Origin of the sequence: Pseudoalteromonas sp. BSi20495 (assembly GCF_000241185.1) — a bacterium.
Taxonomy (GTDB): domain Bacteria; phylum Pseudomonadota; class Gammaproteobacteria; order Enterobacterales; family Alteromonadaceae; genus Pseudoalteromonas; species Pseudoalteromonas fuliginea.
Window position 1 is genome coordinate 1 of the sequence record NZ_BADY01000083.1, and the last position, 41951, is coordinate 41951.

General features: G+C 39.7%; 45 protein-coding genes. 42 read left to right on the forward strand and 3 right to left on the reverse strand.

Annotated elements, in window-relative coordinates; genetic code table 11:
• Positions 1-382 (forward strand): helix-turn-helix domain-containing protein (locus P20495_RS08705; protein ID WP_033015900.1); only part of this gene is annotated, 382 nt, incomplete at its 5' end.
• 246 nt (positions 383-628) lie between these two features.
• On the opposite strand, the gene P20495_RS08700 is transcribed toward P20495_RS08705, so the two are convergent.
• Entirely contained in the window at positions 629-1225 is a 597-nt protein-coding gene (locus P20495_RS08700) for a DNA-3-methyladenine glycosylase I (RefSeq protein WP_008136712.1), read from the reverse strand.
• Positions 1226-1355: 130 nt separating this feature from the next.
• Here P20495_RS08700 and P20495_RS08695 point away from each other — a divergent pair, with 130 nt between their 5' ends.
• The 31 genes from P20495_RS08695 to P20495_RS08545 all read left to right on the forward strand — a co-directional run bounded on the left by P20495_RS08695 (position 1356) and on the right by P20495_RS08545 (position 31405).
• The gene (locus P20495_RS08695) at positions 1356-2468 is read left to right on the forward strand and encodes a PAS domain-containing sensor histidine kinase (RefSeq protein WP_008136714.1); all 1113 of its coding nucleotides are present in this window, start codon (positions 1356-1358) and stop codon (positions 2466-2468) included.
• A complete protein-coding gene (locus P20495_RS08690) occupies positions 2465-3904 on the forward strand; it encodes a sigma-54 dependent transcriptional regulator (protein ID WP_008136716.1) in 1440 nt (479 codons plus the stop codon). Before P20495_RS08695 ends, P20495_RS08690 begins: the two co-directional genes overlap by 4 nt.
• Positions 3905-4050: 146 nt before the next feature.
• Positions 4051-4383, forward strand: coding sequence for a flagellar hook-basal body complex protein FliE (gene fliE, locus P20495_RS08685; protein WP_008136717.1), 333 nt, complete (start codon positions 4051-4053; stop codon positions 4381-4383).
• Positions 4384-4403: 20 nt separating this feature from the next.
• Positions 4404-6119, forward strand: coding sequence for a flagellar basal-body MS-ring/collar protein FliF (gene fliF, locus P20495_RS08680; RefSeq protein WP_008136718.1), 1716 nt, complete (start codon positions 4404-4406; stop codon positions 6117-6119).
• The gene (fliG, locus tag P20495_RS08675) at positions 6112-7152 is read left to right on the forward strand and encodes a flagellar motor switch protein FliG (RefSeq protein WP_007377960.1); all 1041 of its coding nucleotides are present in this window, start codon (positions 6112-6114) and stop codon (positions 7150-7152) included. The genes fliF and fliG overlap by 8 nt, the downstream gene beginning before the upstream one ends.
• A 3-nt stretch (positions 7153-7155) precedes the next feature.
• Positions 7156-7962: a flagellar assembly protein FliH gene (gene fliH / locus P20495_RS08670; protein ID WP_008136719.1), complete on the forward strand. Its 807-nt coding sequence runs from the start codon at positions 7156-7158 to the stop codon at positions 7960-7962.
• A gap of 18 nt (positions 7963-7980) precedes the next feature.
• Entirely contained in the window at positions 7981-9315 is a 1335-nt protein-coding gene (gene fliI, locus P20495_RS08665) for a flagellar protein export ATPase FliI (protein ID WP_007377958.1), read from the forward strand.
• Complete coding sequence (gene fliJ / locus P20495_RS08660) at positions 9315-9761, forward strand: flagellar export protein FliJ (RefSeq protein ID WP_008136720.1); 447 nt, start codon at positions 9315-9317, stop codon at positions 9759-9761. The genes fliI and fliJ overlap by 1 nt, the downstream gene beginning before the upstream one ends.
• 93 nt (positions 9762-9854) lie before the next feature.
• Positions 9855-11816: a flagellar hook-length control protein FliK gene (locus P20495_RS08655; protein WP_008136721.1), complete on the forward strand. Its 1962-nt coding sequence runs from the start codon at positions 9855-9857 to the stop codon at positions 11814-11816.
• Positions 11817-11873: 57 nt separating this feature from the next.
• On the forward strand, positions 11874-12404 hold the full coding sequence (fliL, locus tag P20495_RS08650) for a flagellar basal body-associated protein FliL (protein WP_008136722.1): 531 nt from the start codon (positions 11874-11876) through the stop codon (positions 12402-12404).
• Positions 12405-12413: 9 nt separating this feature from the next.
• The gene (fliM, locus tag P20495_RS08645; protein WP_007377954.1) at positions 12414-13502 is read left to right on the forward strand and encodes a flagellar motor switch protein FliM; all 1089 of its coding nucleotides are present in this window, start codon (positions 12414-12416) and stop codon (positions 13500-13502) included.
• Between the two features lie 20 nt (positions 13503-13522).
• Positions 13523-13921: a flagellar motor switch protein FliN gene (gene fliN, locus P20495_RS08640; protein WP_008136723.1), complete on the forward strand. Its 399-nt coding sequence runs from the start codon at positions 13523-13525 to the stop codon at positions 13919-13921.
• Positions 13918-14301, forward strand: a complete 384-nt coding sequence (gene fliO, locus P20495_RS08635) for a flagellar biosynthetic protein FliO (protein WP_007377952.1) — start codon at positions 13918-13920, stop codon at positions 14299-14301. Before fliN ends, fliO begins: the two co-directional genes overlap by 4 nt.
• Positions 14302-14305: 4 nt before the next feature.
• Entirely contained in the window at positions 14306-15046 is a 741-nt protein-coding gene (gene fliP, locus P20495_RS08630) for a flagellar type III secretion system pore protein FliP (RefSeq protein ID WP_008136725.1), read from the forward strand.
• 40 nt (positions 15047-15086) lie between these two features.
• Positions 15087-15356, forward strand: coding sequence for a flagellar biosynthesis protein FliQ (fliQ, locus tag P20495_RS08625; RefSeq protein ID WP_008136729.1), 270 nt, complete (start codon positions 15087-15089; stop codon positions 15354-15356).
• Positions 15357-15358: 2 nt separating this feature from the next.
• Positions 15359-16132, forward strand: a complete 774-nt coding sequence (gene fliR / locus P20495_RS08620) for a flagellar biosynthetic protein FliR (protein WP_033015905.1) — start codon at positions 15359-15361, stop codon at positions 16130-16132.
• Positions 16133-16147: 15 nt separating this feature from the next.
• Positions 16148-17278, forward strand: coding sequence for a flagellar biosynthesis protein FlhB (flhB, locus tag P20495_RS08615; RefSeq protein WP_008136735.1), 1131 nt, complete (start codon positions 16148-16150; stop codon positions 17276-17278).
• 73 nt (positions 17279-17351) lie between these two features.
• Positions 17352-19463 (forward strand): flagellar biosynthesis protein FlhA, encoded by a 2112-nt coding sequence (flhA, locus tag P20495_RS08610; protein ID WP_007377947.1) that lies wholly within the window; start codon positions 17352-17354, stop codon positions 19461-19463.
• 20 nt (positions 19464-19483) lie between these two features.
• The gene (gene flhF / locus P20495_RS08605) at positions 19484-20968 is read left to right on the forward strand and encodes a flagellar biosynthesis protein FlhF (protein ID WP_008136736.1); all 1485 of its coding nucleotides are present in this window, start codon (positions 19484-19486) and stop codon (positions 20966-20968) included.
• Positions 20961-21821, forward strand: a complete 861-nt coding sequence (locus P20495_RS08600) for a MinD/ParA family protein (RefSeq protein WP_007377945.1) — start codon at positions 20961-20963, stop codon at positions 21819-21821. Before flhF ends, P20495_RS08600 begins: the two co-directional genes overlap by 8 nt.
• 26 nt (positions 21822-21847) lie before the next feature.
• Positions 21848-22558 carry an RNA polymerase sigma factor FliA gene (locus tag P20495_RS08595; RefSeq protein ID WP_033015920.1) on the forward strand — a complete coding sequence of 237 codons (711 nt, stop codon included), beginning with the start codon at positions 21848-21850 and terminating at the stop codon, positions 22556-22558.
• 40 nt (positions 22559-22598) lie between these two features.
• On the forward strand, positions 22599-22982 hold the full coding sequence (gene cheY, locus P20495_RS08590) for a chemotaxis response regulator CheY (RefSeq protein ID WP_007377943.1): 384 nt from the start codon (positions 22599-22601) through the stop codon (positions 22980-22982).
• Between the two features lie 17 nt (positions 22983-22999).
• The gene (locus P20495_RS08585) at positions 23000-23767 is read left to right on the forward strand and encodes a protein phosphatase CheZ (RefSeq protein WP_007377942.1); all 768 of its coding nucleotides are present in this window, start codon (positions 23000-23002) and stop codon (positions 23765-23767) included.
• Between the two features lie 15 nt (positions 23768-23782).
• Positions 23783-25987 carry a chemotaxis protein CheA gene (locus P20495_RS08580; protein ID WP_008136743.1) on the forward strand — a complete coding sequence of 735 codons (2205 nt, stop codon included), beginning with the start codon at positions 23783-23785 and terminating at the stop codon, positions 25985-25987.
• Positions 25988-26048: 61 nt separating this feature from the next.
• A complete protein-coding gene (locus P20495_RS08575; protein WP_007377940.1) occupies positions 26049-27179 on the forward strand; it encodes a chemotaxis response regulator protein-glutamate methylesterase in 1131 nt (376 codons plus the stop codon).
• On the forward strand, positions 27172-27936 hold the full coding sequence (locus P20495_RS08570; protein WP_007377939.1) for a flagellar motor protein: 765 nt from the start codon (positions 27172-27174) through the stop codon (positions 27934-27936). Before P20495_RS08575 ends, P20495_RS08570 begins: the two co-directional genes overlap by 8 nt.
• Before the next feature lie 5 nt (positions 27937-27941).
• The gene (locus P20495_RS08565; RefSeq protein WP_033015910.1) at positions 27942-28892 is read left to right on the forward strand and encodes a flagellar motor protein MotB; all 951 of its coding nucleotides are present in this window, start codon (positions 27942-27944) and stop codon (positions 28890-28892) included.
• An 18-nt stretch (positions 28893-28910) separates the two neighbouring features.
• Positions 28911-29681, forward strand: a complete 771-nt coding sequence (locus P20495_RS08560) for a ParA family protein (protein WP_007377937.1) — start codon at positions 28911-28913, stop codon at positions 29679-29681.
• A gap of 3 nt (positions 29682-29684) precedes the next feature.
• Entirely contained in the window at positions 29685-30467 is a 783-nt protein-coding gene (locus P20495_RS08555) for a chemotaxis protein CheW (RefSeq protein WP_008136747.1), read from the forward strand.
• 24 nt (positions 30468-30491) lie between these two features.
• Positions 30492-30986, forward strand: a complete 495-nt coding sequence (locus tag P20495_RS08550) for a chemotaxis protein CheW (protein WP_007377935.1) — start codon at positions 30492-30494, stop codon at positions 30984-30986.
• Positions 30987-31003: 17 nt separating this feature from the next.
• Positions 31004-31405, forward strand: coding sequence for a DUF2802 domain-containing protein (locus P20495_RS08545; protein ID WP_007377934.1), 402 nt, complete (start codon positions 31004-31006; stop codon positions 31403-31405).
• 31 nt (positions 31406-31436) lie between these two features.
• Here P20495_RS08545 and P20495_RS08540 read toward each other — a convergent pair whose 3' ends face one another.
• Both P20495_RS08540 and P20495_RS08535 read right to left on the reverse strand, forming a co-directional pair.
• A complete protein-coding gene (locus P20495_RS08540) occupies positions 31437-31745 on the reverse strand; it encodes an EscU/YscU/HrcU family type III secretion system export apparatus switch protein (protein ID WP_007377933.1) in 309 nt (102 codons plus the stop codon).
• Between the two features lie 2 nt (positions 31746-31747).
• Positions 31748-34108, reverse strand: coding sequence for a flagellar hook-length control protein FliK (locus tag P20495_RS08535; protein WP_008136752.1), 2361 nt, complete (start codon positions 34106-34108; stop codon positions 31748-31750).
• Between the two features lie 113 nt (positions 34109-34221).
• On the opposite strand from P20495_RS08535, the gene ccmA reads away from it, so the two are divergent.
• From ccmA to P20495_RS08485, 10 genes are read left to right on the forward strand one after another with little or no spacing between them, the layout of a single operon-like run.
• Positions 34222-34839, forward strand: a complete 618-nt coding sequence (gene ccmA / locus P20495_RS08530; protein WP_086007048.1) for a cytochrome c biogenesis heme-transporting ATPase CcmA — start codon at positions 34222-34224, stop codon at positions 34837-34839.
• On the forward strand, positions 34839-35525 hold the full coding sequence (ccmB, locus tag P20495_RS08525) for a heme exporter protein CcmB (protein ID WP_008136756.1): 687 nt from the start codon (positions 34839-34841) through the stop codon (positions 35523-35525). Before ccmA ends, ccmB begins: the two co-directional genes overlap by 1 nt.
• Complete coding sequence (locus tag P20495_RS08520) at positions 35525-36262, forward strand: heme ABC transporter permease (protein WP_007377928.1); 738 nt, start codon at positions 35525-35527, stop codon at positions 36260-36262. The genes ccmB and P20495_RS08520 overlap by 1 nt, the downstream gene beginning before the upstream one ends.
• A 2-nt stretch (positions 36263-36264) precedes the next feature.
• On the forward strand, positions 36265-36468 hold the full coding sequence (gene ccmD, locus P20495_RS08515) for a heme exporter protein CcmD (protein WP_008136759.1): 204 nt from the start codon (positions 36265-36267) through the stop codon (positions 36466-36468).
• Positions 36465-36944 (forward strand): cytochrome c maturation protein CcmE, encoded by a 480-nt coding sequence (gene ccmE, locus P20495_RS08510; protein ID WP_007585848.1) that lies wholly within the window; start codon positions 36465-36467, stop codon positions 36942-36944. Before ccmD ends, ccmE begins: the two co-directional genes overlap by 4 nt.
• Positions 36945-36946: 2 nt before the next feature.
• Positions 36947-38917 (forward strand): heme lyase CcmF/NrfE family subunit, encoded by a 1971-nt coding sequence (locus tag P20495_RS08505; protein ID WP_008136761.1) that lies wholly within the window; start codon positions 36947-36949, stop codon positions 38915-38917.
• Complete coding sequence (locus tag P20495_RS08500; protein WP_007377924.1) at positions 38914-39483, forward strand: redoxin family protein; 570 nt, start codon at positions 38914-38916, stop codon at positions 39481-39483. The genes P20495_RS08505 and P20495_RS08500 overlap by 4 nt, the downstream gene beginning before the upstream one ends.
• Positions 39483-39944, forward strand: coding sequence for a cytochrome c-type biogenesis protein (locus tag P20495_RS08495; RefSeq protein ID WP_007377923.1), 462 nt, complete (start codon positions 39483-39485; stop codon positions 39942-39944). The genes P20495_RS08500 and P20495_RS08495 overlap by 1 nt, the downstream gene beginning before the upstream one ends.
• Positions 39945-41198 (forward strand): c-type cytochrome biogenesis protein CcmI, encoded by a 1254-nt coding sequence (gene ccmI, locus P20495_RS08490; RefSeq protein WP_008136762.1) that lies wholly within the window; start codon positions 39945-39947, stop codon positions 41196-41198.
• 9 nt (positions 41199-41207) lie between these two features.
• Positions 41208-41939 carry a VacJ family lipoprotein gene (locus tag P20495_RS08485; protein WP_007377921.1) on the forward strand — a complete coding sequence of 244 codons (732 nt, stop codon included), beginning with the start codon at positions 41208-41210 and terminating at the stop codon, positions 41937-41939.
• The last annotated feature ends 12 nt before the right edge of the window (positions 41940-41951 follow it).

Here is a 41951-nt window from a genome sequence, read left to right on the forward strand (position 1 = left end):
GGAACGAATGGTTATTATGTTTCCTGAAAAGGTAGTCGATATTCCCGATTTACCTAATAAATACCGCTATATTGAGGTAGAAGCATATGAGCCTGAGTACCCAGAAGAGTTAATGGAAAAAGACGCGTTTAACGATATATTTAGCACAGGATTCAGTGATTACGAAAACGAACCTGAAGCAGAGTTTAACCAAGTTGGAAGTGGGTTGTTGCCCGATGATGGTATTGAACTTAAAGATTACTTAGCCGAGCTTGAAATTAGCTTAATAACGCAAGCGTTAGAGCGCTTTGATTACGTTGTGGCTCGCGCGGCAGAAATATTAGGTGTACGCAGAACCACGCTAGTTGAAAAAATGAAAAAGTATAACCTTTCAAGAGATTAGTTTTTGAACGCCTGCAAGCAGCGCGTCTACAAAACAACCTCAAATCAAAACCTTGGCGGTAGACGTCGAGCTTGCTCGCGTGAAAAGCGAAGCTTTTAATTATTTAAACACCCATCCAAAAAACTACGTTTTTGAACGCCTGTAAGCAGCGCGTCTACAAAGCAACCTCAAATCAAAACCTTGGCGTAGACGCAGAGCTTGCTCGCGTGAAAAGCGAAGCTTTTAGTTACCTACCTATTTGCCTGCCTACTCACCACTAAAAGCCTCAATAATTTCTTCTTTTCTAAAACAGTCATTGCTGTGATCGTTAACCATACCGCAGGCTTGCATGTGTGCATAGACTGTTGTTGGGCCTAAAAACTTAAACCCTCGCTTTTTTAAGTCTTTAGCGAATGCAGTTGATTGTTCAGTTATAGCAGGGTAGTCCTCAATATTATTCAAGTGACTAACAAGCGGCTTATTACTCACAAATTGCCATTGATAATTGCTAAAGCTACCAAACTCTTTTTGAATACCGATAAAACATTTTGCGTTATTAACAGTTGCTGCAATTTTTAAACGGTTACGAACAATCTCTTTATTTAACATTAGACGCTCAATGTCATCTGATGTAAATTCAGCTACTTTTTTTACATCAAAATTAGCAAATGCCTTTTTATAACCTTGGCGTTTTTTTAATATGGTGTACCAACTCAAACCCGCCTGTGCTGATTCAAGAGTTATAAATTCGAATAGTTTTTGGTCATCATAAAGTGGCACCCCCCATTCTTCATCATGGTAAGTAACGTAGTCAGGTTTAGTCGTGTCTAGCCATGGACAACGGCATTCTATTTGCTCACTCATTATTATTCCTTAGCGTGCGTCATTTTTATGTCGCTGGTTTTTCTTATGTAACTTAATGATAAATATATAAATAAACTTTGGTACAAATTGTGCATTTAACTCTGTATCTACATTAGTTTGAGATTTGATTATGGCCCTTGCAAGCGTGCTAAAACCACAGTTTATTTCTGCAAATAAGTATAACCCATGTTTACTTCAAGAGGAGTACATTGGTGAGCTAAGTGATCTTCGTAAGCAGGCAAGTTGGCTTTCGCACTTGGTTGATACAATGCCCACTGGTGTTGTTGTACTTGATGGTAAAGGCATGGTTGCTAAAGCGAACCAAATTGCGATTGATATGCTTGGTGAACCACTTGAAGGTGAAAAGTGGTTTTATGTTATTCAGCGGTCTTTCAAACCACATCAAGATGATGGACACGAAGTATCATTAAAAGACGGGCGTTTAATTAAGCTCGACATTACCGCTTTGGCTCCAGAGCCGGGACAACTTATTTTAATGACGGACTTAACTGAGACGCGACGTTTACAAAAACGTGTTGCACATATGCAGCGATTAAGTGCGCTGGGTAAAATGGTGGCGTCTCTTGCGCATCAAGTACGCACGCCTCTATCTGCAGCAATGCTTTATGCTGCTAACTTAGGCTCAAAGCGCTTGCCAGAAGCATCTCGCGATAATTTCCAAACTAAATTGATGTCACGATTAAAAGATTTAGAAACGCAGGTTAATGACATGCTGTTATTTGCTAAAAGCGGTGAGCAGCAAGTCGTTGAACAAGTCTCTATGCAGCAATTATTAACAGAAGTGAAAACCGGTGCTGATGCCATGGTCGCACTTAATGAAAGCGAGCTGGATGTAAGCCTTCCTGAACCAGATATTGTAATAGTGGGGAATAAGACAGCGCTAGCCAGTGCTGTTCAAAACCTTATTCACAATAGCATTCAAGTGATTGGTTCTGGGGCTAAAGTGCATTTGAGTGCCGCCACTGATTTACAAGATCACGACTTTGTGCGTATTAGTGTAAGCGATAATGGTCCCGGTATTGATTTAAGTCAGGCTGATAAAATGTTTGAACCCTTTTTTACTACAAAAAGCCAAGGCACTGGTCTAGGGCTTGCTGTTGTAAGTTCGGTGATTAATGCGCACCAAGGACGTGTTGACGTTAGTAACAATGCTCATGGTGGAGCTTGTTTTAGTTTACTGTTGCCAATACGCGCGACATCTAAATTAGAGGAATCATTATGAGTAATATTATTTTAGTCGTAGAAGATGATGCGGGGCTCCGTGAAGCTTTAATTGATACGCTGGAGATGTCAGGTATTGAATGCGTTTCAGCTAATAGCGCAGAGCAAGCGATGTTATTGCTTAAAAAAGAGCAATTTTCATTAGTCGTAAGTGATGTGCAAATGGGAACCATGAGCGGTTTGGACTTACTGCGAAGTATTAAATTAAATTATCCCGACTTACCTGTATTGATGATGACGGCCTATGCCACGATTGATGATGCTGTTGAAGCTATGCGTTTAGGTGCTATTGATTATATGGCTAAACCATTTGCACCTGAAGTGCTACTTAATATGGTGAGTCGCTATTTGCCTGAAAAAGCGAAAGAGACAGATGGCCCTATTGTTGCCGACCCAAGTAGCATTCAATTACTCGAACTTGCAAGTAAAGTTGCACGCTCTGATGCGAGTGTAATGGTGCTCGGGCCTAGTGGTTCAGGTAAAGAAGTGCTCGCGCGTTATATTCACGATAAATCGAGTCGATGCAATGAACCCTTTGTTGCTATAAATTGTGCTGCGATCCCTGAAAATATGCTTGAGGCCACTTTATTTGGTTACGAAAAAGGGGCGTTTACAGGTGCTATTCAAGCATGCCCTGGTAAATTTGAACAAGCGCAAGGCGGAACAATTTTACTAGATGAAATCACTGAAATGGATTTAGGATTACAGGCAAAGCTACTACGAGTGCTACAAGAGCGGGAAGTAGAGCGTTTAGGTGCTCGTAAGACAATCCAACTAGATGTTCGTGTGTTAGCAACGAGTAATCGTGACTTAAAAGAAGCGGTCGCTAAGAACCAATTTAGAGAGGACTTATATTACCGACTTAATGTTTTTCCATTAATGTGGCGACCTCTTTGCCAGCGCCCTGGTGATATAATTATACTCGCAAAGCATTTAATAGAACGCCATATAAATAAAAGTAAAGAGCCTATGGCCTACTTAGATAAAGCAGCAGAGCAAAAACTACTTGCTCATGCATGGCCTGGTAATGTTCGTGAACTGGATAACGTAATTCAGCGAGCACTGATACTACGAAGTGGTAATACAATAAATGAACATGCTATTTTTATCGAAAACTTAGTAGCAAGCGATTTTGTAATTACACCAACTGAAGTGTTGGAAACAGTAACGTCAAGCGAAGCTATAAATAGCTTAAGCACGGCATATTACGATGAAAAAATGCCTATGGTTGGTGAGCCAAAGCAAGATTTACTTGCGGTTGACACGGGGAGCTATAAAGATGAACTTAAAGACAAAGAGCATAGTATTATTTTAGAAACATTAGCCCGCTGTCAAGGTAAGCGCAAAGATGTAGCAGAAACATTAGGTATTAGCCCTCGAACATTACGTTATAAGCTAGCGCAAATGCGCGATTTAGGTATTTCACTTCCTGCATAATCCCTCTAAACCCCAAATTTAATTTGGGGTTGTCAAAACTCTGACTCATAAGTAATTCTTAACCATTTGTTTTTAAATGACTTTTAGTTGGCATGCTTTGTGCTTTGTTATATTTATAAGCTTAACTGCATTGTCAGAGAAAAATTATGAAAATTCAAAATAGCGCTGTCTTTCAAGAAATGCAATCAATGGCCCTTGAAGCTGGCCGTAGTAATCAAATTAATAAATTGCCAACTCAAGTACAGTCTACTTCTACTGCACAATTTGGCGATATGCTAAGTAATGCACTAAATACAGTGCATGAGTTACAACAAGATACAGGCCAAAAAGTAAAAGCAGTTGAAATGGGTGACCGAAGTGTATCGCTTGCTGAGGCGATGATTGCTTCTCAGAAATCTTCGGTTGCATTTGAAGCTACAGTACAGGTTCGTAATAAACTTGTAGAAGCTTACAAAGAAATCATGAACATGCCTGTTTAACTAGGTAGTGGAGAATTATCGTGGCGCAATCTAACCAATCTACAGACCTTGCACTTGCTAGTGGTGATATCGACCAAAGTGATAGTGATGATCAACAAGAACAGAAATCAGGCTATTTAAGTGCTTTAAATGGTACAGATGTATTACGCCAAGTGACACTGGTTATAGCTCTGGCTATTTGTTTGGCTATTGCCATTTTTATCATTATTTGGGCACGTCAGCCAGATATGCGCCCATTGGGTAAAATGCAAACAGAAGAGTTAATTCAAACCCTCGATTTTTTAGATGCACAAAAGATAGAATACCAACTTGATGGTAATGTCGTATCGGTTGATGAAAGTGAATATCAAAATATAAAATTATTAATGACTCGCGAAGGGTTAGACCAAGGACCTACTTCGGGATCAGATATTATCATGCAAGATATGGGATTTGGGGTTAGTCAGCGTCTTGAACGTGAGCGCCTCAAACATGGTAGAGAGCAGCAATTAGCACGTACAATAGAAGAGCTTAATAATATTACTCGTGCGAAAGTATTGCTTGCGATACCAAAAGAGAACGTATTTGCGCGCAGAGAGAAAAAGCCATCTGCCACCGTTGTGTTAACACTTAAACGTGGACGCTCTCTTAATGGTGAAGAGATAGACTCTGTTGTTGATATGATTGCTTCAGCAGTACAAGGCTTAGAGCCAGCTAGGGTGACTGTTACAGATCAAAATGGTCGCTTATTAAATTCAGGTTCGCAAAGCTCATTAGCAGCACGTTCTCGTAAAGAGTACGATTTAGAACGTAAACGAGAACAAGAATATTTAGAAAAAATAGACAGCATTCTAATACCTGTCGTAGGGCTTGCAAATTACACAGCCCAAGTTGATTTAAGTATGGACTTTAGTGCGATAGAAGAAACACAAAAACGCTACAATCCAGATTTACCTGCAGTGAGAAGTGAAACCACATTTGAAGAAAATAACATAGGCGGTTTAGCCGTTGGTATTCCAGGTGCGCTTACGAATCAGCCTCCACTAAACTCGAATATTCCAGAAGTAGCAGGACAAGGTGGTGCAGGAACAGGCACTTCGCCAACTCGTAATCACAAAGAATCTACGCGAAACTATGAGCTTGATACTACTATTTCGCATAAACGCCAGCAAACGGGGGTAATACGCAGAATAAGTGTATCGGTTGCTGTTGATTATATTCCAAAAGTGGGTGAAAACGGCGAAACGACCATGACACCACGATCAGTGGAGGCATTGTCAAATATTCGTCGTTTATTACAAGGCGGTGTAGGGTTTGATATGCAGCGTGGCGATGCACTTGAAGTGGTAACAGTGCCATTTGTGCGTGAAACGACAGGTTTAGACCTTGAAGTCCCAATGTGGGAGCAAGATTGGTTTGTGAAGTATGTGCGTCTGGGTCTAGGTGCCTTAGTAATTATTGTTCTTATTATGGCCGTTGTTAAACCAATGCTTAAACGTCTAATTTACCCAGATAATACCTTGGAAGAGTATGATGAAGATGCATTGAGTTCAGGGGTTGATATTGGTGACAGTACACTTGATATGCTAAATAAAGACTTTGATTCTGCTTCAATTGGCTTCTCTAGCGATGGTACACTACAGTTACCAGACCTACATGGTGACGAGGACTTATTAAAAGCAATTCGTGCCCTTGTAGCTAACGAACCAGAACTATCATCACAAGTAGTGAAAGCGTGGTTAACAGAAGATGACTGATCAAGAACAAAAACAACTGCCAACAGCATTTGATGTTGATAAGCTCGATGGTGTAGATAAAGCGGCTATATTACTTTTGAGTTTATCAGAAGAAGATGCGGCGCAAATACTCAAGCATTTAGAACCTAAACAGGTACAAAAAGTGGGTATGGCAATGGCGGGCTTAGATGACTTGTCTCAAGCTAAAATAAGTGCCGTGCATAATTTGTTTATTGAACAAATTCAGAGTTTTAGTACGATAGGCTTCCAATCTGAAGATTTTATCAAAAAAGCACTTACAGCTGCATTGGGTGAAGATAAAGCAGCCAGCCTTATTGACCAAATTGTTATGGGATCAGGCGCTAAGGGACTTGATTCTCTTAAGTGGATGGACTCTAAGCAGGTAGCGAATATTATTCGTAATGAGCATCCGCAAATTCAAACTATTGTTTTATCTTATTTAGAGCCAGAGCAGTCTGCTGAAATATTGGCACAGTTTCCTGAAAAAGTACGTTTAGATTTAACTATGCGTATTGCTAATCTTGAAGAAGTGCAACCTGCGGCATTGCAAGAGCTCAATGAGATTATGGAAAAACAATTTGCAGGTCAAGCGGGTGCGCAAGCAGCTAAAATGGGCGGTTTAAAAGCTGCAGCTGATATTATGAACTACCTTGATACAAATGTAGAAGGGCAGTTAATGGACTCTATTCGTGAGCACGATGAAGAGATGTCACAGCAAATTCAAGACTTAATGTTCGTATTTGAAAACTTAATGGATGTTGAAGACCGTGGCATTCAAGCAATTTTGCGTGAAGTACAACAAGATGTACTCATGAAAGCGATTAAAGGCACAGACGATGCTCTTAAAGAGAAAATATTAGGTAACATGTCTAAACGTGCAGCAGAAATGCTTGCTGATGATTTAGAAGCAATGGCACCTGTAAGAATTAGTGAAGTTGAAGCTGCGCAAAAAGAAATTTTATCAACTGCACGTCGTTTATCTGATTCTGGCGAGATTCAGCTAGGTGGCGGTGGTGGTGAGGAGTTCCTGTAAAGCATGAGTAAGTTAAAAGGTCGTCCACTCAATGCAGAAGAAGCAGATGAATTATTAAGAAACTGGTCAGTGCCCAATATGGCTCCGGACGAAAGAAGTTTTGGAGATCGTTCAACTGCTTTTGGCACACCACTTTCGGATTTATACAAAAAAGAAATGGCCGAAGAGGTACCGGTAGAGGAACCTCAGGAACCTGAATTACCTTCTCTTACTATGGCTGAACTTGAGCGAATTCGACAAGATGCTTATGAAGAAGGTCTTAAACAAGGGCATGAGCAAGGTTATATTGATGGTTTTGATAAAGGCGTTACAGAGGGAAAAGAGGCCGGTTATAAAGAGGGGCTTGAACTAGGTAAAACTCAAGGTCATGAGGACGTAAAACCATTAATTGAAGAACAACTCACGGGTTTGCGTAGCATATTAGATAATTTAACTACTCCTTTGAATAAAGTGGATGAACAAGTTGAAAAACAATTAGTCCAATTGACAGTAATGCTTGCTGAAGCAATTATTTACCAAGAAGTAAAAACCTCTCCTGATGTTATTTTACATACGCTTAAACTAAGTATAGATTCGCTTAATGCTGAGCAAGAAAAAGTACGTATACATTTACACCCAGAAGATTTAGAACTCATAAAAAACAGCTATGGAGAACAAACCATCGCAGATAATAATTGGCAACTAATCGCTGAACCTACACTTGAACGTGGCGGTTGCGAGGTTAAAACAGCCCAATCCTCACTCGATATGACCTTGAAAACTCGCGTCAAAGAAACATTGGATAGTTTTTTGCATAATAGTGGTATCTAACTACTTTATTGGCATGTCATGTCTGAACAATGTGCATCTTTAAGCGAACGCTTATCTCAATATAAACAGCATATTAATACACCAGCCCTCGCGGTAGCGGGTATTTTAACACGTGTCGTAGGCCTCACTCTTGAAGCAAAAGGTTTACGTGCGCCTGTTGGAAGCCAATGCAAAATAGAAACTATGAATGGTTTTGTTGATGCCGAAATAGTAGGTTTTAATGAGCAAACTCTTTACCTAATGCCTAATGATCATATTTCAGGAGTATTACCTGGTGCTCGAGTGATCCCTCAGGTCAATAACTTAGGTTTACCCGTTGGAATGAGTTTGTTAGGCCGCGTTGTTGATGGATTAGGTCGCCCACTTGATGGTCTTGGTAAAATAAATGCGGAACATTATTTAAAATTTGCACAAAATACTATAAACCCACTTTCTCGACGTCCGATAAGCCAGCCTATGGATGTGGGAGTGCGTGCTATAAATTCGGTCATTACTGTAGGTCAAGGCCAGCGGATGGGCTTGTTTGCAGGTTCTGGTGTCGGTAAGTCGGTGCTTTTAGGTATGATGACACGCGGCAGTGAGGCCGATGTTATTGTTGTTGGACTCGTAGGTGAACGTGGCCGAGAAGTAAAAGAATTTATTGAAGAGATTCTTGGTGTAGAAGGGAGAAAACGTTCAGTTGTTGTTGCTGCACCGGCTGATTCATCTCCTCTTATGCGTTTAAAAGGCTGTGAAAGTGCTGTAACAATTGCTGAGTATTTTCGTGATCAAGGTTTAAATGTATTGTTGCTACTAGATTCAGTTACTCGATATGCAATGGCACAACGTGAAATTGCACTTGCTGTTGGCGAGCCTCCAGCTACAAAAGGTTATCCGCCATCAGTGTTTGCTAAATTACCGGCGCTGGTGGAACGCGCCGGTAACGGCGGGGAAGGGCAGGGATCAATTACTGCTTTTTTCACAGTATTAAGTGAAGGTGATGATATGCAGGATCCCATTGCTGATGCTGCACGGGCTATTTTAGATGGTCATATTGTACTTTCCCGTGATTTAGCTGACAGTGGTCATTATCCGGCAATTGATATTGAAAAGTCGATTTCACGAGTGATGCCTCAAGTTGTCTCACAAAAGCATATGCAACAAGCTCGTGTGCTTAAGCAGGTATATTCTATGTATCAGCAAAATAAAGATATGATCACTTTAGGCGCTTATCAAAAAGGCACTGACCAAATGCTTGATCAAGCTATTAATATGATGCCCAGAGTTAATACTTTTTTACAGCAAGGTATGCGTGATGTGATTAGTTACGATGATGGCTTACAAGGCTTAGCACAACTATTAGGACAAGCATAATGGCTAAGAATAAGCTGCATTTGTTGCTCAAACTTGAAAATGACAAAGAAGAAAACTTACGCATGAGTTACCTACAAGCAAATCAGAATTTGCAGGGCAATCAACAAAAATTACAAGGTCTGAATGATTTTCGAATGGAATACATGCAACAGTTACATGTAAAAGGCCAGTCAGGTTTATCAAGTGCAGGATTTAGTCAATATCATGCTTTTATAGCAAAAATAGAAGAAGCAATTCGCCAACAGGCGAGCACAGTTAATACGGCTAAGCAAGTAGTCAGTCAACGAAAAGCAATTTGGTTAAAGCAACAAATTAAAGCTAAAGCTGTTGCTAAGTTAATTGAAAACCAAAAATTAAAAGCAGATGTGCTTATTGCGAAAAGTGAGCAAAAAATGTTAGATGAGTTTTCATCCAACCAATTTTTTCAGCGTCGTAAAGTTTTATAAATTAGGCACGTAAATTGCTTTATTTAGGCAGTCTTTAATTTTTGGCAATATGCGGTGGCGTGTTGCCGCAATAATGTTAGGTGGTTTATGGTGATGAATGATATTTCTAGTTTGGTTGCGTCTGAGCAAGATTCTTATTTAGCCTCTAAAGACAATCGTTTAGCTAAAGATAAAGAAAGCAATGACACCGAGTTTCTAAATCAGTTACACAGTGCGCATAATTCAATTGAAGCGGCAAGTAAACGTAGCTCTTCAGGTGATGCGAAAGATTCGATTCGTGCCGCTGAGCCTAAACAGGCCAAAACCGATATTGTAGAAAATGAGCAAGAAAACCAAGATAATACTAATTTATCTGGAGATAGTATGCTGGCTCAAATTAACTCTGCACAAGCTATTGATATATCAGTTAAAAAACACTCTGAACAGAGTTCTGATACTATTGATACTGTTGATACTGTTGATACTGTTGATACTGTTGATACTGGTTTAGATAAAACTAAAAGTAAATCCGCTGATAATATAATTTCAAGTGCATCACAAAACATCGGGCAAAAGGCCGCTGAACAAAAAAGTACTGAATCGCAAGCTACTGACAAAGATACTAGCGATGCTGCAGCATTAAATAAAAGTAATATAAATAAAGGTTTTGCCGCAGAGAAGCTTGATGAGCAATTAAATCCAGTCGTTGATAAAAATGAACACGATAAAGAGGGGCCTATTATAGATAAACCAGGCATCGCCAAACGTGTTGCTGCTGATGAATCACAAATTAAACCTGCCTTGGTAGACAACAAGCAAACGCCAAAAGGTGAGATCACGAATACTCAACGTGTAAGTAATGTGGATTCTCAAAGCAGTAACAGTGCTGCAGTTGAAACGTTGTTAAGTAAAGATGATAGTGCAATAAAGTTAGATAAAATATTGTCAAGTTTGACTCCTGAGCAGCGTGAACAATTAATTACTCAATCTCAAACCGTAAATAAATCAATTAACAATGATAATATTGCGGCTTTAAAACAAATGCTTAATGCGTTTGTGACTGAAAATAATAAACCACAAGCTTTAGTACCTAAACAATCTTTTAATGCAGAAATTAGCGCGTTAACGACGACTGAAAAACAAGCGTTATTGTCTCAGTTAACAACTTATATTAAAACCGAACAGCCACAAAGTGCTCAGTTAACTTATCTCAAAGAAGCGGTAAGTGTGCTTGAAACATCAATCAATTTAGAACAACCAAAGAATAAAATAACTACTTTTGTTGCAGGTGAAACTCCAAATACTGTTTACAATCCGCAGAAGCAGAGTGTGAAATCGACAATAAATGAAAATAGTATTCCGCCAGACCAATTAGCTGAGGCGGACGATGATTTGATAAAACAGCTAGACATGATTCAAAAAGATGGTTCTAAAATCAATAATGCAGAACAGCTAACCCCGCGTTCTATGCAGCTATTTACACAAATCACAGGCGCACTTGATACCTTGCAAAGGGGCGGATTAAGTAATTACGATACTTTAGGCTATGAACAAGCAATACTAGATACGCAAGTGTTGCAATCTCAACAATTACAAAGCACTGCGCAAGGTAAGCAAATGAGTATTGATCCGGGTGTTATGCAGGCGGTTAATATTATTAAAAGTGATGCCGCTAAGCTCTTGCAAGAGCGCGTCAGTTCAATGCTAAGTATTAACAATAAAGAAGCTGAAATACGCTTAGATCCACCTGAAATGGGCAGTATGCAAATACGTATTAGAAGTGATGCTGAGCAAGCCCAAATTAATTTTGTAGTACAAAATCAGCAAGCAAAAGAGGCGCTAGAACAATCATTGCCTCGTTTGCGTGAAATGCTTGCACAACAAGGTATCGAATTAGGCGATAGCAGTATTTCATATGGCGATTCTAAAAACGAAACCACAGAACAAAATGACGATGATTCAAAAAAGGGTTTGGTTAATAAAAATACCATTAACGAAGAAAATGCCGATTCAGTAGATGCTCAACTACAAAGTTCTCGACAACAAACTTCATCAGCAATAGATTACTATGCCTAAGTACTGCTATTATAATAACTAAAACAAGTAAGTACCTTTGCAAATAAAGGAAATACAATGGCTGAAGACACTAATTTAGAAATTGAAGAAACAGGTAAAAGTAAAAAGAAGCTGATAATTATTATTGCTGCCGTTGTACTTGTTGTTGGTGCCGCCGCAGGTTATTTTTTAATGTCAGGTTCTGATGAGGTCCCAGCAGAAACGTTAGATGAAGAAACAGCCATAGTGGCTGAGGCTCCTGTTGCTTCTGGCTCATCTGCTTCGATTGGCAGTGCACTGTATGTTGCTATGCCCAGACCTTTTGTATTTAATGTACCAGGTTCAAGTCGTGATAGGATTGTACAAATTAAAGTGCAGTTATTGGTACGTGGTGAAGTCAATGAAGAAACTGCAAAAAAACATATCCCACTTATAGAAGGCACGTTATTAAGTGTATTTTCTACAACTACAGCTGATGAATTAAGTACGAGTGCAGGAAAAGAAACATTGCGTTTTTCTGCGCTTGAAAAAGTACAAACAGCTTTAGCTGGCGTTGAAGGTAGTAAAGTAATTGAGCGGGTTTTGTTTACCGGCTTTGTGATGCAATAAGGGGTTAGCGTGAGCGATTTATTATCCCAAGACGAAATTGATGCGTTATTACACGGTGTTGATGATGTCGAAGAGGAAGAGCACGATAGTGAAGACGGCGGAGGTAGTACACTTCAGTACGACTTTTCTTCGCAGGATCGAATCGTGCGTGGTCGCATGCCGACACTTGAAATTGTTAACGAACGTTTTGCTAGGCATATGCGAATTAGCCTATTTAACATGATGCGCCGTACTGCTGAAGTATCGATAAATGGTGTGCAAATGATTAAATTTGGTGAATATATTCACACCCTTTTTGTACCTACCAGCTTAAATATGGTCCGCTTTCGACCGCTAAAAGGCACCGGACTAATCACCATGGAAGCACGACTTGTGTTTATTTTGGTTGATAACTTTTTTGGTGGCGATGGACGTTATCATGCAAAAATAGAAGGCCGCGAGTTCACACCAACAGAACGTCGTATTGTACAAATGCTACTTAAAATAATCTTTGAAGATTATAAAGAAGCATGGGCGCCTGTCATGGATGTATCTTTTGAATACCTCGACTCAGAGGTCAACCCTGCCATGGCTAATATTGTGAGCCCCACAGAGGTTGTAGTTATTAGCTCTTTTCATATTGAGCTTGATGGTGGTGGTGGTGATTTTCACATAGCATTACCTTACTCCATGCTTGAGCCAATCAGAGAGCTGTTAGATGCAGGTGTGCAGTCGGATACTGAAGATACTGATTTACGATGGAGTAAAGCGCTTCGCGATGAGATTATGGATGTAGAAGTTGGATTATCAACTCAATTACTTGAAGTTGATTTGTCTTTAAAGCAAATAATGGAACTCAAAGCAGGCGATATAATCCCTGTTGAAATGCCTGAGCACATTACAGTATTTGTCGAAGAGTTACCTACATTCAGAGCCAAAATGGGCCGCTCTCGTGATAGTGTTGCCCTACAGATTAGCGAAAAAATTAAACGACCTGATTCAGTTAAATCTGAGCTGCATGTATTTACCAAAGGCGGCAAGAAAATTGACTCAGATGCAGAATTAGCAGAATTAGAGGATGATTTACACCTTTCTGATGGTGTAGATTTAGACTGGTAATTGATTAAAAGGTTAAAAGTATGAGTGATGATCAAGATACTATGGACGAGTGGGCTGCTGCGCTTGCAGAAGCCGATGCCCCAGATGAAGGTGCTGAGGCGCATGTTGCGGAATTAGATGAGTTAAGTGATTCAAAGCACGAAATCAGCGGCGATGAAAAACGTAAACTCGATACGATTTTAGACATACCAGTTACCATTTCTATGGAAGTTGGCCGTTCTAAAATAAATATTCGTAATTTACTACAGCTTAACCAAGGATCAGTTGTTGAGCTCGATCGTGTTGCGGGTGAGCCATTGGATGTTTTGGTTAATGGCACTTTGATTGCTCATGGAGAGGTTGTTGTAGTAAATGACAAGTTTGGTATTCGCTTAACTGATGTAATAAGCCAAATAGAGCGGATCAAAAAATTACGATGAGCTTATTAGTTGCTTTAACGAGTTCCGTTTTTTCAAAAGCAGATGTGGCAACACCAACTGGAGATATACTCTCTATGGTGCTGTCACTCGTAATGGTGCTAGTACTTATCATCGTGCTGGCATTTTTTGTAAAGAAGCTTAATCCAAATCTAGCAAACAGCGATGAGTTTAAAGTAGTTAGAAGCCTACCTTTGGGTTCTCGTGAGCGTTTAATGGTTGTTGAAATAGACAATGCGCAGCATTTGCTTGGTGTAACGCCTCACAGTATTAATTACTTACACAAGTTAGAAACCCCATTAAGCGAAAAAGAACTTCCTGAATTAGCTAAACGATTTGGTAAACTTTTAAACCCGCAATCAAACCAAAATAAAAAGAATTAGACCTATGACAAAGTGGCTGCTTATTATTTTCGCCATGGTATTTGTACCAAGTGTCAGTGCTGAGGGTATTGATGCGCTAACCATTACAACAAACGCCGATGGCACACAAGATTACTCAGTAACGTTACAAGTTTTAGCGATTATGACGGCGCTGAGTTTTATACCAGCCGCTATAATCATGATGACCTCATTTACACGTATTATTGTTGTGCTTGCTATTTTACGCCAAGCAATTGGTTTGCAGCAAACACCGTCGAATCAAGTGTTACTAGGCATGTCGCTTTTTTTAAGTATTTTTATAATGTCTCCTATTTACCAGCAGGTAAATGAAAGAGCTATAGAACCTTACTTAAATGAACAAGTAACGTCAATACAAGCACTGGAGCTTGCAAAAGAACCAATGAAAACATTTATGCTGTCTCAGGTCCGGCTAAAGGATTTGGAAACGTTTGCTAAAATAGCTGGTTACGATCAATTAGATTCTCCAGAAGCAACGCCATTAATCGTATTGATACCCGCGTTTGTGACTAGCGAATTACAAACTGCATTTATAATTGGTTTTATGTTCTTTATTCCATTTTTAATTGTTGATTTAGTTGTTGCCTCGGTATTAATGGCGATGGGTATGATGATGCTATCGCCTATGATTGTGTCCTTACCATTTAAAATCATGTTATTCGTGCTTGTTGATGGTTGGAGTTTAGTGATGGGTACCTTAGCAAAAAGCTTTGGTTTAGGAACTTAGTATGCAAAGTATTAATGTAATTCAACAATAGGGGGACAACATGGAACCGGAAATTTTTGTTGATATTCTAAGTGATGCACTGTTTTTAGTAATAAAACTAGTGTCCGCAATTGTGGTTCCTGGGCTACTTGTTGGATTAGTGGTTGCTGTGTTTCAAGCTGCAACATCGATCAATGAACAAACTTTAAGCTTTTTACCTCGTTTATTAATTACTATCAGTGCATTAATTGTAGGGGGACATTGGTTGACTCAAGAGTTAATGGATTTTTTTACTAGGATTGTATTAATTATTCCCGAAATAGCAGGATAGTAATGGAACTTCCGTTTGCCGTTATTATTCAGTGGTTGAGTGACTTTCTGTTGCCATTGGTTCGTATTAGTTCCATGATTATGATTATGGCTGGCCTTGGCGCTAAAAATGTCCCCACGCGAATAAAAATGGGACTGGCCGTCGTAGTTACTTTTATTGCTGCACCAACACTTCCTTCAGCTACTTTTACTAACTTATTTTCGTTTGAAATGATTTTAGTAGTTATTCAACAAATGTTGATTGGTGTCGCTATTGGCTTTGCTTCGACTTTACTACTTAATACTTTTGTATTGGCTGGGCAAATATTGGCTATGCAAACAGGTCTAGGATTTGCTTCTGTTGTTGACCCCTCAAATGGTATGAGCGTGCCAGCTGTTGGTCAATTTTATCTCATTTTAGCAACATTACTATTTTTTGTATTCAATGGTCATTTAATGATGATACAAATGGTAATACACAGTTTTAAAGTATTACCTATTGATGGTAACTGGTGGGCGGTTGATCATTATTGGGACATAGTGACATGGGGAGGCTGGATGTTTACTACCGCGCTGGTACTTTCATTGGCTCCTTTGACGGCTATGTTAGTAATTAACATATCATTTGGTATTATGACGCGCGCTGCGCCACAGTTAAATATTTTTGCAATTGGCTTTCCATTTACTCTAGTAGCAGGGCTTGTCATTATCTGGGCAACGTTAGGTAACTTTATTATTCAGTTTGAGTTTCAATGGTTAAAAATGATTGAATTAATGTGCATTTTAGTTGGCTGTTAACCATAGGAGAGTCTAGTGGCTGAAGATTCAGGTCAAGAAAAAACAGAAGAGCCTACGGGGAAAAAAGTAGATGAGTCTAAGAAAAAAGGACAAGTTGCACGTTCAAAAGAATTAGGCACAATGTTTGTGCTTATTTTTTCAGCTATTTCACTTTTGATGTACGGCCCTGAGATTGGTAAGGGGCTATATAATATAATGGGAAGAATGCTAAGTCTGAACCGAAATGAAACTTACGATACTACTAAGATGTTTGCGGTATGGGCTAGTGTGTCTGATGCCTTAATTTTTCCTATGGCGATGTTTGTATCCATTATTTTATTTGCAGGTTTAATAGGGAACACGCTTTTAGGGGGGTTTAATTTCAGTTGGCAAGCAGCAGCACCAAAGGCAAGTAAGATGTCACCTTTTAAGGGTTTTAAACGTATGTTTGGACCACAAGCCGCAGTTGAGTTGTTCAAAGCTATTTTGAAGTTTTCTGTTGTTGCAGGATTTGCTGTATTTTTGATTAACACCTATTTTGACGAAATTTTACATTTAAGTATAGAACCTGCACCAGGTAATATTATTCATGCCTTAGAGATTTTAGCATGGATGTTCTTAGCACTTTCTTGTACATTAATTATTATTGCAGCAATCGATGCGCCATATCAAAGTTACACCCACCACAAACAATTAAAAATGACTTTGCAAGAGGTTAAAGATGAGTATAAAAACTCGGAAGGTGACCCACAAATAAAAGCACGTATTAGGCAAACACAAAGGCAAATGTCGCAAAAACGCATGATGCAAGATGTGCCTGATGCAGATGTTATTGTTACTAACCCAACTCATTACTCAGTCGCTTTAAAGTACGATACGGAGCGTGCAGGAGCGCCTATTGTATTAGCCAAAGGTATTGACGAGATGGCAATGCAAATTCGTAAAGTAGCAATTGGTAATGAAGTCCCCATTGTAGAGTCCCCCATGCTAACTAGAGCACTTTATCATACGGCTGAAGTTGGCGACCAAATACCTGATCAGCTATTTACGGCTGTTGCACAAGTGCTAGCGTATGTATTTCAGCTAAAACGTTTTAACAAGGGACGAGGAAAACGCCCTACAAAGCTTAGTAATAAACTCCCCATCCCCGACGCCTACAAGTATTAATATCGCAAATTTACTAACTTGGAATAGTTATTGCTAATTCTATATAGTGTCAATTTTTTGAAATTGTAGAATTATGAGTTTTAAAGCGGTATTACAACAACTTAACAGAGACAAAAAAGAATATGCCAAAGGAGTAGGGACTCCTTTGCTTGTGCTTGCTGCACTGGGAATGGTGATTTTACCATTACCGCCATTTTTACTCGATATCCTTTTTTCGTTTAATATTGCGCTCGCATTAGTTGTATTACTCGTGACTGTTTACACGATGAAACCAGTTGAATTTGGTATGTTCCCCGCTGTATTACTTATCGCTACGATTATGCGCTTAGCGCTCAACGTTGCTAGTACTCGAGTTGTGTTACTTGAGGGTCATAACGGTGGTGATGCTGCCGGTAAGGTCATTGAAGCATTTGGCTCAGTTGTAATTGGTGGTAATTATGCAGTTGGTTTAGTTGTATTTTTAATTCTTATCATTATCAACTTTGTAGTAATAACAAAGGGTGCTGGACGTATTTCTGAGGTATCTGCACGTTTCACCCTTGATGCAATGCCAGGTAAACAAATGGCAATAGATGCCGATTTAAATGCCGGCTTTATTAGTGCTGAGCAAGCGCGTGACCGTCGCGAGGAAGTAACTCGCGAAGCCGATTTTTACGGTTCAATGGATGGTGCGAGTAAGTTTGTAAAAGGCGATGCAATAGCCGGTATCGTTATTTTAATTATTAATATTGTAGGTGGCTTATTTGTTGGGATGATCCAGCATAACTTAAGTTTTAGCCATGCAATGGAAGTATATACACTTCTAACCATTGGTGACGGTTTGGTTGCTCAGCTTCCATCATTATTGCTCTCAATTGGCACGGCAATTGTAGTAACACGTCAAAATGAGTCGCTTAATATGGGTGACCAATTCAAGAAACAACTTGGTAACGAAAAGTCACTCTTTATTGCTTCAGGTATTTTGATCATCATGGGGTTAGTCCCTGGTATGCCGCATTTTGCTTTTTTGAGTTTAGGCGCACTACTTGGTTACTTAGCCTATTACACGCAGCAAAGTAAAATCAAAGCTGCTGCAGCCGAAGCTGAAGAGGCTGCAAATGGCGGAAGCACCGCGACAGGTGTTGCGAATAAACAAGAGCAAAAAGAGCTTGGTTGGGATGATGTTCAGCAAGTTGATGTAATAGGATTAGAAGTAGGGTATAGATTAATTCCGCTGGTTGATCAATCACAAGGTGGTGAACTACTCAACCGGATTAAAGGAGTGCGTAAAAAGCTTTCTCAAGAGCTTGGATTTTTAGTTCCTCCTGTTCATATTCGCGATAATTTAGAACTAGACCCTAATGCTTACAGAATAACGCTAATGGGAGTATCTACTGGTGAGGGGGAGCTTAAGCATGGTGATGAGCTGGCTATTAACCCAGGGCAAGTATTTGGTCCAATAAAAGGAATTGAAACTAAAGATCCTGCATTTGGATTAGACGCGGTTTGGATTAAACCTGATCAAAAAGACGAAGCTCAATCTTTAGGCTATACCGTTGTTGATTCTGCCACAGTGGTTGCAACTCATATTAGTCAGTTGTTAACTAACAGCGCAGCGTTGTTACTAGGGCATGAAGAAGTTCAAAACTTACTTGATATGCTTGGAAAGAGTCATCCTCGTTTGGTTGAAGGACTTGTCCCTGATGTATTGCCGTTAACCGCTATTGTAAAAGTACTACAGAACTTATTGAACGAAGGGGTGGCTATTCGCGATATGCGATCAATTGTACAAACCCTTGTTGAGTATGGTCCTCGTAGCCAAGACCCTGATGTATTAACGGCTGCAGTGCGTATTTCTCTGCGTAGATTAATTGTTCAAGATGCGGTTGGAATGTCATCTGAAATACCTGTCATAACCTTGGCGCCTGAGTTGGAACAGATGTTGCATCAGTCATTGCAAAATGCAGGCGATGAAGGTGCCGGTATAGAGCCAGGACTTGCAGAGCGACTTCAAGTGTCATTGAATGAAGCGCATCAAAATCAAGAAATGGCCGGTGAACCTTCAATACTGTTAACGTCAGGAATGTTACGTACTGTGTTATCTCGTTTTGTTAAGTACACCATACCAGGATTAAGGGTGATGTCTTATCAAGAGGTGCCAGACGAAAGACAGATAAAAATTGTCAGCTCTGTAGGCCAACAATAAGATTTTAAAGGGGTTGAATAATGAAAATTAAACGTTTTTTTGCTAAAGATATGCGTACAGCACTTAAAGAAGTGAAAGATGAACTTGGTGTTGATGCGGTTATTATGTCTAACAAAAAGCTGGCTAATGGCGTTGAGATTGTAGCCGCAGTTGATTATGAAAAAGCGGCCCCTAAATCAGCTGCACAGCCGCAAAATACTTTAGCGCGTGCGGATGACTCAGCACAATCACACAGTATACATAATTTTGTAAAGCCAGAGCTTCAACGCACTAAAGCTGCCCCCCAAGCTAGGGTTGCAGATAGTTTAGAAGCTTTACTAGAGCGTCAATCTCCTCGCCCACGTTCACCTGAATTAGCATCAATGTTTTCTCAATCGGGTATTGAAACGACCGATAATTATCAAGAGCCAGTTGTCAAACCTCGCTCAGCGAATATGTTTGCTCGCGAAGATATTGCACCAACACGTCCACAGACCCAAGCCGATAGTTTAGGTTTTGATGACCTAGATCGTGATTTTGATGATCTAGATAGCCCCGTAACACCTCAAGCGCACGTTAAAAATAATGAAAGTGAAGAAATGACGTCAATGCGTGAAGAAATGAACGCTATTCGTCAATTGCTAGAGCACCAAGTGTCAGGTTTAATGCAGCAAGATATGGCACGCCGTGACCCCACACGTGCTTGTATGATTGACCGTTTAGTTGGTATGGGAATCGATAAAGAAGTTGCAGAACAAATGGCGTGTTTTGTACCTGATGACGTATCTCGCCAACAAGGTTGGAAGGCTTTGTTAACAATGGTCGAAGACCAGATGCAAACTACGAATAATGAAATACTACGTCAAGGTGGTGTTTACGCATTGGTAGGCCCTACTGGTGTGGGGAAAACGACAACAGTTGCAAAGTTGGCTGCTTTAGGCGCACAGAAATACGGTGCAGATAAAGTGGCGCTAATAACCACCGATACATACAGAATTGGTGCTTATGAGCAACTTGCAACATACGGTCGAATTATCGGTTGTGGAGTAAAGCAGGTTAAAGATGCTAATGAATTAGCTGAAGTTTTATACCATTTACGAAATAAACGTCTAGTATTAATTGATACAGCAGGTATGAGTCAACGAGACTTACGTTTAACAGAGCAATTGAATACGCTTATGCGCAATCAACGTGTTGATATTCGTAGTTATTTAGTATTAAGTGCAACAGCGCAAATAAATGTCTTGCAAGAAACAGTACGACATTTCAAAAAAGTGCAGTTAAGTGGTTGTATTTTCACCAAGTTGGATGAATCTTTAAGTTTAGGTGAGATTATTAGTATTGCGATTCAAAATCGCCTTCCAATAGGGTATCTTACTAATGGTCAACGAGTTCCAGAAGACATTCGTGTTGCAAATGCAGAAAAACTAGTAAAAAAAGCTGAGCAATTGTATTTGAAAAGAATAAAAGCACAACATTCACGACACCAAGCAGTGGCGTCGAGCACAGTAGGGATGTATGATTAACACAGTATTAGATCAAGCAAGCGGCCTGCGCAAAATGAGTCAAAACAATAACAACGGCGTAAAAGTTATCGCTGTTACTGGTGGCAAGGGTGGTGTAGGTAAAACAAATGTTTCACTTAACACGGCAATAGCATTAGGCCAGCAAGGTAATCGAGTTTTAGTACTTGATGCCGACTTAGGTCTAGCGAACTGTGATGTGATGCTCGGATTACGGGTTGAACGTAATTTATCACATGTACTTTCTGGTGAGTGTGAACTCGATGAGATTTTAGTTGAAGGTCCTGCAGGAATTAAAATTGTACCAGCGACCTCTGGTTCTCAGAGTATGGTGGAATTATCACCGTCTGAACATGCAGGCCTTATACGCGCTTTTAGCGAATTAAATACCGAATTTGATATCTTAATTGTAGATACCGCTGCGGGTATTTCAGATATGGTACTGAGCTTTTCTCGTGCTGCTCAAGATGTAATGGTTGTAGTGTGCGACGAACCGACTTCAATCACAGATGCTTATGCACTTATTAAAGTGTTAAGTCGTGAGCATGGGGTGTATAAATTCAAAATTGTAGCTAATATGGTTCGTAGTATGCGTGAAGGTCATGAGTTATTTGCAAAACTTTCAAAAGTAACGGACCGATTTTTAGATGTGTCAATGGAGTTGGTTGCAACAATCCCTTATGACGAAAATATGCGTAAGGCAACTCGCCGTCAAAAAGTGATTGTAGAACTTTTTCCTAGTTCTCCTGCTTCAGTTGCCTTTAAAGCACTGGCGACAAGAGCAGTGAAATGGCCTATACCTAACCAACCTTCAGGACATTTAGAGTTTTTTATTGAGAAGCTAGTTAACGGCTAATTATGACAACATTGGTAAATAGAGCTATGGGATATCAATCAACACAAAATTTAAATGTGATTGTTGAAAAACATGCATCGCTAGTCAAAAAAGTGGCATGTCATTTAATTGCTCGTTTGCCTCCAAGTGTCCAACTCGATGACCTAATTCAGTCGGGTATGATAGGCCTAATTGAAGCATCAAAAAACTTTGATGCAACCAAAGGCGCAAGTTTTGAAACGTTCGCGGGAATACGAATTCGCGGTGCCATGCTTGATGAAATGCGCCGTGGTGACTGGGCTCCTCGGTCGGTTCATAGAAAAAGCCGTCTTGTAGCCGAGACGATTGCTGGATTAGAAAGTAGCTTGAATCGTGAACCAACCGATATAGAAGTTGCTGAAAAACTTGAAATTTCGTTAAATGAGTACCATCATATTTTAAACGATGTAAACACAAGTAAAGTGTTAGGCATCGAAGACCTCGGGGTCGATGAAGATGTTATTACCACGGCGGGCCAAGATTTAACGCTAGACAAACCGTTTAATAACGTTAAAAATGAACGATTTAATGAATCATTATTAAATGCTATCAAGTCATTACCAGAGCGAGACGCAATGGTACTTTCTTTGTACTATAACGATGAAATGAATTTAAAAGAAATTGGACATATACTCGATGTAAGTGAATCGCGTGTAAGTCAGATACATGGTCAGGCGATGATTAAGCTAAAAGCAAAAATCAATGACTGGATAAACTAGTAGTAAGTAAATACAGGTTAAGACCTCACTGGAGGATGTTTTGGATAAAAACATGAAAATTCTTGTTGTTGATGATTTTTCGACAATGAGACGTATTATTAAAAATCTATTGCGCGACTTAGGCTTTACCAACGTCCAAGAAGCGGATGACGGCTCTACAGCCTTACCCATGTTACAAAATCAAGTTTTTGATTTTGTGGTAACAGATTGGAACATGCCAGGAATGCAAGGTATTGATCTTTTGAGAGCGATAAGGGCTGACGATAAATTAAAACACCTTCCTGTTTTAATGGTGACAGCTGAAGCTAAAAAAGAACAAATAATAGCAGCGGCTCAAGCTGGTGTTAATGGCTATATTGTAAAACCATTTACAGCTGGCACATTAAAAACTAAATTAGAAAAAGTGTTCGAACGCTTAGGTTAATAATAGGGGAAAGGCTTATGCCAGCACCTGCTGCGCCTCGGATAACGTTAGAACAAGCTCGTCAGCTCGTCACTTTTTTAGAAAATGGCGAACATGATAAAGCTGATCAACTAATTTTAGATACTGCATCTAAAGAGCAGTCAGAAATATTTGACGAAGTGGGAAAGTTGACGCGTCAACTACATGAAGCTTTAAAAGGCTTTGAGCTAGACACGCGCCTAACAGATCTCACTAACGACGCTATACCTGATGCTAAAAAACGGCTTAATTATGTCATTGAGATGACAGAAAATGCTGCAAATAAAACCATGGATGCGGTTGAGGCGAGTTTACCGATAGCACAACAGTTAGCTGATGAAATATCCCATATCAAACCGACATGGGACCGTCTAATGAGTCGTGAAATTGAACTCGGTGAATTTAAAGTACTGTGCCACAGCATTGATAAATTCATGAGCAGTTCTCATCATAAAACTGATGAGTTACAAAGCTTCATGACTAACATATTAATGGCCCAAGATTATCAAGATTTGACAGGTCAAGTAATTCGCCGAATTATAGAACTTGTTAGGGAAGTTGAAGAAAGCTTACTTCATCTTTTAACTGCTTTTTCTGAACAAGATATCAGTAAAGCAGTCACCCTAAAACCACAAAAAATAGATGACCCAGTTGACCCAGAAACATTAGCAGGTCCTGAAGGGCCTATTATTGATAAAGAATCACGTAATGATGTTGTGTCTGATCAAGATGAAGTCGATGATCTTTTATCAAGTTTGGGCTTCTAAGAGGAGAGTAACTGCATGTTTGAAGTCGATGAAGATATTTTACAAGACTTTCTTGTAGAAGCAGGAGAAATCCTTGAGCTTTTATCTGAACAGTTAGTTGAACTGGAAAACAATCCAGAAGATACCGAGTTGCTAAATGCTATATTTAGAGGCTTTCATACCGTAAAAGGCGGTGCTGGATTCTTAGCTATGACTGAGCTTGTTGACGCATGTCACGGCGCAGAAAATGTATTCGACTTGTTAAGGCAAGGCGTTCGTTCTGTTAATTCTGAGCTAATGGATGTTATCTTACAAGCACTTGATACTATCAATGAAATGTTTGCGACGATTCAAAATCGTGATAAACCAGAACCTGCGGATCCTCAACTACTTGAAGTTTTACATAAGTTAGGTCTCCCCCCCACAGAAGACGAGTTATCAGGTACTTCTCCTGAAGTTGTTGTAGAACAGCCTCAAGAAGAAGCCGCTGAAGCACAAACTCCCAGTACTGATGGTGCGGACCCTTTTGCTTTTGATGAGCTGTTTAGTGGTCCAACTTCATCTGAAACTGACTCTCAAATTGATGAAATTACAGAGGATGAGTTTGAAAACCTACTTGATGAATTACATGGTACAAGCCAAGAATCGGCAGTAAAAGCCCCCACAAATAGTCATGATTTGAATGGTGATATTACAGACGATGAGTTTGATAATTTACTAGACGAGCTTCATGGTGTTGGCAGTTTCGGCTCTGTTGCAGCGCAAGAAAGTAATGTTACACCTGATGTACAAAAGCCATCGCCTTCGACTAACAATACAGATTCATCGAACGATGATATCAGTGATGATGAATTTGAATCACTGTTAGATGAACTTCATGGTAAGGGAACTGCACCTAAATCTTTAGAAAGCACTCCTGCGATTGCTGAAAAACCAGCCGCAAAACAAGCTGTTCCTAAGCCCAAAGCAGCCCCAGTACCAAAAGTTGAAGCATCAAAACCAGTACCTGCAAAACCTGCTGAAAAAACAGCTGCTAAAGCACCTGCTGCAGCTCCAAAAAAGGCTACTGCACCAACTGCTGAAACGACAGTGCGTGTTGACACTAAACGCTTAGATCAAATTATGAATATGGTCGGTGAATTGGTACTTGTTCGTAACCGCTTAGTTAGCTTGGCTACGAATTCTGAAAGCGAAGCAATGGGTAAAGCTATATCTAACTTAGATGTTGTTACTGCTGATATTCAAGGTGCGGTTATGCAAACCCGCATGCAACCAATTAAAAAAGTGTTTGGCCGATTTCCTCGAGTTGTTCGTGATTTAGCACGCAGCTTAAATAAAGACATTAATCTATTATTAGTTGGTGAAGAGACTGATTTAGATAAAAATTTGGTTGAGGCATTAGCCGACCCTTTAGTGCATTTAGTGCGTAACTCTGTTGATCACGGTATTGAAATGCCAGATTTTCGTGAGGCTGCTGGAAAACCAAGAACAGGTACTGTTACGTTATCAGCATCTCAGCAAGGCGATCATATTTTACTTACCATTAAAGATGATGGTGCTGGTATGGATGCTGAGAAGCTGAAAAAAATAGCGATTAGTAAAGGTGTTCTTGATCACGACCAAGCAAGCCGGCTTTCTGATACTGAAGCATATAATTTAATTTTTGCACCTGGTTTTTCAACAAAAGAAGAGATTTCGGATATTTCAGGTCGTGGCGTTGGTATGGATGTAGTTAAAACCAAAATTACCCAACTTAATGGCTCAGTAAGTATTCAGTCAGAGTTAGGTGTTGGGACTACTTTAGAGATAAAAGTACCATTAACTCTCGCTATCTTGCCGACCTTAATGGTTGTTGTTGGAGAGCAAACATTTGCATTACCACTTGCGGGTGTTAGCGAAATATTCCACCTCGATTTAACTAAAACGAATGTTGTTGATAGTCAATTGACAATTATTGTGCGCAAAAAAGCAATTCCATTGTTTTATCTTGAGCATTGGCTAGTTAAAGGCGCTGACCGCTCTCAGCGTAAAGCACATGGTCATGTAGTTATTGTCCAAATTGGTACACAACAAGTAGGCTTTGTCGTAGATTCGTTAATAGGGCAAGAGGAAGTTGTAATAAAACCTCTTGATGCTTTATTACAAGGAACACCCGGTATGGCTGGTGCTACAATTACTTCCGATGGTGGTATTGCACTTATTTTAGATGTACCAAATATGTTAAAACATTACGCGGGCTGATAATAAATAAAGTAGGTGCACTGTAAAAGTGCCCTACACTTCAATTTAATAAGAGAGCTAAATGGCCGTTAAAGTTTTAGTTGTTGATGATTCTAGCTTTTTTCGCCGCAGAGTGAGCGAAATACTTGAGCAAGACAGCGATATAAAAGTAATAGGTTTTGCTGTGAATGGCAGAGAAGCTGTTGAAAAAACAGCTGAACTACGCCCTGACATGATTACAATGGATGTAGAAATGCCTGTGCTTGACGGTATTAGCGCAGTTAAAGAAATAATGTCGAGTAATCCGACACCAATTTTGATGTTTTCTTCACTAACTCGAGATGGTGCAACGGCAACGCTTGATGCATTAGATGCCGGAGCAATGGATTTTTTACCGAAAAAATTCGAAGATATTGCACGTAACAATGAAGATGCAATAAAGCTTTTACAAGCTAAAGTGAAAGAAATTGGTCGAAGAAGGGTTCCCCGTACATTCAAGCCCATAACACCAGCTAAACCGCAAAGTATGCCATTAGCGACTCCAAGTTCATTAAGGAACACGGCAACGTTAAAGCAGCCAGATAGAAGCTTTCAACGTACGAATTCTAACGCCTCCGTTCATGCTAGTGGTAAAAAATATCAACTTGTTGCTATTGGTACATCGACTGGCGGACCCGTTGCATTACAAACAATATTAACTCAATTACCAGCAAATTTCCCGCATCCTATATTATTAATTCAGCATATGCCTGCCGCATTCACACCTGCATTTGCTTCGCGTTTAAATGGTTTATGCCAGATAAAAGTAAAGGAAGCTCAACAAGGGGATCGATTACAACCAGGGACTGCATACTTGGCTCCAGGTGGCCAACAAATGATGGTTGAGGGGCGTGGGTCTTCAAAAACATTGCGCGTATTTGAAGATAACAGTGAGCGAATAACATATAAACCAAGTGTTGATGTGACTTTTGCAAGCGTTGCAAAAGCTTGTCAAGGTGACGTACTGGCTATTGTTCTTACTGGTATGGGGGCTGATGGGCGTGATGGTGCTCGAATGTTGAAGCAGACTGGCGCCACTATTTGGGCACAAGACGAAAAAAGTTGTGTTGTTTACGGTATGCCACAGGCGGTTGCAAGTGCTGGCTTAGCAAGTGAAAGTCTTGCTCTAGATGATATCGCTCTAAGGATTAAAAAAGAGATTGGTTGTGGATAAGCTTTCTATATTAGGTTTATTTATTGCGTTAGGCGCTATAGCGATAGGTTATTCTTTAGAAGGCGGTGTTGTCTCTGCGTTATTCAATGGACCAGCACTTATAATCGTAGTTGGTGGTACGCTTGGCGCTGTGATGTTGCAAACATCATCTAGTACTTTTAAAAAAATGCTAAAAATAAGCCACTGGGTTTTTATTTCGCCAAAGCATGATGTAGACGAAGCGATCGAACAAGTTAAACAATGGTCTCACAAAGCACGACAAGAAGGCTACTTAGCACTTGAAAATGAGGCCTTAACTCATCCCGATCCATATGCAGCTAAAGGTCTTAGCTTACTTGTTGATGGTTGCTCTGAGCAAAAGCTGCGCGATACACTTGAAATTGATTTATTATTAGAACGCGACCGTTTATTAGAGGCAGGACGCGTTTATGAAGCTATGGGCGGGTATAGCCCAACAATAGGGATTTTGGGCGCAGTGCTTGGTCTTATTCAGGCTATGTCATTTATTACCGATCCGCAAAAGCTGGGTGCTGGTGTCGCGACAGCATTTATAGCCACTATTTATGGTGTCGGTTTAGCTAATTTACTATTTTTACCGATGGCAAATAAACTAAAACAACGTGTTGAACAAAAAATGTTGTATCACGAACTGTTAGCTGAAGGTGTTATTGCAATCAGTTTAGGCGAAAGCCCTGTTAATATTGAATTAAAGTTAGAAGCTTATCGTGTAGAACGCCCTAATTTAGTGGATAAATAACGATTATGCTACGTCGACGTTTACGTCACACTTCCTCTAAAAGTCAGCATACTGAGCGTTGGCTTGTGTCTTATGCAGATTATATGACGATAATGTTTGCCTTTTTTGTGGTTATGTACGCTATTGCTATAGATAAGGAAGAAAAATTTCAAATATTATCGGATTCGCTCGAGCATGTTTTTGATAAATCTGCGCGCCAACATTCACAAGTTGGTGATGGTGTTAATGGGAGTGGGGTCTTAACCGACAGAGTAACGCCGGAACAAGAGGTGTTGTATGGCGAAAGTATTCAAAAAAAGGAACAAGGCCCTGAGTTATTAGATGGTCAAAGTGACACAAGTAACATTAAACAAAAATATTTAGGAAAACCATTAGATAGCTTGTTAACTAAACTTCAATCAGCACTCATTGATGAAATTCGTGATGGAGAAGCGAGTCTTGAATTGAATCAAGATTGGCTCATTATAGAGTTGAGTTCAGGAATGTTATTTTCTAGTGGTAGTTCAGTTGCTCATTCGCGTGCTAAGCAAGTCGTAAAAATTGTCAAAGATATTATTGATCCAGTCGATAACTACATTAGAGTGCGCGGTTATACAGATAATGAGGTTATTAGTAACGAAATATTTCGTTCAAACTGGGAGCTTTCAGTTGCAAGATCCACCTCAATTTTAGTCGAGCTTGAAGCGTTGGGTATTAATTCTGCACGAATGGCAATAGAAGGTTATGGCCAGTATTCTCCTTTTGCTGATAATAACACAGAGAAAGGTCGAGCTGAAAACCGTAAGGTTGTAATCGCTCTTTCTAAGTATGGTTTACCACCTAAAGATAGTCCATCGTTAGAGCAAAAAAATATAGCAGTACAGACAGAGCCTGAAGTGGAACTACCATCAGACGATAATACAATAAAAATAATTCGTTTACCTCATGGTGGGATCCGAATAACGACGCGAAATTAATAGCAATTAGGATGTAATGTGAAGATTTGGACTGTTGCGAATCAAAAAGGCGGGGTCGGTAAAACAACAACGGCAGTTAGCCTAGCCGGTATTTTAGCGTTACAGGGCAAACGTGTATTGCTTATTGATACAGATCCCCATGCATCACTAACTTATTATTTTGGTATCGACTCTGAAGATTTAGAAGTCAGCGTGTACGATATTTTTGCTCGCGGAACAAGTATGCAAAGTGAAGAAATATTGCAAGCACTTTGCCCGTCAACTCTTGAGAATCTTGATATTTTACCCGCTACTATGGCAATAGCTACACTTGATAGAAGTATGGGTAATAAAACAGGCATGGGTTTAATACTAAAGAAAACGCTTGCTAAAATTAGTGAATATTATGACTATGCAATACTTGATTGCCCGCCGGTTTTGGGGGTTTTAATGGTTAATGCATTAGCTGCGAGTGAGCGTATTTTAGTTCCCGTACAAACCGAATTTTTGGCCCTGAAAGGGCTTGATAGGATGATGCGGACTATGGAATTAATGCAAAGCTCTCAAGCGAAAAGTTATCAATATACTATAATTCCTACTATGTATGATAAACGCACTAAAGCATCGTTGGAAGCATATAAAACTTTACAAGAAACCTATAAAGATAAAGTGTGGCCAGGTGTTATTCCTGTTGATACAAAATTTAGAGATGCGAGTTTGGCACAAAAAGTGCCAATAGAGTTTTGTCCTCGTTCCCGTGGTGTTTTTGCATATAAAGCATTATTAGACTATTTAATAGAGCAAGGTTAATGAATGAGTAAGCAATTATTTGCTAATGAAAAAGTAATGACTCAATATTTAGGTGCGTTATTACGTGATGACGAGCCTACAGATAACCTTGAACCTGTGGCAAAACTGCTTGAACAAATACCGAGTGAACAGCAAAAAGGGCAAGTACATTTAAAGCCTAATGAACAATTAAAAGCAGCGGAAAAAATATTTGCTCAAGAACTGCAAACAGAAGAGCTAAAACCATTAGATATTACTAATGAGCCAGAGCCAGTTAAAGCTGATTTAGTTGTAGAGACAAGCTCACATTTATCAGTAGAGCCGGAACAAAGAGCAGTAACAAAAAGCCAAGAAGATTATTTTGACGGTGAGTTTCAAGCATTATTTTTTGAAGTTGCGGGTTTGACTTTGGCTGTACCATTAAAAGCGTTAGGTGGGATTCATCAGTTAGGTGAAGTAAATCACTTATTTGGTAAGCCAAAATGGTTCAAAGGCGTTATGCTTAATAGAGATGAAAAACTTAATGTTGTTGATACAGCGCATTGGGTGATGCCTGAGAAGTATGACGAAAAACTAGAAGCGTCACTTAACTATCAATATTTAATAACGTTAGGTGACAGCCAATGGGGGTTATTAGCTGAAAAGTTAATAAATAACATTACATTGAGTAAAGAAGATGTAAAATGGCGTACAGATCAAAGTAAGCGCCCATGGCTTGCTGGAGTTATTAAAAAGAAAATGTGTGCTTTAATTGATGTAGATAATTTAAATGCGCTATTAGAGAAAGGCTTAGATAGTCGTCAGTAATAATGACCATTACGGAGTAACAGCATGAATCAAGATAAATTACTGTCAGCAAATAAAAATGCAGACAATGACGAAATATTACAGTGGGTTACCTTTAAGTTAGAAGAAGAAACTTATGGCGTAAACGTAATGCAAGTCCAAGAGATATTACGTTACACTGAAATAGCTCCAGTACCAGGTGCTCCTTCTTATGTAATTGGTATTATTAATTTACGGGGTAACGTAGTAACAGTTATTGATACGCGTGCTCGTTTTGGTTTAGACGCCGCTGATGCAACCGATAACTCTCGTATTTTAATAATAGAAGCTGAAGAGCAAGTTATTGGTATTTTAGCCGATAGTGTTTCTGAAGTTGTATATTTACGCAGTTCAGAAATTGACAGTGCACCTAATGTCGGTACTGAAGAGAGTGCTAAATTTATCCAAGGTGTTTGTAATCGTGATAATGAGTTACTTATTTTAGTCGATTTAAACAAGTTACTCAGTGATGATGAATGGGATGAGTTAAGCGATTTATAAGCTTTACCAATAAAAATATGCTGTTACTTAGTATTGCAATAGCTGCGCTGGCGATAGGTCTAATATCGTTAGCGTTAGTTTTTGCATTGAAAAATAAACAAACGAGTGAGCTGAATTTTGTCATGCAGCAGCTTAAAGATACCTCCGAACAAACTCATATTTTGCGAAGTGAGGTTTCTGAATTACGAACAGGCTTGTTGAGTATAGGTAAGCGTGTACTTGATGTTGAACAGCAGCATCAAGAATTAGTTCAACAACAAGCGGCTCAAAAGTATGATGATCCAGATGCCAAAATTTATTCGCGTGCTGTTAAAATGGTTGAGTTAGGGGCTGATTTAGAGGAGGTAATACGCGAGTGTGAATTACCTCGCGCTGAGGCTGAATTACTCTTTTCATTGCATAAACAAAAAGGCGCTTAGCGCCTTTTTAGTTATCAGCGTATAAATAATCTCATGCTTTAATATTCAACTTACCTTGAAAGTCTTGCCAACCTGGCGGGAATTGACCCCTTAATACATACGAAAATGCAATGAGTTCTGCAATTACATAATAAAGTTCTTTTGGGATCTCTTCTCCTAACTCTAAATGCGACAACGTTTTAGCAAGTGCAGCATCTTCGTGGATCATAATTCCTTTTAGTTTAGCCGCTGCTATTATTTCATCAGCTAACTCACCAAACCCCTTCACACTTACAGTGGGGGTGTTGCCAGCTTCGTATAAAAGTCCAATGGCTGATTTATTAATAGGTGTATCACTCATAGCTAAACCTTAATATTAATAATTGCATGAGATTTATAAAATGCCTGATTGTTAGCATCTCCTCGTTTTAAATTAAGTTCACCAACTTGCAAACCATGTTTAGCTAGTTTTGATCTTAAATTATCTAGGTGAGGGTGAGCAATTGCGCTTACTTCTTGGCTTGAGGCTAATAGCTGGCAATCAAGTGCTTTATCCATTAACTCAGCAGTAATTTGTAGCTGCCCAAGTTGGGCATAATCAAAGTTTAGCCTTACAAACCATACATTTTTATCTCCTAATTTATCTGCGTTTGGCTTTTTATATTGCCCCAGTGTTATTTCTGTTTGTGCTGCTTCTGGAGGTAATCTCATGGGTAATAAAAATTGTGCAAGCGGGTTTGTGTCTGGCTGTTGATTTGGTGTTGAGACACTTACTTGGGTAAGTGTATTTTTAACTTGTACAATTTCGCTAGCCAAAGCTTGAACTTGAGCCTGTTGGAGTTGCTCAAGCATTTTTGCTCCAGTGTTACCTGTTTTAAAAGTAGGTATAAGTACTTGCAAAAGTGCATCTAAGCCAGTTTGATTATTAAAACTGATAGGTGTTACTGACTGGCTAATTATAGGGGCGGCTAAAATACTCACAGCTACTTGTTCAAGCCCTTTAGTGAAACTACTTTGCAAAATGTCCCCCGTTAGATGAGACGGTTGTAAAGTAGCAAGTATTTCACGCTGTATGGTCGCAGGGTGTGTGTTATTGCTTGAGACCATACGATTAAATACTTGGTTGATTAACCGAGTTAAATCGGGTGTTTCTTTTGTTACTTTATTTGTAATATCAGTGATCTGATTACTTAAAAGTTGTTTATTGCTAGCCATTTTATCTGTAGGGGCGGTGGTGTCAGGAAGCTTTAATAATATAGTTAATAGCTTTGCTTCTATTGGTTGAAGCATTTGACTACGAGAGCCTGTATTAGATAACGGCTCTGCTGATGAGATAATATTTTTAGTAACTGTTTCATTTGTAGTCTTAATTAACGTGTCAGTTTTACTGTTAGTACTCGCATTTAGGATGTTTAATTGATTTGCTTTTAAATCACTTGGTGTAGAGCAAGCTACTGTATTTTGAGTAATGTTATTTGTTGTTGGCGTGTTGGTTGTTATGTTTGAAGGTGATTGCCAAACACTAACACTTCCTTTCATAAGCTGAGTTAGTTGCACAAGCGGCGGGAGTCTAGAAAAGTGCTCGGTCAAAATGTTACTTGTATTTTTTGATATCTGAACACTTGCACTTTGGGTAATGTTAACTCTGTCTTGTGGTACAACTTTGGTGTTTTTTTGTAAGGCGGCGGATGAATTGGCAGCTGTAAACTCTGACTTATTTTGTGTCGTAAAAGGCTTACTTTCAAAATATTTTACCGCATCATTAATTCGTGTTCTTAAGTCACTCAAGCTATTTTGTAGCCACGATTTTATTGGGCTATCAGTAGTAAGTAATGGATTTACTTTAATATTACTCGCAGAAACGGCTACTTCAGGTGCATTATTTTTTTGAGCTAAAAGCAACTCGTTAAATGGTTTCGAGAAGGAGTTATTAAGCATCACTTTTATGTTGCTAGTATCGGTTTTAATAAACAATTTATCAGCCTGGTTTACTAAGTTTACCTTAATAGTCGTGCTGGGTAGTTCACTAACTTGTTTATTATTTATAGGCGTTGTAAACGACCCCGACTTTTGTGGATGAGTTAAAATGGCCAGTTTTGGTGTTGCTTGCAGTTGTGCATTAGGTAGCAGCGCTGCGAGTAATTTAGTCAGTCTTGTTTGACTCAGTGGTTGCGAATGAACTGTATCAGCAAAGCTGTTAATAATATTTAGCTGTGCGCCTTTATTGTTAGTGCTTACAATTACTTTTAAAGATTGCTCGGTTATAAGTAGCTGCGCTACGTCTTTATTTATTGCAATACTGGCGTTGAGTTTATCAATGACTAATTTGGGAGTAGGCGATAAAACAACCTGGACATCCATTGGCTTACTTTCTACCTCAGTGCCTGTGCTTACATAATTTAATAAACGCTGTAACTGAGTTGGTTGACTTAAGGTGAGGGTTGTACTGTTTGGTATAATGTTGAGCTTTTTGCCATCAGGGCTGAGCTGTATGTTAGCACTGGCTATTTTTTGTAAGTTTTGAGGTGTGTTAGTCGTGCCAAGCCTTAATGTTTGCCAATGCTTATCAATAAATACATCAAGCGTAATCGAATCTTTCGAAAATTGTATATTTTTAGCGGCAAGCACCTCATCAGGTAATTGCGATAATTCATTCGTTTGAGCATTGCTCGATTGATTGATAACCAATGAATTAGATAATGTGATTTGCGTTGGCGTATTCATTATTTTAAATCAAGTTTTCTCTATTTTAAGTGAATCGATTTTAAAGCAATATTCGTATTACCCTATCATTATGGTAGACTAACGCCTAATTTTTGGCAGAGAGAATCGTCATCTTGTTACACATTAAGTCCGTCACCTGCATCAAGCAAGATCGTTGTTTGTTTGCGGATCTTAATTTTAGCCTTAATAACGGTCAAATCATGCAATTAGCAGGCCCTAACGGGGCTGGAAAAACATCGTTATTGCGTATTATCGCAGGCTTTTCTGCGCCTGATGAAGGGGCTATATTATACCAAGAATTGCCGATATCTAAGTACTATGAAGAGTATGCCAGAGAGCTATTGTTTATAGGTCATAAAACGGGTGTAAACACTCAGCTTAGTGCAGTGGAAAATGTTAGCCATTGGTTGCAAATTAATGGCTATAGCGAGCCTGATTTATACCCTATTTTAGCGAAACTAGGCCTTGTTGGACTTGAAGATGTGCCTGTTAGGATGTTATCTGCTGGGCAACAGCGACGTGTTGCTTTAGTAAGACTATGGTTAAGTGATGCTAAACTATGGGTGCTTGATGAGCCATTTACTGCGCTTGATAAAAGTGGTGTAGCCTTTTTACAACAACGATTTACTGAGCACTTACAAAGCGGTGGTGCTATCTTATTAACGACCCACCAAGATTTAACGACCCACTTTAGTAACTTACAAACGGTTACATTGGAGTATCGTCACTAATGACTCGTCAACACTCATATTGGTTACTATTTAGTGCGGTATTTACCAAAGATATAAAGCTTGCGTTTCGTCAGCGTGCAGAAATTGTAAACCCTATTTTATTTTTCTTAATTGTAATCTCATTGTTTCCGTTAGCAATAGGGCCTGAGCCCGGTCTACTGGCGAGAATGGCACCGGGAATTATTTGGGTCGCCGCGTTACTTTCTACTATGTTGGGCTTGGATAAGTTGTTTAGAGATGATTTTAACGATGGCTCATTGGAGCAATTAATTGCATCATCTTATCCGTTATCGCTAACGGTGCTTGCTAAAGTGGCTGCTCACTGGGTGGTAACAGGTTTACCGCTTGTATTAATGACACCGTTGTTTGCATTGTTATTGAATCTAGAAAGTTCGGCGCTAAAAGCGACCGTTTTAACATTATTATTAGGCACACCGCTATTGAGCTTTATCGGCGCAATTGGCGCTGGGCTTACTGTAGGATTACAAAAAGGGGGAATTTTGATGAGTTTACTCGTACTGCCTTTGTATATTCCAGTTTTAATTTTTGCAACGTCGGCTATCGATACCAGTACCATGTCACTGGATTATAGTGGACAGCTTGCTATCCTTGGTGCAATGTTACTTATTGCTATTATTAGCGCACCAATTGCCATATCGTCAGCTTTAAAAGTGAGTGTAAGTTAATGTGGAAGTGGTTACATCCCTATGCTAAAGCGGAGCGTGCATATCAATTATGCAATACGTTACTGCCTTATTTTGCCGTAGTTACTGTAGTTAGTATGATTGTTGGTTGGGTATGGGGGCTTGGTTTTGCACCTGCCGATTACCAGCAAAAAGACAGCTACCGTATCATTTTTATTCATGTTCCTTCCGCCATTTTATCTATGGGCGCTTACTCATCAATGGCTATTGCAGCTGTTGTTGCACTTGTATGGCAACTACGAAATGCCGAACTTGCCGTTATTGCTATAGCGCCTGTTGGTGCTTGTATTACAGCTATAGCGCTTATTACTGGCGCTGCATGGGGTAAGCCTATGTGGGGTGCTTGGTGGGTATGGGATGCGCGTTTAACGTCTGAACTTATTTTATTATTTTTATATCTTGGCGTGCTTTCGCTTTACCATGCATTTGAAGATAAGAAGTCAGCAGGGCGTGCGGCTTCTATTTTAGCGATTGTGGGCGTAATCAACTTACCTATTATTCATTACTCAGTTGAGTGGTGGAATACGCTACACCAAGGCGCAAGCATTACAAAATTAGACACAAAAGCAATAGACCCAAGTATGTTTTGGCCACTTATGGTTAATATTTTAGCCTTTGCTGCTTTTGTAGGAACAGTGACTTTAATTCGTCTTAAAAATGAAATTTTACAACGCGAAAAGCACCGACCGTGGGTACGCTCGTTGTTAAATAAGGGGTAATTATGCAGTTTGACTCTTTTTCTGATTTTATTTCAATGGGGGGCTATGGGTTTTATATATGGCTTTCTTTTGGTACATGCGCACTTATTTTACTCGGTATTTTAGTGAGCTCTTTAAGAGATACCAAACGTATTATGGCTTCAGTAGAACAGCAAATAATACGCGAAGCGCGAATTAAAAAAGCTAAACAGGAACAAGTCTCATGAATCCAAGACGTAAAAAGCGCCTATTGGTAATTATTGCCGTGCTGTTTGGTATTGGTGGATCGATTGGTTTAGTGCTTTATGCACTTCAAGAAAACATTAATCTTTTTTATACGCCAAGCGAACTTATTGATGGCAAAGGGCCTAATAAAGAAAAGCCTTTCATTGGCCAAAAGTTACGTATTGGCGGCATGGTTGTACCAGGCACCGTTGAGCGTAATGAACAGAGCTTACAAGTAAGCTTTAAGCTAATAGATACAGGTCCATTAGTGACCGTGCGTTATCAAGGTATATTGCCAGACTTGTTTCGTGAAGGGCAAGGCATTGTAGCGCAGGGCGTATTAATCGAACCTAACGTTATTGAAGCATTTGAAGTGCTAGCAAAGCATGACGAAGAATATATGCCAGCAGAAGTTGCAGAGGCAGTTAAAGGTATTAAGCACGAAAAACCAAAATACAACTTAGATAGTGGTAATTAGCTATGATCCCAGAAATTGGTTATTTTTCTTTAACGCTTGCTATGGTATTAAGCGTTTTACTGTGTATTTTTCCTCTTTGGGGCGCGCATACCGGTAATCTTCGATTAATGCGTGCAGCTCCCTCTTTAGCAATTGGGCAATTCGCTTTTGTTTTAATCTCTTTTGCAGCACTTATTTACGCCAGTGTAACGGATGATTTTACCGTATCGTACGTAGCATATCATTCAAGTAGCACGCTGCCTTGGTATTACAAAATCACCTCTACATGGGGCGGCCATGAAGGCGCTATTTTACTGTGGCTTGTAATGCAAGCGGGTTGGACTGCAGTAGTTGCTGCACGCTCTAAATCACTCCCTTGGGTGTTACGTGCTCGCGTATTGGGTGTGCTTGGCTTTTTAGGTGTCGGTTTTATGATGTACACCTTGCTACTTTCAAGCCCGTTTGAGCGCCTACTTCCTTATTTTCCGGTAGAGGGGCGTGATTTAAATCCGTTACTTCAAGATCCGGGTATGATTATTCATCCGCCATTACTGTACATGGGTTATGTAGGGCTATCGGTTGCTTTTTCTTTTGCTATTGCTGCGTTATTAACCGGTAAGCTTGATAACACATGGGCTAAGTGGTCACGTCCATGGACAATGACTGCATGGGGCTTTTTAACTCTAGGAATCACAATTGGTAGCTGGTGGGCATATTCAGAGCTTGGCTGGGGCGGCTGGTGGTTTTGGGACCCAGTAGAAAACGCATCGTTAATGCCATGGCTTGTGGCAACCGCATTACTGCACTCATTAAGCGTAACTGAAAAACGCGGTGTATTTAAATCATGGACTGTTTTACTAGCTATCGCAGCGTTTTCATTAAGCCTTTTGGGAACCTTTATTGTACGCTCGGGTATTATTGTATCGGTACACGCTTTTGCAACAGACCCTGATCGTGGCTTATTTATACTTGCCTTTTTAGGCATCGTTGTAGGTGGTGGCTTGGCGTTATATGCACTGCGTGTGTCACAAGTTCACAGTGAAGGACGATACAAGCTGGTATCGCGCGAAGTGGCGTTATGGCTCAATAATATATTTTTAGTGGTTGCTACATTGATCGTATTGCTTGGTACGCTATTACCTATGGTACATAAAGAGATGGGCCTAGGCAGTATTTCTATTGGCGAACCGTTTTTTAATAAAATGTTTGCAATAATTTTAGTGCCGTTTGCTATTTTGATGGGTATAGGACCATTTTTACGCTGGAAGCAAAATAAATGGGCTTTCTTACAAAACAAAATATTAATGGGCGTATTAGCCAGTGTTGTAATTACCTGCGCTTGGTTGTTTTCAAGTTACGACTTAGTAAAACCACTTACGCTATTAGCTACTACGCTTGCGGTTTGGATTGCAATATCAACCGGGATCGATATTTACACTAAAGCCGCAGTGCATGGCACCTTAAAAGAAGGTTTAAAACGCTTAGGTGTAAGTTACTGGGCTATGGTGCTTGGGCATATTGGTATTGCATTTGTTATTGCGGGTGTAACGCTTACATCGGCATATTCAGTTGAGCGTGATGTATCTATGAAACAAGGCGATACAGTCCAGCTTAATCAATATGAATACCGCTTTGATGGTGTTAAAGCTATTCGCGGACCAAACTACAGTGGTCATGCTGGTGTTGTATCTGTGCTTAAAAATAATGAACTAGTAACACGCTTACACGCCGAAAAACGTAAGTATGATATTGGTATGCAGTTTATGACCGAGGCGGCAATAGATGCAGGCTTTACACGTGATTTATACTTAGCGTTAGGTGAGCAGTTAAGCCAAGGCGCATGGTCACTTCGCATTTATCACAAACCGTTTGTTCGTTGGATGTGGATTGGTGGTGTGCTTATTTCCCTCGCTGGATTTATGATTTTATTTGATAAACGCTACCGCACATCAGCTAAAACAGCGCGTAGGGCTGCATCGGAGAGTGTTTTATGAACCGTAAAATTTTAGCTATTGCGCCGCTTTTAGTGTTTGTTTTTGTGTGTGTATTTTTATACCAAGGTCTTTTTGCTAACCCTCGTGAAATTCAAACGGGGCGATTAGGTCAAGAAATGCCAGCATTTAATCTACCTGATTTAATGCAAGACAATAAGCCATGGACTAACGAGTCTTTAAAAGGCGAGGTTTACTTACTAAATGTATGGGGCACTTGGTGTCCTACATGTTTAGTTGAGCTTGGCTATTTAACTAAGTTACGTGAGCAAGGTGTTAAAATTATTGGGCTTTATTACGTACAAGGTTACGATGCTGATTTTGATGGCCCTTTTGATATGCAATCACTTCGCACAGAAGTGAGCGATATGCTGCAACGTGCGGGTGACCCATATCAATTTAATATCTTGGATTTACATCGTACTTTGTCGTTGGATTTAGGCGTGTCGGGTGCGCCTGAAACATTTTTAGTCGATAAAAACGGCACTATTTTGTTGCATCACACGGGCGATATAAACCCGCGAGTATGGCGAGCTAAATTTGCGCCAATTATGCAGGAGCTTAAATAATGAAATGGTTACTACTTACGCTTAGCATTTTTGTAAGCATCAGTGCGTTTGCTGAGCAAGACCGCTATCAATTTGATAACAACAAACAAGCAATATTGTTTGAAGAGCTAACTAAAGAGCTGCGTTGTCCTAAGTGTCAAAATCAAAATATTGCGGACTCCGACGCCGTTGTTGCTAAAGACTTACGCGATAAAGTACTCGTATTGGTTAAAGAAGGTAAGAGCAAAGACGAAGTGATTGATTACATGATTGACCGCTTTGGCTATTTTGTTCATTACGACCCACCAGTTACACCCGCGACTTTAGTACTTTGGGTATTACCTGTATTAATTGTCATAGTCGGCTTTGGTTTTATTGTTATTCGCCAGCGAAAAGCATCAGTAAAACAAACCTGGAGCAGTGACGACGAAATGCTGCTAGCTAAGCTAATTGAACAAAATAAACGTCAGGAGCAAAGTTAAATGATTTTAATGTGGGCGTGTTTTGCTTTACTCACACTGGTTGCTCTTGCGTTTGTGATGTTGCCTTTTTTAAAAAAAGAGCACGTTAAAACAATTACTCATAATGCCAATGCGGAGCTAATTAGTATTTATGAGCAGCGTTTAGTTGATTTACAAACCGATTTAGATAATCAACGCATTGATAGCGTCAATCACACAGAATCAATTGTTGAATTAAAACGTCGTTTATTGAACGAATTATCGCCAGAAAAGTCACTTAATAGCAAAGGTAATAATCGTATTTTTGCTTTAACAGGCGGTGCATTTGTTCTTGCACTAACGGGGATTTTTTATAGCTTTACAGGTAGTCAGCAGCAAATTTCGGCTTGGCATGATGCAATGGATAATTTAGCGGATTACGGTGAGCGTGCTGTAATGCAAAAAGGTGAGCCGCTTAGTCAAAATGAGCTGCAGGCTTTTGCATTGGCGCTTCGTACTAAGCTTAGCCGTTCGGGTGATGATGAAGTCGCTTGGATGCTACTTGGACGAGTTGCTATGTCGCTTAATGAATTTGACATGGCGCAGCAGTCATTTGATAAAGCGCTACGTATGAATCCTGATAATATGCAGGTACTTATTAGTTACAGCCAAGTTTTATTACTAGAAGGCAGCGAAGCTAATATGACCCGTGCGGCAGGTATGCTCTCAAAAGTACTAAAAGTCGAGCCTACCAATTTAGATGCTATTTCGTTACTCGCGCTTATAGCGTATGAGCGCAAAGATTGGCCGCAAGCTAAAACTGCATTTGAAGTTTTATTGGCAAGCATGGGAAAAAATGATTCTCGTTATAGCATGATCTCTGAGCGTATTGCTGATATAGAGCAGCAAATGCAAACGGAAGGCTTAGTTATGCCAGTTACTACTACAACGGGTGCTATTGCAGTTACTGTCGACATTGCAAAAGAGCTTATTGATAAACAACCAAAAAACGGTATTTTATTTATATTTGCAAAAGCTGCAACTGGCTCACCTATGCCATTAGCTGCTGTTAAACTCGCTAAATATTCATTTCCAATTACAGTCGAGTTGAGTGATAGTAGTGCAATGGTTGCAGGGCTTAACTTATCGAGTGCCGAAAATATTATTATTTCGGCGCGTATTTCTATAGATGACTCGGTTATGCCAAGTTCTGGTGAGCTAGAAGGTCATTCACAGTCGTTAAAGCGTGAAAGTGTAAGTGACTACCAACTTCAAATTGATACATTAATACCTTAAGGACGTTAGATGTTAAAGCATAGTTTTACTTTTTTATGTTTATTGGTACTGGCCGGTTGTGCTCAAGTACCACAAAGTAAAGTAGATGAGAGAGATCCTCTGCAAAGTATTAATCGTCCATTATATGACTTTAATATGGATGTACTCGATGCATACTTGTTGCGCCCCGCAGCAGTTGGTTACATGACAGTTACACCTGTACCTGTACGCCAGAGCGTTGTCCATTTTACCGACAATATAACGGCTCCTGTAGATATGATAAATGCCGGCCTGCAAGGTAAGCCGGGTAATGCAAGTGTTAGCCTTGCGCGTTTTTTAGTTAATTCTACTGTTGGCATATTTGGTTTGTTTGATGTTGCCAGCTCATTAGGCCTTGAAGTTGTAGATGAAGACTTTGGACAGACCTTGGGTGTGTGGGGGGTGGGCGATGGCGCTTATTTAATGCTGCCTGCTATGGGGCCAAAAACAGTGCGTAACTTAACGGGTGATGTCGTCGATAACTTTGTACTACCTGAGGTAGCATTAACGACTCCACAAACTATTCTAGTGTTTGTTTTAAAGGCAGTGGAAGCGCGCGCCTCATTAATCCCTCAAGAGGGGCTATTAAATGATTCACTTGATCCATACTTGTTTGTGAAAGATATTTATTTCCAGCGTCAAATTTATGAACTATACGACGGTAATCCGCCAATCAAAGAAGAGCCCGCTGATTTTGATGAAGACTTTTTAGAAAGCTTATAACCCAACACCAGC

What these genes read in the sequence shown, in the direction of transcription:
- P20495_RS08600 (WP_007377945.1), top strand. Translation starts at nt 20,961, where the DNA reads ATGATTAACACAGTATTAGATCAAGCAAGCGGCCTGCGCAAAATGAGT.
- fliI (WP_007377958.1), top strand. Translation starts at nt 7,981, where the DNA reads ATGTCTGAACAATGTGCATCTTTAAGCGAACGCTTATCTCAATATAAA.
- ccmD (WP_008136759.1), top strand. Translation starts at nt 36,265, where the DNA reads ATGCAGTTTGACTCTTTTTCTGATTTTATTTCAATGGGGGGCTATGGG.
- fliL (WP_008136722.1), top strand. Translation starts at nt 11,874, where the DNA reads ATGGCTGAAGACACTAATTTAGAAATTGAAGAAACAGGTAAAAGTAAA.
- P20495_RS08495 (WP_007377923.1), top strand. Translation starts at nt 39,483, where the DNA reads ATGAAATGGTTACTACTTACGCTTAGCATTTTTGTAAGCATCAGTGCG.
- P20495_RS08500 (WP_007377924.1), top strand. Translation starts at nt 38,914, where the DNA reads ATGAACCGTAAAATTTTAGCTATTGCGCCGCTTTTAGTGTTTGTTTTT.
- P20495_RS08655 (WP_008136721.1), top strand. Translation starts at nt 9,855, where the DNA reads ATGAATGATATTTCTAGTTTGGTTGCGTCTGAGCAAGATTCTTATTTA.
- ccmB (WP_008136756.1), top strand. Translation starts at nt 34,839, where the DNA reads ATGACTCGTCAACACTCATATTGGTTACTATTTAGTGCGGTATTTACC.
- P20495_RS08695 (WP_008136714.1), top strand. Translation starts at nt 1,356, where the DNA reads ATGGCCCTTGCAAGCGTGCTAAAACCACAGTTTATTTCTGCAAATAAG.
- P20495_RS08505 (WP_008136761.1), top strand. Translation starts at nt 36,947, where the DNA reads ATGATCCCAGAAATTGGTTATTTTTCTTTAACGCTTGCTATGGTATTA.
- fliR (WP_033015905.1), top strand. Translation starts at nt 15,359, where the DNA reads ATGGAACTTCCGTTTGCCGTTATTATTCAGTGGTTGAGTGACTTTCTG.
- P20495_RS08550 (WP_007377935.1), top strand. Translation starts at nt 30,492, where the DNA reads ATGAATCAAGATAAATTACTGTCAGCAAATAAAAATGCAGACAATGAC.
- fliE (WP_008136717.1), top strand. Translation starts at nt 4,051, where the DNA reads ATGAAAATTCAAAATAGCGCTGTCTTTCAAGAAATGCAATCAATGGCC.
- P20495_RS08535 (WP_008136752.1), bottom strand. Translation starts at nt 34,108, where the DNA reads ATGAATACGCCAACGCAAATCACATTATCTAATTCATTGGTTATCAAT.
- P20495_RS08575 (WP_007377940.1), top strand. Translation starts at nt 26,049, where the DNA reads ATGGCCGTTAAAGTTTTAGTTGTTGATGATTCTAGCTTTTTTCGCCGC.
- fliH (WP_008136719.1), top strand. Translation starts at nt 7,156, where the DNA reads ATGAGTAAGTTAAAAGGTCGTCCACTCAATGCAGAAGAAGCAGATGAA.
- P20495_RS08555 (WP_008136747.1), top strand. Translation starts at nt 29,685, where the DNA reads ATGAGTAAGCAATTATTTGCTAATGAAAAAGTAATGACTCAATATTTA.
- fliQ (WP_008136729.1), top strand. Translation starts at nt 15,087, where the DNA reads ATGGAACCGGAAATTTTTGTTGATATTCTAAGTGATGCACTGTTTTTA.
- fliN (WP_008136723.1), top strand. Translation starts at nt 13,523, where the DNA reads ATGAGTGATGATCAAGATACTATGGACGAGTGGGCTGCTGCGCTTGCA.
- ccmI (WP_008136762.1), top strand. Translation starts at nt 39,945, where the DNA reads ATGATTTTAATGTGGGCGTGTTTTGCTTTACTCACACTGGTTGCTCTT.
- P20495_RS08565 (WP_033015910.1), top strand. Translation starts at nt 27,942, where the DNA reads ATGCTACGTCGACGTTTACGTCACACTTCCTCTAAAAGTCAGCATACT.
- fliJ (WP_008136720.1), top strand. Translation starts at nt 9,315, where the DNA reads ATGGCTAAGAATAAGCTGCATTTGTTGCTCAAACTTGAAAATGACAAA.
- P20495_RS08520 (WP_007377928.1), top strand. Translation starts at nt 35,525, where the DNA reads ATGTGGAAGTGGTTACATCCCTATGCTAAAGCGGAGCGTGCATATCAA.
- P20495_RS08690 (WP_008136716.1), top strand. Translation starts at nt 2,465, where the DNA reads ATGAGTAATATTATTTTAGTCGTAGAAGATGATGCGGGGCTCCGTGAA.
- fliO (WP_007377952.1), top strand. Translation starts at nt 13,918, where the DNA reads ATGAGCTTATTAGTTGCTTTAACGAGTTCCGTTTTTTCAAAAGCAGAT.
- ccmE (WP_007585848.1), top strand. Translation starts at nt 36,465, where the DNA reads ATGAATCCAAGACGTAAAAAGCGCCTATTGGTAATTATTGCCGTGCTG.
- P20495_RS08485 (WP_007377921.1), top strand. Translation starts at nt 41,208, where the DNA reads ATGTTAAAGCATAGTTTTACTTTTTTATGTTTATTGGTACTGGCCGGT.
- P20495_RS08540 (WP_007377933.1), bottom strand. Translation starts at nt 31,745, where the DNA reads ATGAGTGATACACCTATTAATAAATCAGCCATTGGACTTTTATACGAA.
- P20495_RS08580 (WP_008136743.1), top strand. Translation starts at nt 23,783, where the DNA reads ATGTTTGAAGTCGATGAAGATATTTTACAAGACTTTCTTGTAGAAGCA.
- fliP (WP_008136725.1), top strand. Translation starts at nt 14,306, where the DNA reads ATGACAAAGTGGCTGCTTATTATTTTCGCCATGGTATTTGTACCAAGT.
- flhF (WP_008136736.1), top strand. Translation starts at nt 19,484, where the DNA reads ATGAAAATTAAACGTTTTTTTGCTAAAGATATGCGTACAGCACTTAAA.
- P20495_RS08595 (WP_033015920.1), top strand. Translation starts at nt 21,848, where the DNA reads ATGGGATATCAATCAACACAAAATTTAAATGTGATTGTTGAAAAACAT.
- P20495_RS08585 (WP_007377942.1), top strand. Translation starts at nt 23,000, where the DNA reads ATGCCAGCACCTGCTGCGCCTCGGATAACGTTAGAACAAGCTCGTCAG.
- flhA (WP_007377947.1), top strand. Translation starts at nt 17,352, where the DNA reads ATGAGTTTTAAAGCGGTATTACAACAACTTAACAGAGACAAAAAAGAA.
- P20495_RS08700 (WP_008136712.1), bottom strand. Translation starts at nt 1,225, where the DNA reads ATGAGTGAGCAAATAGAATGCCGTTGTCCATGGCTAGACACGACTAAA.
- fliG (WP_007377960.1), top strand. Translation starts at nt 6,112, where the DNA reads ATGACTGATCAAGAACAAAAACAACTGCCAACAGCATTTGATGTTGAT.
- P20495_RS08545 (WP_007377934.1), top strand. Translation starts at nt 31,004, where the DNA reads ATGCTGTTACTTAGTATTGCAATAGCTGCGCTGGCGATAGGTCTAATA.